The 57671-nt window shown below is 62.1% G+C and carries 50 protein-coding genes (2 of these 50 running past the window's edge); 24 read left to right on the top strand and 26 right to left on the bottom strand.

The features are described from left to right. Positions 1-1472, bottom strand: partial view of a methionine synthase gene (metH, locus tag HG800_RS20180; RefSeq protein ID WP_169978857.1) — the 5' end (the start) only. The gene continues 2233 nt to the left of window position 1, outside the view; the window shows 1472 of its 3705 coding nt (coding positions 1-1472); its start codon is at positions 1470-1472; its stop codon lies off the left edge, out of view. A 227-nt stretch (positions 1473-1699) separates the two neighbouring features. Further along, the gene (locus tag HG800_RS20175) at positions 1700-2161 is read right to left on the bottom strand and encodes a hypothetical protein (protein WP_169978855.1); all 462 of its coding nucleotides are present in this window, start codon (positions 2159-2161) and stop codon (positions 1700-1702) included. Positions 2162-2316: 155 nt separating this feature from the next. On the opposite strand from HG800_RS20175, the gene argB reads away from it, so the two are divergent. The 7 genes from argB (at position 2317) to rdgB (ending at position 10463) form a co-directional block, all read left to right on the top strand. Further along, complete coding sequence (gene argB, locus HG800_RS20170) at positions 2317-3264, top strand: acetylglutamate kinase (RefSeq protein WP_169978853.1); 948 nt, start codon at positions 2317-2319, stop codon at positions 3262-3264. Between the two features lie 171 nt (positions 3265-3435). Then, positions 3436-4644, top strand: a complete 1209-nt coding sequence (locus HG800_RS20165) for an aspartate aminotransferase family protein (RefSeq protein WP_169978851.1) — start codon at positions 3436-3438, stop codon at positions 4642-4644. Positions 4645-4713: 69 nt separating this feature from the next. Next, positions 4714-5658, top strand: a complete 945-nt coding sequence (gene argF / locus HG800_RS20160) for an ornithine carbamoyltransferase (protein WP_169978849.1) — start codon at positions 4714-4716, stop codon at positions 5656-5658. Positions 5659-5762: 104 nt separating this feature from the next. Next, positions 5763-7403 (top strand): glycosyltransferase family 39 protein, encoded by a 1641-nt coding sequence (locus tag HG800_RS20155; protein WP_169978847.1) that lies wholly within the window; start codon positions 5763-5765, stop codon positions 7401-7403. 52 nt (positions 7404-7455) lie between these two features. Next, positions 7456-8172 carry a ribonuclease PH gene (rph, locus tag HG800_RS20150; protein ID WP_169978845.1) on the top strand — a complete coding sequence of 239 codons (717 nt, stop codon included), beginning with the start codon at positions 7456-7458 and terminating at the stop codon, positions 8170-8172. A gap of 259 nt (positions 8173-8431) precedes the next feature. After that, positions 8432-9700 (top strand): hypothetical protein, encoded by a 1269-nt coding sequence (locus tag HG800_RS20145; RefSeq protein WP_169978843.1) that lies wholly within the window; start codon positions 8432-8434, stop codon positions 9698-9700. Positions 9701-9812: 112 nt separating this feature from the next. After that, on the top strand, positions 9813-10463 hold the full coding sequence (gene rdgB, locus HG800_RS20140) for an RdgB/HAM1 family non-canonical purine NTP pyrophosphatase (RefSeq protein WP_169978841.1): 651 nt from the start codon (positions 9813-9815) through the stop codon (positions 10461-10463). Positions 10464-10748: 285 nt separating this feature from the next. On the opposite strand, the gene HG800_RS20135 is transcribed toward rdgB, so the two are convergent. After that, positions 10749-13034, bottom strand: a complete 2286-nt coding sequence (locus HG800_RS20135) for a hypothetical protein (protein WP_169978839.1) — start codon at positions 13032-13034, stop codon at positions 10749-10751. 469 nt (positions 13035-13503) lie between these two features. Between HG800_RS20135 and HG800_RS20130 the strand changes: the two genes are divergently transcribed. Together HG800_RS20130 and argJ are read left to right on the top strand one after the other, a co-directional pair. Beyond that, a complete protein-coding gene (locus tag HG800_RS20130; RefSeq protein ID WP_169978837.1) occupies positions 13504-14274 on the top strand; it encodes an SDR family NAD(P)-dependent oxidoreductase in 771 nt (256 codons plus the stop codon). 38 nt (positions 14275-14312) lie between these two features. Continuing rightward, positions 14313-15515, top strand: a complete 1203-nt coding sequence (gene argJ, locus HG800_RS20125) for a bifunctional glutamate N-acetyltransferase/amino-acid acetyltransferase ArgJ (protein WP_315852065.1) — start codon at positions 14313-14315, stop codon at positions 15513-15515. Here the strand turns inward: argJ and HG800_RS20120 are convergent. From HG800_RS20120 to HG800_RS20100, 5 genes are all read right to left on the bottom strand, one after another. Continuing rightward, a complete protein-coding gene (locus HG800_RS20120; RefSeq protein WP_169978835.1) occupies positions 15503-17101 on the bottom strand; it encodes a phytoene desaturase family protein in 1599 nt (532 codons plus the stop codon). The genes argJ and HG800_RS20120 overlap by 13 nt on opposite strands. Next, entirely contained in the window at positions 17098-18669 is a 1572-nt protein-coding gene (locus HG800_RS20115; protein WP_169978833.1) for a thiamine phosphate synthase, read from the bottom strand. The genes HG800_RS20120 and HG800_RS20115 overlap by 4 nt, the downstream gene beginning before the upstream one ends. Before the next feature lie 160 nt (positions 18670-18829). Further along, a complete protein-coding gene (locus HG800_RS20110; RefSeq protein ID WP_235963820.1) occupies positions 18830-20347 on the bottom strand; it encodes a sulfatase family protein in 1518 nt (505 codons plus the stop codon). Between the two features lie 145 nt (positions 20348-20492). Further along, complete coding sequence (locus HG800_RS20105) at positions 20493-21191, bottom strand: copper homeostasis protein CutC (RefSeq protein ID WP_169978831.1); 699 nt, start codon at positions 21189-21191, stop codon at positions 20493-20495. Positions 21192-21214: 23 nt separating this feature from the next. Further along, a complete protein-coding gene (locus tag HG800_RS20100; RefSeq protein ID WP_169978829.1) occupies positions 21215-21985 on the bottom strand; it encodes an AMP nucleosidase in 771 nt (256 codons plus the stop codon). A 227-nt stretch (positions 21986-22212) separates the two neighbouring features. Between HG800_RS20100 and HG800_RS20095 the strand changes: the two genes are divergently transcribed. After that, positions 22213-23892, top strand: a complete 1680-nt coding sequence (locus tag HG800_RS20095; protein ID WP_169978827.1) for a porin — start codon at positions 22213-22215, stop codon at positions 23890-23892. 121 nt (positions 23893-24013) lie between these two features. Continuing rightward, a complete protein-coding gene (locus HG800_RS20090; protein WP_169978825.1) occupies positions 24014-25447 on the top strand; it encodes a DUF1501 domain-containing protein in 1434 nt (477 codons plus the stop codon). 25 nt (positions 25448-25472) lie between these two features. Here HG800_RS20090 and HG800_RS20085 read toward each other — a convergent pair whose 3' ends face one another. Next, positions 25473-28406, bottom strand: a complete 2934-nt coding sequence (locus HG800_RS20085) for a LamG-like jellyroll fold domain-containing protein (protein WP_169978823.1) — start codon at positions 28404-28406, stop codon at positions 25473-25475. Positions 28407-28622: 216 nt separating this feature from the next. On the opposite strand from HG800_RS20085, the gene HG800_RS20080 reads away from it, so the two are divergent. Then, positions 28623-30419, top strand: a complete 1797-nt coding sequence (locus HG800_RS20080) for a hypothetical protein (RefSeq protein WP_169978821.1) — start codon at positions 28623-28625, stop codon at positions 30417-30419. 82 nt (positions 30420-30501) lie between these two features. On the opposite strand, the gene HG800_RS27005 is transcribed toward HG800_RS20080, so the two are convergent. Continuing rightward, positions 30502-31935, bottom strand: a complete 1434-nt coding sequence (locus HG800_RS27005) for a hypothetical protein (RefSeq protein ID WP_182830384.1) — start codon at positions 31933-31935, stop codon at positions 30502-30504. Positions 31936-32360: 425 nt separating this feature from the next. Between HG800_RS27005 and HG800_RS20070 the strand changes: the two genes are divergently transcribed. Both HG800_RS20070 and HG800_RS20065 read left to right on the top strand, forming a co-directional pair. Continuing rightward, positions 32361-32633, top strand: a complete 273-nt coding sequence (locus tag HG800_RS20070) for a hypothetical protein (protein WP_169978819.1) — start codon at positions 32361-32363, stop codon at positions 32631-32633. 126 nt (positions 32634-32759) lie between these two features. Continuing rightward, positions 32760-34106 carry a PHP domain-containing protein gene (locus HG800_RS20065; RefSeq protein ID WP_169978817.1) on the top strand — a complete coding sequence of 449 codons (1347 nt, stop codon included), beginning with the start codon at positions 32760-32762 and terminating at the stop codon, positions 34104-34106. 194 nt (positions 34107-34300) lie between these two features. Here the strand turns inward: HG800_RS20065 and HG800_RS20060 are convergent, their stop codons facing one another. After that, complete coding sequence (locus tag HG800_RS20060; RefSeq protein WP_169978815.1) at positions 34301-35152, bottom strand: class I SAM-dependent methyltransferase; 852 nt, start codon at positions 35150-35152, stop codon at positions 34301-34303. 434 nt (positions 35153-35586) lie between these two features. On the opposite strand from HG800_RS20060, the gene HG800_RS20055 reads away from it, so the two are divergent. Then, on the top strand, positions 35587-35961 hold the full coding sequence (locus HG800_RS20055; protein ID WP_169978813.1) for a hypothetical protein: 375 nt from the start codon (positions 35587-35589) through the stop codon (positions 35959-35961). Between the two features lie 106 nt (positions 35962-36067). Here the strand turns inward: HG800_RS20055 and HG800_RS20050 are convergent, their stop codons facing one another. Continuing rightward, positions 36068-36784 carry a phosphatase PAP2 family protein gene (locus HG800_RS20050; protein ID WP_206352361.1) on the bottom strand — a complete coding sequence of 239 codons (717 nt, stop codon included), beginning with the start codon at positions 36782-36784 and terminating at the stop codon, positions 36068-36070. Between the two features lie 376 nt (positions 36785-37160). Here HG800_RS20050 and HG800_RS20045 point away from each other — a divergent pair, with 376 nt between their 5' ends. From HG800_RS20045 to HG800_RS20035, 3 genes are all read left to right on the top strand, one after another. Beyond that, positions 37161-37682 carry a TspO/MBR family protein gene (locus HG800_RS20045; RefSeq protein ID WP_169978893.1) on the top strand — a complete coding sequence of 174 codons (522 nt, stop codon included), beginning with the start codon at positions 37161-37163 and terminating at the stop codon, positions 37680-37682. Between the two features lie 41 nt (positions 37683-37723). Then, positions 37724-38461 (top strand): carboxypeptidase regulatory-like domain-containing protein, encoded by a 738-nt coding sequence (locus HG800_RS20040; RefSeq protein ID WP_169978811.1) that lies wholly within the window; start codon positions 37724-37726, stop codon positions 38459-38461. Between the two features lie 135 nt (positions 38462-38596). After that, on the top strand, positions 38597-39475 hold the full coding sequence (locus HG800_RS20035; RefSeq protein ID WP_169978809.1) for a hypothetical protein: 879 nt from the start codon (positions 38597-38599) through the stop codon (positions 39473-39475). Positions 39476-39498: 23 nt separating this feature from the next. On the opposite strand, the gene HG800_RS20030 is transcribed toward HG800_RS20035, so the two are convergent. The 7 genes from HG800_RS20030 to HG800_RS20000 form a co-directional block, all read right to left on the bottom strand. Then, on the bottom strand, positions 39499-39954 hold the full coding sequence (locus HG800_RS20030) for a hypothetical protein (RefSeq protein WP_169978807.1): 456 nt from the start codon (positions 39952-39954) through the stop codon (positions 39499-39501). A gap of 5 nt (positions 39955-39959) precedes the next feature. Further along, positions 39960-40328 (bottom strand): cupin domain-containing protein, encoded by a 369-nt coding sequence (locus HG800_RS20025; RefSeq protein WP_169978805.1) that lies wholly within the window; start codon positions 40326-40328, stop codon positions 39960-39962. 46 nt (positions 40329-40374) lie between these two features. Continuing rightward, a complete protein-coding gene (locus tag HG800_RS20020; protein WP_169978803.1) occupies positions 40375-40788 on the bottom strand; it encodes a hypothetical protein in 414 nt (137 codons plus the stop codon). Between the two features lie 128 nt (positions 40789-40916). Continuing rightward, a complete protein-coding gene (locus tag HG800_RS20015) occupies positions 40917-41783 on the bottom strand; it encodes a hypothetical protein (RefSeq protein WP_169978802.1) in 867 nt (288 codons plus the stop codon). A gap of 112 nt (positions 41784-41895) precedes the next feature. Further along, complete coding sequence (locus tag HG800_RS20010; RefSeq protein ID WP_169978800.1) at positions 41896-42363, bottom strand: hypothetical protein; 468 nt, start codon at positions 42361-42363, stop codon at positions 41896-41898. 42 nt (positions 42364-42405) lie between these two features. After that, positions 42406-42633 carry a hypothetical protein gene (locus tag HG800_RS20005; RefSeq protein WP_169978798.1) on the bottom strand — a complete coding sequence of 76 codons (228 nt, stop codon included), beginning with the start codon at positions 42631-42633 and terminating at the stop codon, positions 42406-42408. 1192 nt (positions 42634-43825) lie between these two features. Continuing rightward, the gene (locus HG800_RS20000) at positions 43826-45205 is read right to left on the bottom strand and encodes a DUF1501 domain-containing protein (RefSeq protein WP_169978796.1); all 1380 of its coding nucleotides are present in this window, start codon (positions 45203-45205) and stop codon (positions 43826-43828) included. A 189-nt stretch (positions 45206-45394) separates the two neighbouring features. Between HG800_RS20000 and HG800_RS19995 the strand changes: the two genes are divergently transcribed. The 3 genes from HG800_RS19995 to HG800_RS19985 all read left to right on the top strand — a co-directional run bounded on the left by HG800_RS19995 (position 45395) and on the right by HG800_RS19985 (position 47759). Continuing rightward, complete coding sequence (locus tag HG800_RS19995; RefSeq protein ID WP_169978794.1) at positions 45395-46000, top strand: cysteine hydrolase family protein; 606 nt, start codon at positions 45395-45397, stop codon at positions 45998-46000. A 150-nt stretch (positions 46001-46150) separates the two neighbouring features. After that, positions 46151-46981: an HD domain-containing protein gene (locus HG800_RS19990; RefSeq protein WP_169978792.1), complete on the top strand. Its 831-nt coding sequence runs from the start codon at positions 46151-46153 to the stop codon at positions 46979-46981. Between the two features lie 166 nt (positions 46982-47147). Beyond that, a complete protein-coding gene (locus HG800_RS19985) occupies positions 47148-47759 on the top strand; it encodes an HAD family hydrolase (RefSeq protein WP_169978790.1) in 612 nt (203 codons plus the stop codon). Between the two features lie 67 nt (positions 47760-47826). On the opposite strand, the gene HG800_RS19980 is transcribed toward HG800_RS19985, so the two are convergent. Genes HG800_RS19980 through larC form a run of 5 tightly spaced genes read right to left on the bottom strand, consistent with a single transcriptional unit; the run spans position 47827 to position 53057 of the window. Next, complete coding sequence (locus HG800_RS19980; RefSeq protein ID WP_169978788.1) at positions 47827-49326, bottom strand: aldehyde dehydrogenase family protein; 1500 nt, start codon at positions 49324-49326, stop codon at positions 47827-47829. A 52-nt stretch (positions 49327-49378) separates the two neighbouring features. Next, a complete protein-coding gene (locus tag HG800_RS19975; RefSeq protein ID WP_169978786.1) occupies positions 49379-50629 on the bottom strand; it encodes a glycosyltransferase in 1251 nt (416 codons plus the stop codon). Further along, complete coding sequence (locus HG800_RS19970) at positions 50626-51162, bottom strand: hypothetical protein (RefSeq protein ID WP_169978784.1); 537 nt, start codon at positions 51160-51162, stop codon at positions 50626-50628. The genes HG800_RS19975 and HG800_RS19970 overlap by 4 nt, the downstream gene beginning before the upstream one ends. Continuing rightward, a complete protein-coding gene (locus tag HG800_RS19965) occupies positions 51159-51722 on the bottom strand; it encodes a hypothetical protein (protein WP_169978782.1) in 564 nt (187 codons plus the stop codon). The genes HG800_RS19970 and HG800_RS19965 overlap by 4 nt, the downstream gene beginning before the upstream one ends. A gap of 27 nt (positions 51723-51749) precedes the next feature. After that, positions 51750-53057, bottom strand: a complete 1308-nt coding sequence (gene larC / locus HG800_RS19960; RefSeq protein WP_169978780.1) for a nickel pincer cofactor biosynthesis protein LarC — start codon at positions 53055-53057, stop codon at positions 51750-51752. A 398-nt stretch (positions 53058-53455) separates the two neighbouring features. On the opposite strand from larC, the gene HG800_RS19955 reads away from it, so the two are divergent. The 3 genes from HG800_RS19955 (at position 53456) to HG800_RS19945 (ending at position 55934) form a co-directional block, all read left to right on the top strand. After that, positions 53456-54511 carry a DUF1559 family PulG-like putative transporter gene (locus HG800_RS19955; protein ID WP_169978778.1) on the top strand — a complete coding sequence of 352 codons (1056 nt, stop codon included), beginning with the start codon at positions 53456-53458 and terminating at the stop codon, positions 54509-54511. A gap of 210 nt (positions 54512-54721) precedes the next feature. Continuing rightward, positions 54722-55198, top strand: a complete 477-nt coding sequence (locus tag HG800_RS19950) for a carboxypeptidase-like regulatory domain-containing protein (RefSeq protein WP_169978776.1) — start codon at positions 54722-54724, stop codon at positions 55196-55198. Positions 55199-55340: 142 nt separating this feature from the next. Continuing rightward, on the top strand, positions 55341-55934 hold the full coding sequence (locus HG800_RS19945) for a hypothetical protein (RefSeq protein ID WP_169978774.1): 594 nt from the start codon (positions 55341-55343) through the stop codon (positions 55932-55934). Positions 55935-56035: 101 nt separating this feature from the next. On the opposite strand, the gene HG800_RS19940 is transcribed toward HG800_RS19945, so the two are convergent. Both HG800_RS19940 and HG800_RS19935 read right to left on the bottom strand, forming a co-directional pair. Beyond that, entirely contained in the window at positions 56036-56989 is a 954-nt protein-coding gene (locus HG800_RS19940; RefSeq protein ID WP_169978772.1) for an ADP-ribosylglycohydrolase family protein, read from the bottom strand. 36 nt (positions 56990-57025) lie between these two features. Beyond that, positions 57026-57671, bottom strand: partial view of a class I SAM-dependent methyltransferase gene (locus HG800_RS19935; protein ID WP_206352359.1) — the 3' portion only. 290 nt of this gene lie beyond the right edge of the window; 646 of the gene's 936 nt are visible here — the last part of the coding sequence; its start codon lies off the right edge, out of view; its stop codon occupies positions 57026-57028.

Here is a 57671-nt window from a genome sequence, read left to right as displayed (position 1 = left end):
TCGAAGGCCATGACGACAACGGCCGCGCCGAAGCGTCGGACGATCCGAGCCTGTTCGAGGAATTTCTCCTCCCCTTCCTTCAGGCTGATCGAGTTGACGATCGCCTTGCCCTGGCAGCAGCGGAGTCCGGCCTCGATGACCTTGAAGTCGGAGCTGTCGATCATCACCGGGATGCGGGCGATGTCGGGCTCAGCGGCCAGGAGGTTGAGGAATCGGGCCATGGCCTTTGGGCCGTCGATCAGCCCTTCGTCCATGTTCACGTCGAGGATGTTCGCGCCGCCCTCGACCTGTTCCCGGGCGACGGCGAGGGCCTCGTCGTAGTTTTCCTCTCGAATGAGACGGGCGAACTTGCGGGAGCCGGTGATGTTCGTCCGCTCGCCGATCATGATGAATCCGCTGTCGGGGCGGATCGTCAACGGTTCCTGACCGGAGAGGCTCGTCCAGTGCTTTGATTTGGGACGAACGCGGGGCTTGGCCCCTTCGACGGCCAGGGCGATCTGACGGATGTATTCCGGGGTCGTGCCGCAGCAGCCGCCGATGATGTTCAGCCAGCCATTGCGGGCGAATTCGCCGATGACCTCGGCCATGTGCTCGGGGGGGTCGTCGAAGTTGCCGAAGCCGTCGGGCATTCCGGCGTTCGGGTGCGAGCTGACATAACAGGTGGCGACGTTGGCCAGGGCTTCAAGGTGCGGTCGCAGTTCATCGGCACCAAGGGCGCAGTTGATCCCGACCGAGAGAAGATCCATGTGCGAGACGGAGTGCCAGAAGGCCTCGATCGTCTGCCCTGAGAGGGTGCGACCGCTCTTATCGGTGATCGTCCCTGAGACCATCACCGGCAGACGGATGCCGTGACGTTCGAAGTACTGGTCGATGGCGTACAGGCACGCCTTCATGTTCAGCGTGTCGAAGCTCGTTTCGGGGAAGAGGATGTCGACCCCGCCCGCGATCAGCCCCTCGACGGCCTCGGTGTAGGCGTCAACAAGCTGGTCGAAGGTCACGCCTCGGTAGCCCGGATCTTCGACCTTTGGGGAGATGGAAGCGGTTTTGTCGGTCGGTCCGAGCGAGCCAGCGACGAAGCGGGGCTTGTCGGGGTTCAGGGCCGTGACCTCGTCGGCGACGCGGCGAGCGAGTTCGGCGGCCGCGCGGTTGATCTCGACGCAGTGATCCTGGAGCCCGTAGTTCTCCATCGTCAGACGGTTAGCGACGAAGGTATTCGTCTCGATGATGTCGGCCCCGGCGTCGAGATAGGCGCGATGGATCGCGGCGATGACGTCGGGACGGGTGATCGAGAGCAGATCGTTGCAGCCCTTCAGATCCTTCGGATGGTCGCGGAAGCGCTCGCCCCGGAAGTCCTCCTCCGTCAAGGAGTAGGTCTGGATCATGGTTCCCATTGCGCCGTCGAGCACCAGGACGCGCTGGGCGAGCAGTTCTTCCAGGATGGCTTTGGTGTCGATACGCTCGGCATGGGACATCGTGAGATCGATCCTCGGGGCAGGGGGACGCGGGCCAGTTGCAAACAGGCGGAGGCGGAGGGAAAGGCCCGTTCTGATCGTCACCGTGAGAGACGAGGGGGCCACCGGGGACATCTCAGCACGAGGCAAAACCTGCGTGAGAGACACCTCGGCCTGACCGGAGTTCAGGGCGGCAGGCGTTTCGTTCCTGTAAAACACCTTAGTATCCGACCTGGGCCGCTGGGCTGTCAACGCAAGGTCAGGCCCGCGAGGTTTGCGAGCGACAGCACGACCGCAAGCAGAACGCCCCAGAAAAACATCTGAAGCAGGGGCCCCGGGCCTCGAAACCGGCGGGGGCGACCCTCGACAATCCGCAACGCGACAGTCGGGCAGACGTGGTGTTTCCATCGTCCAAGTCGGCCCGACCGGCCGCAATCGAGGCAGTGATAACGAAAGAGCCTTGGGAGAACAATGACCGCCAAAGCCGGAAGCACGACGAAGGCCAGGAACAGAGCAGGGGGATCGGTCCGAATCACCAACACCTGGCGGAACGCGGCGACCCAGAGCCCGATCCCAAGGAACCCGAGAAACGGGTTCGCCAGGATGCGCCGGTAAGAACCGGGATGCACGACTCTCGGCAAGGACCGATCGGACAGGTGTGGGCGAAATTCTGGATCGAGGGTCGGCGGTGGGGGTGCGGCTTGCTCCACGAACGCGACTCCCCTGCGCTCGATGGCCTGCGATCGGTCAACGGTCGATTCGGAGATCAATCGAAGGGATGGGACGGCTTGCTGCATAACCACTTTACAAGGCGGGTGTCGTGACGGACAATCAGGACTTCTCGATTCGGTGACAGCAACGGTACATGTGTCGAGGGCTCAGCGTGGTGCATGAGGAAGCGATCCGCAAGGCCGACGTCTTGATTGAGGCATTGGGCTACATCCGCAAGTTCCATAACCGGTTCACCGTCATCAAGTTGGGCGGATCGGTGATGGAGGAGCCGGAGACGTTGCGAGCCTTGCTGGTCGATGTGGTCTTCATGCAAACCGTCGGCTTGCGTCCGGTGGTGGTGCATGGCGGCGGCAAGGCGATCTCAGCAGCGATGCAAAAGGCGGGCCTGGAACCGAAGTTCGTTCAAGGGCGGCGATACACCGACGAGGCCACGCTGGGGATCGTCGCCGACGTGCTGATCGATGGCGTCAATGCCGACACCGTGCGCCACATCAACAAATACGGTGGCCGGGCCGCGGCATTACACCCCCGGACAACCTGCTGTCTGCTTGGGACTCGAATGAGCCTCAGCGGCGACGATCAGGCCCCGATCGACCTGGGGCGGGTGGGCGAGGTCGTGGACGTCGACACCATGACCATCGAGAACCTTTGCCTGGCCGGGATTGTGCCGGTCTTGCCCTCGCTGGCCATTTGCCAGGAGGATCACGGTCTCTTGAATGTCAACGCCGACACCGCCGCGGCAGCCGTCGCCCGGCATCTGAAGGCCGAGAAACTGGTGTTTCTGACCGACATGCCAGGCATTTTGCGTGATCGAAACGATCCGGACAGCCTGATCGAAGGGCTCACGCCTGACGGTTGCCGTACGTTGATTGAACAGGGGATCATTGATCGAGGGATGATTCCGAAGGTCGACGCGTGCCTGGAAAGCCTGGAAGCAGGGGTGCGCAAGGTCCACATCATCGACGGGCGCTTGCCGCACGCTTTGCTCCTCGAAATTTTCACCGACCGAGGAATCGGGACCGAGATTGCCTCGGCAGGAGCCAGCCGTCGAGTTCCGTTGGCAACCGCCTCGGCCCGATAGTTCAGCTTGCCTCGTGGTCAACCCAGAATCGGACCGAGGCGAACCTCACCGCCCGATTCCTCGTCCGCTCGTTGGTGCGAGCTGTTTGCGATTCGATTCACGATCAACGCGTTATCCCTCGCTTGCTGAACTGGCGTCGCGCCGCTGGTTCAGCGCATTGGAGCTGGACCTGTGGCCCACGTTTCCCACCCCAGTTCGGCCGAAACGATCGAGCAGTTCGACCGCTACGTGATCGGCAACTACCGCCGCTTCCCGGTCAGCCTGGTGCGCGGCGAAGGCTCGCACATCTGGGACGCCGAGGGGAACCGATACCTCGACCTTTTTCCCGGATGGGGCTGCAACGTGCTCGGCCACTGCCCTCCCCGGGTGGTGGAGGCAGTCCGTGATCAGGTGGGCACCCTGATCCACGTGCCGAACACCTGGTACATGGAGGCTCAGGGGGCGTTTGCCCAGGCCCTTTCAGAGCGATCGTTCGGCGGCCAGTGCTTCTTCTGCAACAGCGGGGCTGAGGCGAACGAAGCGGCCATCAAGCTCGCCCGCCTGCACGGGTCGAAGTCGAACCGGTCGACAATCATCACCATGACCCACGGCTTCCACGGCCGGACCTTCGCTGCACTATCGGCGACCGCCCAGCCGAAGTACCACGAAGGTTGCGGGCCGATGTTGCCCGGCTTCAAGTACATTCCTTACAACGACCTAGCCGCCGCGTCCGACGCCATCGACGAACAGACGGCAGCCGTCCTGGTCGAGCCGATCCAGGGGGAAGGGGGAGTCAATATCCCGTCTTCCGGCTACCTGGCAGGTCTCCGCAAACTCTGCAGCGATCGCGGTGCCTTGCTCATGCTCGATGAGGTCCAGACCGGGCTCGGACGGACCGGAAGCTGGTTCGCCTATCAACATGCGAACATCACGCCCGACGTGCTGACCTGCGCCAAGGCTCTGGCCGGCGGCGTCGCCTGTGGCGTGATGATCGCCTCGACCGAGGTCGCTCCCTCGCTGCGACCCGGAATGCACGCGAGCACCTTCGGAGGCAACCCGATCGCCTGCCGGGCAGGCCTGGCAACGATTGAGACGATCGAGGTCGAAGGCCTTCTCGAGCGCGGCCCGCAGATTGGGCAGCGATTCCGATCCCACTTCGAACGCCTCCGAACCGAGCGGCCGGACTTGATCCGGGAGATCCGAACCCAGGGGGTGATGATCGGTGTTGAGCTGACGGTCGATGCCTCTCCCGTCGTCTCCGGATGCCTGGAGCGCCGCGTGTTGATCAACGCAACCCAGGGAACCGTCGTCCGCCTCTTGCCGTCGCTGACGCTGACCGACGAGCAACTGGACGACGGGTTCGAGGTCATCGCCGAGGTCATCCGCGAACTGCGATCCTGATCGCCCGGGATCGCGAGCCGAAGCCGAAGCCGCTCGCCTCCACGAGCGGCCGACCGGAGTGTCCCGTCCATGCCCCGTCATTTCATCGAGTTGTTCGACCTCAAGGCCGACGAGGTTCGGCTCTTGCTCGACCAGGCGATCGCGTTGAAGCGAGAAGGGAATCGCGGCCTGCGCTCCCCTCGGCTGGCCGGCCAGATGCTCGGCCTGGTCTTTGACAAGCCGTCGATGCGCACCCGAATCTCATTCGAGACGGCGATGACCCATCTGGGCGGTTCGTCCATCTACATGACCGGCAAGGATGTGGGGATCGGAGTTCGGGAACCTGTGACCGACTTTGCTCGGGTCATCAGCCAGTATGTCGATGCGCTGGCCGTACGGACCTTCTCGCAGGATCTCATCGAAGAACTGGCCCAACATGCCGAAATTCCGATCATCAACGCACTGACCGACTCGGATCACCCATGCCAGGCCATGAGCGACCTCCTGACGATCCGCGAGGCATGCGGCGGTCTGGAAGGAGTGACCTTGGCGTTCGTGGGAGACGGAAACAACGTGGCCCGATCGCTCGCGGTGGCCTCCGCCCTGAGCGGAATGCGCTTCATCCTGGCCTGCCCGAACGGGTATGCCTTCCCCGACGACTTCCGGCGCCGGTTCGCCACTCAGTTCCCCGGCGTCCCTCTTGAGGAAACCCACGATCCGGCCGACGCCGTCTCGGCCGCTGATGTGGTATACACCGACGTCTGGACCAGTATGGGGCAGGAAGATGAGGCGGAGATCCGCTGCAAGACCTTCGAGCCGTATCGGGTCGATGCGGCCTTGATGAGCCAGGCGCGACCGAACGCAATCTTCCTCCACTGTCTGCCCGCACACCGGGGAGAAGAAGTGACCGCTGAGGTGATCGACGGGCCGCAAAGCCTTGTCGTTCCCCAGGCCGCAAACCGCTTGCACTTCCAAAAAGCGTTGCTCTTGCACCTGATGGAGGGAGAGGGCACGCCTGGAGGCAACCGGGGTTGACGTTGACGGGCGGTCCGGATCGGGCAAGAATCCGCCCGCCTATTCGTCTCGGCCCCGAGCTGCGGAGTCCGCGCCGGGAATGCTCGTCACGGAGGATTCCGCTTATGCTGGCCCGGTCGAAGCTCCCGGCGCTGCTGGCCGTCGCCCCCCTCGTCCCCTTGTTCGCGCTGGCGATCTGGTTTCGGGTTTCCAGCCTGACGATGCCGGCCCCCAACGGTGATGAGGCCTTCTACGGCGTACAGGCCGCCAAGCTGCTGGCCGGTGAGGCGATTGCCTCGAAAACGGCGTCGGGGAATGTGATCAACTTCCTCGTTCTGGGGACCGAGGTTCCTCTGTACTGGCTGCTGGGCCCCTCAAGCTATGTGATCAAGATTCCGGGAGCGCTGGCGGGGATTCTCGCGGTGATCGCGGCATACAGCCTCTGGAAGCGATCGCTTGACCGACCCACGGCGATCATCGGCGCGACCCTGTTGGCCGTGCTTCCAGTCGCGATTGCCGAGTGCCGAATCGGTGCCGAGCCGGCCTGGAATCCCCTGGTCGGGGTGATCGCCCTGGCCGCGGCCTTCAGGGGACATCGGCTTGGTCTCGCGCTTGCGTTTCTCTTGTGTTATTACGTTCATCCGACGTACTTGTTCCTGCTTCCCGCGCTCGGTCTTGTCCTGCTGGCGAAGCTCCTGGAACGCACCGTAACCGACTCGACGGCCCGCTGGAGAAGCCTGGCGATCACCACCTGGGGGGCGATGGCGGTGATCGGCCCATTGGTCCTGCTCACTCGCGGCCGATCGACGATTCAGTGGACGTATCAAACCTATGGCTTCGGCCCGAGCGACTGGCCACTCTATTTCCTTCGATATGAACGATTGCTCATGGGATTTTGCGAGGTCGGCCCGACGGAAACCTCGCTGAGCTTTGACCGGACCTTCTGGTTTGGCTTCGGATCGATCCTCGCGTTCGGTTCGTGGTGCCTCTGGAAACAGAAGCGTTGGGATCGTCTGGCCTTGATTGGCGGCCTGATCCTCTCGCTTTGCGGAATGCACCTGGTGACGGGGCCGGACATCTTACGACCGTATTTCGTGCGGTACGGGTTGTATCTGGTCGCGCCTTCGGTCCTAGCGGTGGCGTGCTGCCTACGGGCGATGCTCGTGATGCCCGAAGGAGGATGGAAGACGGTCGCGTTTCGAACCCAGATGGCTGGGATGATCGGTCTGGCCTGGGTGCTTTTGCTTGGATTCAAGGTTCATTATCTGGATCACCTGATGAGCGTCCACCAGGGGCAGGAATCCCTCTGGACCTTGCGAACCGAGGCCGTCGATCCGAAAGCTTGGGCGGCGAAGATTGTCAAACGCGACCTCGATGCGGCCCGCACCGCGGGGCTCGCGGTGCCAGAGCGGACCGTGGTCCTGGGAGAAGACTGGTGGACCTACCGCCCGCTCCAGTTTTTCCTGAGCACCCGGCCGGAGATCGAGCCGGGGTCCCTGGAATCCTTTGACGGTCCAGGACGTGATCGCCTGATCCGGCAGCATCTGACCGGGGGCGGTTACGTGGTCGGTACACCGGGCAAAGATGTGATTCTGAGAGTCGAGGGGCTGTTCCCTTCGGAAGACCTGAAGCACTGGCATGTCCAGGTCCCTCCGTACGATTGCCTGGCGATTTATCGGCTCAAACGGCAGAATGAAGCGCCTGAGCCTCAGCCGATCGTCGTGATTCGACCGCCGGGGCTCGGCGGAACCACGCGGGTCCGATGACCCGCGCTGCCTTGCCTTCGACGGTCCCGCCCTCTTCTCCTCGACGGACACCATGAGCACCCGAAACGACGGCCGATCTCCCTCGGAACCCCGCGCCGTGACTATTGAGCGTGGCTTCGCCCGCCGCAGCAACGGCAGCGCCCTGTACCGTTGTGGCGGCACGACCCTGCTGGTGACCGCAAACCTCACCGAAGCCGTTCCCGGGTGGCTCGAAGGCAAAGGGACCGGCTGGCTGACGGCGGAATACATGATGCTGCCGGGCAGTACTTCGCCCCGGAAAGAGCGACGGGCCGATTCGCGATCGACCGAGATTCAGCGGTTGATCGGGCGGAGTCTCCGTGCGGCCGTCGACACCCGAGCCCTCGGGCCGAGAACCCTGCACCTTGATGCCGAGGTGATCGACGCCGACGGCGGCACCCGGACCGCTGCGATTACCGGAGCGTTTGTGGCCGTCGTCGATGCCCTGTTGGCTACTCTTGGCCCCGATGCAACCCGAACGGTGTTGAAAGACAGTGTCTCGGCCGTCAGCGTGGGGATCGTCAACGGTCAAGGGTTGCTCGATCTCGATTACGTCGAAGATGTCGGTGCCGAGGTCGACCTGAACGTCGTCCGACTGGGAGGCGGTGGGCTCGTTGAGGTTCAGGGGACTGGAGAAGGGGGCACCTTCAGCCGCAATCAACTGACCGAACTGCTCGACCTGGCCGAACTCGGGCTCGATCTCCTGACCAAGGCCCAGCGCGAGGCCCTTGGCGCGGATTGGCCGTTTTGACGAGGCAAGCGCTGAGAGCAGTGATCGAAGGGGATTGTCTCTCGCACTTCCACCTTCCTCCTGAATTCCTCTGTGCAGGCTGAGGGGGATGTGTTAAGACACGGCTCGCCCGTCTGCGCATCGGCCGTCCTGGACCACACCGCTTGACGCCTCAACGCCGATCTCACCGGAAGGGACGTCGTCTGTACCGGTGGGTCTTGCGTCTGACGTGATCACGATCGAACCCAATACGCGAACCCGTCAGGATGGGGGATCGCCGATGAAATCGGTCCTGTTCTCGACCAGCATGGCTTTGGCCCTGGCCGCGACCGCGCCCGGGGCGGTCCTGGCTCAGGTGCGGGGAGGTGCCCCCCGCGGTCCCGCCCCGACCCCGGTTGCCGAGCCATTGAATCGTCCGTTCTTACAGGTTCCTTCCCGGTCGCAGGCCCCGGCTCCGGCTCCGAGCCCCGCTCCGGAAGCGGAAGGAACCAGCGACGACCAGGTGTTCCAGAATGGCGCGGTTCTGCCGGCTCCGGTCGATCCGGGGCAAGACGCGCCGCCGTCGTTCCTGCCCACCGATCCGATCGAACCGTACCTTTTGACGCGACAGGCCGGACCGTTTATGGTCGCCGCTCACATCTTCCGGGGTGATTATGCCGTGCAGCGAGCCCAGGCGCTCGCCATGGAGCTTCGAGCCGAGCACCGCATCCCCGCGTATGTCTACTTCTTGAAGCTGAAGCCCGGCAATAGCAATATGCGTGGGATCCCGCCCACTGCGGACCGGGCGATCGATCAACCGTACGTGAATCCTCCCGAGTCGGATCGCGTCACCGACGAGGCCGTGGTGATGGCCGGCAACTGTGCCACCATCGACCAGGCCAAGGACCTGCAGAACCAGATCAAGAAGCTCAAGCCGCGTACCCTCGCGGATCATCATTCGATCTTCCCCTGGCGGAACGGAAAGGGGCTGGATCGCGCCTTCGTGACAACCAATCCGCTCTTGCCGGCCCAGGATCTCTACCCCGGCCGAGCCCAAACGGCTGCCGTGCCGAAGCTGCCGCCGGGGGCCGTGGTTGATCCCGAAGTGCTCCGCTCCGGGTTCGTCAAGCCGGTCGATCCGCTGGTCGTTCGCATGAACAAAGGAACACCTAATAGCATTTACAAGTGCCCGGCACCCTACACGCTGGTGGTTGCCGAGTTTTCCGGTCGGGCGGCGTTGAGTGGTCCGGACGAGTCGGTCATCAACTTCCCGAAGGTCTTCGACAGCAGCCCCTTGCGAACGGCTCACGAAGACGCCGAGAAACTTGCCTCCGTGCTGGCCAAGAATGACGTGGTGCGTTCGCTCGGCGTGCAGCCGTATGTGTATCATGACCGGACGTCGAGCCGGGTGATGCTAGGAGCCTTCCAGTCGCCGAACGATCCGAAGATCGATCAAGTCCGTCAGGCCGCACTCACGATCGAGGTCGAAACGAAGCGGCAGGGCAACAAGGTGTTCACCCAGCACCTTGCTCCCTCGACCACGGTCTTCGAAGTTCCCCAATCGAATTGAGCGATCCCCATCGAGGTGGGCCAGGTTCGATGGATCCGATGATCCTGGCCTGCCCTCGACGGTCGATCCCTCCGATCCTCTCCTCTTCGAGTTCCTCCCTGAGCCTTCCGTCATGAGTGATGCACCCGCTCAACCCTTCCCGATCGTTCTCGCCACCCGCAACGTCAAGAAAGGGCGAGAGATGGTGGGGCTGATCGCCCCTCCCTGGGAGCCGAACCCGCGACTTGCCCGCCTGGTCGTTCTGACCCTCGACGGCTTCCCAGACGCTCCCGAGGTCGTGGAAGACGCCGACACCTTCGCCGGGAACGCTCGCAAAAAGGCCTCCGAAACGGCCCAGTCTCTGGGTCAATGGGTCATCGCCGATGACTCTGGCCTGACCGTCGATGCACTGGATGGCGCTCCGGGGGTCTACTCGGCGCGCTATGCCGGATCGCACGGAGACGACGACGCAAACAACCGCAAGCTCCTCGCCGAACTGACCGGCGTCCCTGACGAGCGGCGAGGGGGGGCCTTCGTGTGCTGCCTGGCGCTGTCCGATCCCTCGGGCGCAATTGTCCTTGAGGCCGAAGGAGCCTGCCGAGGGCGAATCGCCCATCAGGTCGAGGGGGAGGGGGGGTTCGGCTACGACCCGTTGTTCATCATCCTGGAATATCACAAGACGTTCGGCGAGCTAAGTACTTTGGTCAAGCACCAGCTCAGCCACCGGGCCCGAGCCTTCGAACGACTCCGTCCGGGTCTGGAACACATCCTGATGAATCATTAGAGCGTTGTTCGTTTGCCTGTGAAGGGTCAGGGAAATGGGGACTGGCTCCGAGTCTTCGAGGTGCCTGTCCCCCATTTCCCGGCGAGCCGCTCCGCTCAATCGAAAACCGCTCTAGAGCGCACAAAAACGCCCCTCGCGAATGCGAGGGGCGTTTGCGTCTTGGATCGTGACGGAAGGGATCGAGCGAAGCAACCCCCCATCCTCTGATGCGTCGGTCCTGTCTGGGTGCGTCAAGCCGTCACGTCCTCGTCCCGGCCGAGCCGGTGGTTGCTGAAGGAGCGAGGGTCAGAACCGCTTGCATCCGAAGACTCGGCTGAGCAGCTCGCACTTCGGCCGGCAGATTTCGGCCGCGGGCAGAAGGTCGGTCGGAGCACACTGGGCCGAGGCCACCACGCTCTTGACCGGCACCTGCGGGGTCGGGCAGACGACCGGAACCACCTCGCAGATTTCGACCGGAACCTGTCGGGTGACGGTCCGGGGCACGCAGATTGTCTTCACGTCAGTCACCTGACGCACGACGGTCTCCGGAACGCAGATTGTCTTGGTGACCGGCACCTGCTTGCAGACCTTGACGGGCACTCGCTTGACGCAAGGGATCGTCTGAATGTCGCAAACCGTGTAGGGCACGCATCGGGTCCGAACCTCGGAAACCATCTCGCAGATCGTCTGATTGACAACCTTCGTTCGGGTTTCGGAGACCATCCGGCAGACGGTCACGGGAACCTGCTTGTATGCCGTCTCGAAGATCGTCCGGCAGACAGTGTAGGGAACCTGCTTGGTGTGGGTTTCCTTCACCATCCGCACGTGGGTCACCGGAACGGTCTTGTACTGGGTTTCCTTGATCGTCCGGGTGACGGAATAGGGCACCTGTCGACACGCCGTCTCCTTGACCATCTTGGTGACGGTGGTCGGAACGGTTTGGGTGACCTTGTGCGGCACCATAACCGTGGTGGTCACCGGAACCTTCTTGCAGATGCTCCGCGGCACCATCGTCGTGACCTTGACCGGAACTTGCTTCACACAGGTCCGTGGGACCGTCTGGCAGACGGTGTAGGGCACGGTTTTGGTGCGGGTTTCGGAGACCATCCGGCAGACGGTCACGGGAACCTGACGAACCCGTTCCTGCGGAACCATGTCGCAAATGGTGTGTGGGACGAGCTTGACCTGGGTTTCGCGTACCGTCCTGCAGACCGTCACCGGAACCTGCTCGACCACGCGTTCCTTCACCAAACGGGTCCGTGTCACCGGAACCTGCTTGCAGATGGTCACGGGCACCTGTCGGCAGACCTGGTAAGGAACTTGCTTTCGCACCACCTGAGGGACCATCACGGTCCGGGACACGGTCTGCATGACCGTCTTCGGAACGAAGACTTTCTCGGTCACGACCGAACCGGGGCACTGGGCGGAAGGAACAACCTCGCCTCCCTTGGCCGGAACGGTGATCCCCGGCACAAACCGGGTCCGTGTGATCCACTCACCACATTCCACCGGAACCTGTTCCGTGATGGTCTGAGGGACGGGAACCGTCTCGCAGACATCGCGGAAGGCCGTTTCGGTGACCGTCTGATAGATCGTCTCCGAGACGTTCTTGAAGGTCGTCTCCTGCACCGGCCGGCAGATCTTCCGAGTCCGTGTCTGGAGCACAGTTTCGGTGATCGGCCGAGTCACGGTGTAGGGAACTTCCTTCATGACCGTCCGCTTGACCGGAACGGTCACCACATCGCGGATCGTTTGGAAGGTGGTTTCCTTCACCGGTCGGGTCACGGTGTAGGGAACGGTCTTGTACGCCGTCTGCTTGACCGTATCCATGACGGTGTAGGTCTGCGCTTGCATCACCGTGCGGACCTCAGGAACCGAGATGGTCTCGGTGACGGTCTTGTAGGTGGTGCGGGGCACAGGCTTCATGACGGTCGTGCAGACGACTCGGGGAACCACCTGAGTCACCGGACGCTGAATGACGTACGTCTCGTTCCGGTAACGGGTTTCGGTCACGGGGCGGCAAACGGTGATCGGCACCGTCTTGTAGCTCACCTCCTTGACCGGACGGCAAACGGTGTAAGGCACCGTCTTCATGTGCGTCTCGGTAATCGGACGCTTGATGGTGTACGGAACGGTCTTCAGGTGCGTTTCGGTGACCGGCCGCATCACGGTGTAAGGCACCGTCTTCGAAATCGTCCGCGTCACCGGACGCTGCACCGTGTACTGTTCCTCGCGAAACTCGGTCCGCTGGATCGGCTTCTGGATGGTATAGGGCACCTCTTGAAGGTGCGTTTCAGTGATCGACCGCATGGTCGTCACGGTTTGCGGTCGCATCACGGTTTCGTGCACATCACGAACCGAGGTCACCTGCTGGCTCTCAAAAACCGTTTCAGTGACAGGTTGCAGCACGGTCCGGCGCCGGACTTCATACGAAACCGGTCCGGAAAGAGTTTCTCCACCCATCGGGGCCACCGCCGGCAAGGCCTTGCCAGCATGACCATGGCCGACAAACGCCGCAGCCGGCCGAACGGCCAGCCACGAACCAAGCGGCAACGCAATGAGCGGGATCAAGAGGAGGTATCGCTTCGTCATGGTCGCTCCGTCAGTTTCTCCGACGCTCAGAGATGTTTCGGACCCAGACCCTGGAAGGCACCCAGGCGAGCCCGGGAGGGCTATTCTCAAGGCTCACCCCTTGATTCGGATTCCCCAGGGCTCCCTCTTGAACTGAACGTCCCATTTTCCCTACACCCCTAAATCGAACGAACCGAACAACTTGCCCATTCGCCACAACCTCAGCCCAATTCGCCCGAACTGCCGTCTTAACCAGGCCGGATCGCTGGAACCGATCTTCCGGGTGCATCCCGAGTGGCCCCTCTCAGCGGTATCCTCGGAGTGCGGGGCGGGGGATAGCCCTGCTGGTCGGGGCCAAGTAGGCTAGGGGCCTTCATCACGATTCCGTGAGAACCTTCCGCGTCCGAAATCGGTCTGCCCTGGTGTGTGGACTGGGAGCGAGGCACCCGCAAGGGCGGTGGGGTTCCACGATTGACCGGGGTACGGCGCAATGGCGGCGATCGATCGATTTCGGCTCGATGGACGGGTGGTGTTGATCAGCGGAGGAGCCCGGGGGTTGGGGCGGGTGATGGCCGAGGCGATGGCCTCGGCCGGGGCCTCGGTCGCGCTCACGGCTCGGGAGCAGGATCGGGCAGACGCCGTCGCCCGGGAGATAGCCGCATCCACCGGCCAGGAGGTGATGGGCCTGGCCGTTGAGGTGACGAAGGCCGATCAGGTTCAGGCCGCCGTAGCGGCGACTGTCGAACGGTTTGGCAAGCTCGACATCCTGGTCAACAACGCGGGCATCAACATCCGACGCCCGATCGAACAGCTCGAAGAATCCGAATGGGATCTGGTGCTCGACACCAATCTCAAAGGCTCCTGGCTCTTCTGCCGCGCCGCGGTTCCGGAGTTGAAACGGAACGGGTGGGGACGGATCATCAACGTCTCGAGCATGCTGGGTGAGATCGGTCTGGCCGAACGCACTCCCTATTGCTCCAGCAAAGGGGGGATGACACTGCTCACCAAGACGCTTGCCCTGGAGTTGGCCCCCTTCGGCATCAACGTCAACGCGCTTTGCCCTGGACCATTCGCCACGGAAATCAACCTGCCCCTTCTGAACGATCCCGAAAAGAAGGCCGCAATGGAAGCGAAAGTTCCTCTCAGTCGATGGGGCGACCCTGAGGAACTCGGGCCGGCAGCTCTGTTTCTGGCCTCGGACGCTTCCAGTTACATGACCGGCGCCACCCTGTTCATTGACGGTGGATGCACCGCGCAGTAGTTCACACAATGGCCGGGAGCGAGCGGAGGACGATTCTCGTGAGCGATTCGACAGTGTTGGAAATTCCCGAGGGCTTCCGGGCCGCCGGGGTGAAGGCGGGAATCAAGCCAAGCGGCTTGGCCGACCTGGCAGTGATCGTGGCCGACTCGACCTGCTCGGCGGCAGGCACCTTCACCACGAACCGGATCGCGGCGGCTCCGGTGCAGTGGGACCGCGCGATCGTGCCCTCCGAAGCGATTCGGGCCATCGTCATCAACTCCGGCAATGCCAACGCAGCCACCGGCGCCCAGGGGTTTGAGAACACGAAGCGCACCGCCGAAATGGCAGCAACACGCCTCGGCTGCTTACCCGAACACATCCTCATCGCATCAACAGGCGTAATCGGCCATCAACTGCCGATGGATCGTATCGAGTCCGGCGTGAACCAGGCGATCGATGCGGCAACATACGACGCAAAGGGATTTCATGATGCGTCCCGTGCCATCCTGACGACCGACACCCGGCCGAAGATTGTCTCGATGCGACGAAAGACCGAAACGGGGAAGACCGTCCGCTTGCTCGGCATCGCCAAGGGAGCAGCGATGATTGGCCCCCGCATGGCCACGATGCTCGGATTTTTGATTACCGACGCTCGGGTGCAGATGGGTGCCCTCTCGGGCATCCTTCTCGACGCCGTGGACGAAACGTTCAACTGCATCTCAGTCGAAGGCCACACAAGCACGAATGATTCAGTGCTGATACTTTCCGGTTCCCGGGGCGAGTTGCCCCTGATGGGGGCCGACCTGAAAATGTTTGCCGGCATGGTTCGCGAAACGTGCGAAACCCTGGCGCGCATGATCCCCGACGACGGCGAAGGGGCCACCCATCTGATCACCATCAACGTCAAGGGCTGCCGTAACCGAGATCAGGCCGCCCAGATCGCCCGAACTGTGGCCGACAGTCCCCTCGTAAAAACCGCCATTCACGGCGCCGATCCAAACTGGGGACGAATCGTTTCCGCGGCCGGTTACGCGGGCGTTTTGTTCGAGGAGACGGAACTCTCCCTGGAACTGGATGGGGTACCACTCTACCGTGACGGAGTCCCACTCGACTACGACGCTGAAGCGGTTTCGCATCGCTTGAAAACGAACCGAGAGGTCGACATTACCCTCACGCTCACTCAAGGGGATGCCTCGGCCCGATTCTGGACCTGCGACCTCACGGCCGAGTATGTCCGATTGAATGCCGACTACACGACCTGAGCTCGATCCGCAAGGACACACATGGCCGCATTGCGCCCATTGACGGCCATGACACTTCCGCCCGGATGCGTCCCGGCGCCGCAGAGATAAACCCCTGGCATCGGTGTTCGACTGGTTAGCCGGCGATCCCACATAAACGGCGGGAGACACTCTCCCTGGAAAATATGCCCACCCCAAAGCCCCACTCGACGCTCAATGTCGGGCGGGCCAAGCACCTCGATCGCTCGCACCGCTTCGGGAATGTTTGAGCAATGACGGGCGAGTGTGTCGAGGATCAATCGGACGACGTCGTCGCGTCGCGTCTCCCAATCACCTTCGGCAAAGGTATGGGGGACATACTGCGCGAAGACGCTCATCGTATGCATTCCCGCAGGAGCAACGCTCGGGTCGGCAGTCGTCTGGAAATACAGTTCCGCCCAGATTCGATCCGGCAGCCGACCGGATCGGGCCTGGGCAAACGACAAGGCCCATTCGTCCTTTGTGAGCGGTGTGTTGACCTGACCTCGATGCTGGGCCTGAACGGTTCCCGGTCGGGTGCGAAAGTTCGGCAATTCGCTGAGCGCGACGTTCGCCTTGACAGTGCAACCGGTCATGGGGATGGCCTCGACCCGTTGACGCCAGGAGGGATCGGCGAGGTTTCCCAACAACGCCAGGGTTGACTTCGGATCGGCGTTTGATACAACCACCGACGCATGAATCCGATTGCCGGAATCCAATTCCACCCCTTCTTCCGGCACGATCCGGGCCACGGGCAAGCCACTCACGATCACGGCACCGGCCTCTCGGGCCGCATCGGCGATCAGGAAGGATATCATCCCCATACCCCCTTCCACGTAGCCCCAGGCTCCGGGGATTCCCCCGAGTCTTCCCGATTGGTGATGAAAGTGGATTGAGGCAGTTCCGGGATCGTGAGGGCTGGCGTTGGTACCGATCACCCCCTGACCGAGGTAGGCCATTTGAAGGTATGGAGAGCGGAAGAATCGCTCGACATACTCGACCATGGACCACTCGAACAGCAATGATCGGGCCTCGGGATCGTTGCCGAGCCGATCCTCGATCACCTCTCGGCTCGGTTCCGGATCAAGCCAGAGGTCCGCATCACTGGGGGGCCGGATCGCATCACGCAGCCGTTGCTTCACCTCGGCGAAGGCTCGGAATCCGTCGAGATCCTCGGGGCAAAGGCGGCGAATCTCCGCCTCACAGCGTTCCTCGTCGTCCCAGAGTTGAAGACTCTCACCATCGTCAAACGGGACGAACAGCCCGGCCGTAGCCGGAGTCCAGCGAAGCCCTCGTCCGATCAACCCCAGGTCATCGATGACCTTCGGATGCAACAACCCGAGAAGATAGGCACACGGGGACACACGATACCCTGGCCACGGTTCATGAATCGTGCATGCCCCTCCGATCGGATCGCGCGATTCAAGGACCAGAACCTTCATCCCGGCCCGAGCAAGATAAGCCGCACAGGTCAGACCGTTGTGCCCCGCTCCCACAATGATCGTGTCCCAGCGTTGCGCGGTGAGTTCACCGAGCGAGCTCTGTTCAGCAAACCGCCTCCGTACCGCATCCAATCGAGGCAACGTCATGGCTCCATTTCCCGTCGCTCGACGATCCGAGTCTTGAACGCCTGAGAGGCTCGCCGAGGACGATCGGCTCGGACCACTGCAGACGAGACTGCAATCCGAGTTGCTCCGGCGTCGAGCACTTCGTCCAGATTCTCCTCGGTGATTCCCCCAATCGCGAACCAGGGGAGGGTGGTTTCCTCAGCCACATGCCGAACGTAGGCCAGACCGGCGAAGGCGTCGAAAACCTTGGTTTGACTTGGGAAAACGGGACCAACACCCAGGTAGTTTGCGCCGTCACGAATCGCCGCATCACACTGTACCGGCTCATGGGTCGAGACACCGATCACCATGTTCGGGCCAACGACGCGACGCACATCACGCACAGAAAGGTCATCCTGACCCAGGTGCACCCCATCGGCCGACGCAAGCCGAGCCAGATCCGGCCGATCGTTCATGATGAAGCGCACACCCGCGCGAGCCGTGAGAATGCGGACCTCGCGGGCACGTTCAAGCATGACTCGATCGGAGAGTCCTTTCTCCCGGTACTGGATTACGTCGGCACCTCCCGCAATTGCCTCCTCGACGATCCAGGTCAGGTCGCCGAGGGTCGGAAGCCCTCCTACCAGCACATACAAACGGGCCCCATCAAGTCCACCTCGGGCCACCACGGCCGCCATCACGCGCTTTTCAAGAGTATAGACATCATAACGCAAGATTTCGAAGCGACCCGAGAGCCATTGATCAAAGACCTTCGTGTATTCCTCCAACGTACGCAAAGCTTCCGCAGTGCGCTTAAAATTCGCGGTGAGGACGGCCCGGGGGTGTTCGCGAGAACCCTCATCGCTGGCCATGATGTGCGTACCGACATCGTTTGGAGTGTCGCGCGCCGTGATCAGCCAGTCGGAGTCAAAACCACGAATCGCCTCGCCAAAGCGATGGCGGACATCCTTGAGCCGTCGGGTCAGGGCAGGATCATTGAGCACGAAACGCACGTAGTCTTCGATCACTCGAAGACCTTCCCGAGCCCGGTTGGCCGACGCGTCGAGAATGCGAGCCAGATCGGCTACTTCTCCCGGATCGGCAAGAACAGGGGCAGGAAGATCCTCAGACATCGGGATCGGCCCCGACTCAATGGCGTTGACCCCGGCAATCCGCTCCATCAAGACATCGACCTGAAGCCCTGCCTCAATGAGATGAGCCGCGACCGGATCGTTGGAGCCGAGCAAACCGACGAGCAAATGCTCGGTTCCAATCGCTTGCGAACGATCCAACGATCGCGCCCGAAGCGTGGCTTCGGTCAGGGTCAATCGCATCGCATGAGAGTGAGGAAGACCGACGGCATCCTCCACTCCCTCCCAGGTCGCTCGTTCATCCTCAACTGCCTGAGCGTCCAACGGCTCAGCAACTGTTCGAAGTTGCTCAAGCGAGATGCCAAACTCGGTGATCATCACCGCAGCCCGGCTTTCGGTCTCTTCGATCAATGCGACAAGGAGATCGATGGGCTCCACGGACTCGGATCGACGCAATCGGGCAACCTGCTCGGCGCGTTGAAGAACGCGCTGGGCACCTGCCGTGAATGATTCCCACATGTCTCCCTCACCCTCGGTCCCACCGGCCCATCACTGTGACGAAGCCAACGTCTCTTCTACTGTACGCAACCAGGAAGGTGCGACGGAACGAGGATGAGCCCCAACTGATTGCGGCGGAGAAGCTCCACCGCCAGGATGCGAGGGCCAGGAGATCCCTCAATCACTCCTCTCGATGATGGTTCAGCCAGTTGGCATACGAGTGGTTTCGAGCTCCTACGTAATCATAGGTATCGAACATCCAACCGAGTCCGAACATCCGAGGGTCCCCCTCTGCGCGCAAGGTCGATTCCATTTCGTCCCGAAGGGATTCCTTGACGGCTCGAAGCGCGGGATCAGACGCTCGATTGGTGACGCAGTCGGGGTCATCCGCGAGGACATAAAACTCTTCCCTCGGCCGTTTGCCGAAGCAAAGACGGTAGAACTCGTCGAACCGAAAGGTGAGCAATGTCTTCGTCGGGCTATTGTCACAATTCGGATAGGAGGTTTCGGGATTCCCGACAGGCCAACGATCCGGTTCGAAATTGTGAATGTAGAGGTACTCGGGTGTTCGAATCGCTCGAACGGGGTATCCGAGGTCGTCGGGACGGCCCAGGTCATGCCGTTCCTTCCCGATGAGCATGCGGTTCCTCGACGGCTCAACCCACCCCGAACCCTGTCCCGTTAGCGTCTTGAGAAAACTCTGACCCGTCATCGAATCTGGAATCGGCACGCCGGCCGCCTCCAGAAACGTGGGAGCAACATCTCGAACGTTGAGAAAATCCTCGATCGTTCTCCCTGGAGCCACACGGGCTCCCCATCGCACTGCGAGAGGGAGCCGGAATCCATGATCATAAATCTGGCCTTTGACCCTCGGGAACGGCATACCATGATCTGAGGTCACCACGATGATCGTGTTCTCAAGCTCTCCGATCGACTCCAGATGGTCGAGCATGCGCCCCAGATGCGTATCAAACCATTCCACCTCAAGGCCGTAATCGAGAAGATCACTGCGGATCGTGGGGTGATCGGGATAGTAAGACGGAACCTCAACCGCTTGCGGATCGCGTCCGGCGCGTAATCCAGCTCCTGCCTCGTAATCGCGATGGGGTTCGAATCCGCCGTACCAGAAGCAGAACGGCTGATCAGATTCTCGGGCTTCAAGAAACGCCTCGAAATTCCTGGCGTAGTCAACATTCGCCATGGCCCGATACGGAGGCGGCGCTCGGTGCTCGCTGAAATTCGGTCCAGCCGGATTCCGTGAGAATCCGCCGGCCTCGAAATCACCTGGTCCCCAGCCTTTCCCCGTATAGCCAACAAAATATCCGCTCTCTTCGAGAAGGTCCGGGTAAACAGCCCACTTTGCAGGAAACAGTCCGAAGTGGCAGCACGCCTCCTCCAGTTGCCAGGTGTTTCGTCCTGTCAGGATGCTGGCCCGGCACGGCGAGCATTTCGGATTGGAGGTGAAACAGTGCTTGAACAAGACTCCTTCCCGCGCCACTCGATCAAATGCAGGTGTTTTCACCCACGAGCAACCGTATGCTCCCGCATGGTCAGCAGACCAATCATCCGCAATCGCAAACAGGATGTTCGGTCGATCCGCCCCCATTGCCTGGCTCGATCCCACAGCAAGCATCATCCCGACCACCAAGCTCGCCAGCACTAACGGAACGGTTTGGCGGCTCATACGAAATTGAAGCATTCGATTCAGTCCTTCTCGTTGCGAACCCGTGTTGGAAACGTCTCGAATCGTGCGATACCCAAAAAAATGCCCTCGATCGCAACGGGTCGCAAGGGTCTCGATTCCTCAATCCTGTCGCCACCCGTGGAGGTTGCGGGGCTGTTCGTTAGGGTTCGAGATCAGAGTGATTGCACTCGTTGACGGTCTTCATGATCCGTCGAACCGCCTCGACGTCGGTTCTCCCAGCTTCACATGCGGCGGAACCGAGATGAAGTTCGCTCAATCCGGGTGCAACCAACGATTGCACATCAGACGCTCGGATCCGGCCCCCCGCCAGGACAATGATCCGTCCTGCCGACCGAGCATGGAGCTCGGCAAGGACCGAGATCCCCAATCGTGCCGATTCCGCCTGACCAGAGGTCAAGACCCGATCCACTCCCAGATCAATCAGCGTTTCCAGGGCCTCGAATGGGTCCGGTACCTGGTCGAAGGCACGATGAAACGTCACCGACATCGGCCTGGCATCGGCAATGAGCGCACCCGAGCGTTCCTGATCAATCGTCCCGTCGGGCCTGAGGACTCCCAGGACGACGCCAGCGGCCCCGAGCGATCGGGCGGTCGCAATGTCGTGCCTCATCGCCTGAAATTCGACCTCGGAGACGACAAAGTCACCTCCTCCTGGCCGAATGAGCACATGGACCGGAATCGTCAACGATCGACAGGCAAGTGCAATAGCCCCAGCCGACGGGGTCACTCCCCCCACGGCCAGATGTTCACAGAGCTCGACACGGTCCGCTCCACCCGCTCCCGCGGCCAGCGCAGAGGAAAGGCCCTCCACGCAAATCTCAACGGTCAACCGGGACATTGCCAGATCGCTCCTGCAGGGGATCATTCAAAACGAAGGTGTTTGACCGACTCTCCAGAATCGCGAAGCTCAATCAGGGCGTCGATCCCGATTTCCAGGTGCGGAATCACATATTTTTCGGAGACGGTGCGATCACTCCGAGCCGATTTCACCCCCTCAGGAGTCATCGGGTTGTCTGAAACGAGAAGCAATGCCCCTTTGGGAATATGATTGACAAAGCCGACGATGAAAATCGTTGCCGTCTCCATGTCGATCCCTAGCGCCCTCGTCCTGCGGAGATAGGCCTTGAAGGCGGAGTCATGCTCCCAAACCCGTCGATTGGTCGTGTAAACGGTTCCGGTCCAGTAGTCGCGGTGGTGTCGAACGATGGTTGAAGAGACCGCGCGTTGAAGTCGGAACGACGGCAGGGCCGGAATTTCCGGGGGCATATAATCATTGCTCGTTCCTTCGCCCCGGATCGCCGCGATTGGAAGTACAAAATCCCCCACCTTTGTTTTTTTCAGCCCGCCGCACTTTCCCAGAAAGAGCACGGCCTTCGGTTCGATCGCCAGAAGCAGATCCATGACCGTTGCGGCCATCGCGCTTCCCATGCCGAAGTTCAGGATCGTCAGGTTCTCGGCCTCGGCCGATTGCATCGGTCGATCGCGTCCCAGAATCTCGACGTCAAAGCGTTGCGCAAACAGTTCGACATAGTGAAGGAAATTCGTCAGCAGGACGTACTGGCCAAACTGGTCGAGGGGACGACCCGTGTATCGAGGCAACCAATCGCGAACGATCTCAACCTTCGTCTTCACAGAAGCAGCCCCCGACTCGTCACTCCGCCACTCGGATTCCTGAGTTCGACAGAATACCACGACCAACGGCCCATCGCGCAAATCCTACGCATCGAACTCCTCGGAAAATTCGAAAGAATCGACTCAAGCGTTCAGGTCTGTGCTGCCGATGAAGAGATGAACGACCCGTCTCGGATCACGGTTCACGGGAACCGAGTCTTAGACCGACCTCGAACCGAGGAGTCATCGTGCCGAATTCCGACTGGAGGCGATCCGTCTGGCTCGCACTCTTCCTCGGATCGGCCTTGCCGATGACGAGGGCCAATCCCGCCCCGTTGCTTGATGACGTCCCCTCGGCTGCGATTCCCCACTCGGAGACGGATCAGCCAGAAGCGCTCGCCGAACGGGTGCGGCGGCTCGAAGAACTGAACCATCGACTTCTGGAACAGTACAACGCGGTCTTGAGTCGCGAAGCCGAACGTGACCAACGCTACCAGGAGCTTGAGGACCAGTACCACCGCCTCCTCGATCGCCTCAATGAACCGACCGACACCCTCGTCGAACCGGCTCAAGCCTCCGTATTACGATCCGCAGAAGAACCTGACCCGTTCGCAGATCGAGAGGCCAACGAGGGGCTCGATCGGATTATCGTCGGGCCAGGTCGAGCCTTTCCCATCTTCGCCCCGGGAAGCGAGCCTCGACTCCTCGGAAAGGTCGGTGAGGGGTTCGAGCTGTTCACGCCGGACGAAGAGCTGAGCCTTGGTGTGCGGGTCCTCAATCAGGTCGACTTCAAAACGTATGCACCCGGCGATCTCGATCCGGCCACAAGCGGCCTTTTTCTGCCTCGGACCCGATTCTACCTTGCCGGTCATCTCACACGGCCCATCGAGTACGAAGTCTCGTTCCAGCGCAGCCTGGAAGGCGTGCTCGACCTGCTCGACGGATTTGTGAACTTTCGCTTCAACGAAGGATTTCAGATCAAGTTCGGGCGATCGCTCGTTCCCTACAGCTTTGACTGGTATGACCACCTCGAACCCTACTTCATCACTCCCGAGCGATCGCTTTATCCCCTGAACTTCGGTCTCTCTCGACAGGCAGGGCTAATGGCCTGGGGATACCTTGGGGACGGTCGCCTGGAATATGCCGTGGGAGGATTCTCGGGAGGAATCCTCGGAATCGCCGACACCAACTCGACTCGAGAGGCTGCGGGCTATCTCAACTGGCGACCCTTCTTGTTGACGGAACGCTTCCCGAGACTCCGATATCTGAACCTCGGAGGATCGATCGCCGGGGGCCAGACCATCAGGGATAACGAAGAACGGCCCATGCCGCTTCGAACCTCTATTCAGGCCACCGAGAACAGCCGGGAGGCTTCCGCCGCTTCCATCAGCTTCCTCGATTTCGAGGAAGATGTCCGCATGTTCGGCGATCGCTTCCAGGGAGCACTGCACCTGGCCTATTACGGGGGCGGATGGTCGTTTGAATCGGAGGTTCAGGCAGGTCGTTACCAGTACGAGAAGCTCGGCCTTTCCCTTCGGCCCAGCGTTCCGGTCATCGGCTACCATCTCACCGCCGCTCGGTTCCTGACCGGGGAGGAACCACACGCTCGCACCACAATTGTCCCGCTCCGACCGTTCGCGCCGACACAAGGACTATATGGCCCCGGAGCCATCGAGGTCTTCGCTCGAATCAGCCAGTTGCAGCTCGGGCGTGAGGTCTTCGACTTCGAGCTTGCCAACGAAGAATTTTGGACCCGAGACATCGTAATGACGGATATCGGCTTCAACTGGTACGCCAATCGTTATGTGAAATTCTACTTCGATTGGCAGCGTTCTGCCTTCGGTTCCCCCGTCTTGCTGAACGAACGTAGCGGCACCCGCCGTTCGAGCAGCGACCTGTTCTGGATTCGTTGTCAGATCTGGTTCTGATCGTCGATTTCTCGCTGCAGGGTGGACGAGTTCCGCCCGACGAAGGACAATCGCACAAGAACCGACGCGATGACGGAATCCACCGCTCAGGACGCGTGCGACGGGCCAGGAGACGAGAGAGATGTCAGGCAGAATCGACTCGAATCGGGCAGTACCTTCACGCAGAACATTTCTCGTCGCATCGGGGATGGGGGTCGCTGGTCTGCAGTTCGGCACTCCCGGAATGGTCCTTGGACGAGACTCGAACAATCCCGGACAACCGAAAAGGTCAGCTCGATCGACGATCTTGTTCTTTCTCTGCGGTGGAGCGTCTCACATCGACACCTGGGACATGAAGCCCGATGCCCCGGCCGAATTCCGAGGCCCGTTTCAACCCATCGCCTCCCGTGTGCCCGGCGTTCGGCTCTGTGAACACCTCCCGAAACTGGCCGAGCAGGCCCAGCATCTGGCAGTGATCAACTCAGTCGGCAACTCCGTCTCCACGAACGATCACCATGCAGGCTATTATTATCAATTGACCGGTCATCAACCCGACCCGACCTTCCTCAGCATGGGGAACGACCGAACTCCCCAGCCCGATGACTGGCCGTTCATGGGAAGCGTTGTTGCGTCCCGACGTCCTCCCCACCCTAACCTGATCAACGCGATCACCTTGCCTCACAAGCCGAGCCGGGCGCCTTACACGCGTCCCGGTCAGTTCGCCGCTCGGATCGGAGTGGAACACGACCCGCTCTATCTGATGGGGAATCGCGACACTCCCTTAACCTTCCAGGTGCCGGCGCTCACGCTTCAGGCCGATGTGAATCACCCTCGATTACACGCGCGGCGGGCCTTGCTCAACACCATCGACGAGGCCCGGCGCGACCTCGATCAGGTCCGAGCCGTCCAAACCTACGCCACTCATGAAGAAAAAGCGCTGGGATTACTGGCGTCCGCCGAGACGACCCGCGCGTTCGACTTGCTCGACGAACCCGAAGCCGTTCGAGCCCGATACGGCGAGACGACTAATGGCATGAGCTTGCTCATGGCTCGCCGACTGGTCGAAGCCGGGGTACCGTTCATCACGGTTTTCTGGCTCGAGGACCAGGCCATCGCCAATCGCTGCAAGAGTGCCGGTGGCTGGGACACGCATGGAAACAACTTCAATTGCTTGAAGGAATTCCTTCTCCCCGAGTTTGATCAGGCCCTTTCTGGCTTGCTGGGCGATCTGCACGATCGCGGCCTGCTCGATGAAACACTGGTCATGGTGACCAGCGAGATGGGCCGCAAGCCTCGAATCGGCGACCCAAGATCCGGCGGTGAATCCGGCGCGGGTCGGGACCACTGGACCCACTGCATGAGCGTGCTCATGGCCGGAGGCGGGGTCCAGGGAGGGCAAACGTACGGATCGAGCGATCGAATCGCCGCTTATCCTGCCGATCGACCGGTCACTCCCGCCGACGTGACCCACACAGTCTATCACGCCATGGGGATCGATGACCTGGAAGCGACCGATCGTGAAGGACGCCCCTTCAGCTTGCTGGCCGAAGGGGCACCGATTCTCAGCCTGTTCTGAGGCGATCGCCCGATCCATTCGCAGTTCACGGCGACCGATCCTCGGCGGCCCGAAGCGCGTGAATCGTCGCATACAGATCAAACCGAAGGGGCGACTCGTCCTCCGCCACCAGATCGGTCGCCAGCCAAAACTGATCAACGGGCTTGAGTCCATCAATCCGAAGAAAAACGCTCCGGCCGTCCTCCTGGAACTCTGCCGATCGGATTGGAACCGAATCGTGACCGATCCGAGTCGGGTTGATCGCCGAGTAGTGGAAAGATCCATAAGTGCTCGACCACTGATAATTCCACTGCTCAGCCCGGTAGCGTTTCAGATCGGAGGCAATGGCTTCATCGATCGGCTCAGAGAAGGTGAGAAGTACGCCATCTTCGAACACGTTTAGAGCGGTCGGCATATGAATGGGACGACCGGTATATCGCACGCGTTGAATGCTTCCATCGGCGGCCGCGCCGGTTTGCCAGCCGTTTAGCCCGACCACGTAAAGCTGTCCGTCGATCGGATGGAAAACGGCCTGGCCCGAACCCGAGAGGAAGGTGAGGCCGGGGAATCGTACCGTCGTCGCCTGGTGAATTCCCTCGATTTCTTCCTGCAACACCGCGTGCAGAGTGCAACGACCCCAGGAGAGGTGGAGCATGCCGTTCTGATGGTAGTCTCCCCAGCGGTCCCCGGTATACCAGACCTGACCGCCGCTCGAATTGTCGGCCGCCTTCGGAATGTAGCACAGAGGGGGATCAGGCACGACCCCTTCTGGAGCTTCGGGAGCACTGGCGAGATAGCCGTAGAATCCTCCCTCGCGGATCAGATCAATCTTGGAGGAAGGGACCCAGTTCCCTTCGTTATCGGCCACGGTAATCTGATTGGCAGGGCCGATACCCATCCCATACGGATGTCGAAAACCTCGGGCCACAACCGAGAGCTCCGATCCGTCGGCCGAGACCCTGATCAGAGCGCTCCCGTGTGGACCTGCGCCCGATTTGAGAAAGTAGAAGTTCCCCTCGGTATCGGTCTCCAGCCGCATGGCATAGGCGTGATCGAGCCCTTGAATGATCAAGTCGTGGTTGAATGATTCATAGAGATCTGCCTCGCCGTCCTCATTTTCATCCACCAGCCGCGTGAGCTGGTCGCGTCCCAGCACCACGACAGACCCATTCACCACCTTCAATCCCAAAGGCTGATAGAGGCCCGTCGCAAACCGATGCCAGGATACTGAGGCAAGATCGCGGTCGATTCCTCGAACAACCCAGACATCTCCATGAGCCGTCGCCACTGCGGCCGAACCGTCGGCGAAAAAGTCAACCGCGGTGATAAAAAACAGTGCCTGGAATGGATTCTCGTAAGGAACCGCGATGGTATCGATCACGTACGGTGAATGCCCATCGTCCGCCCCGAGGGTTCCCGTCGTGACGATCGGTTCTCCCCACCGGCGAGGACCGGGTTGAAGCAACGCCTCGACCTCCTCGGCCGGTTCCGTTGATCGTGCCATCGCGAGGAATTCTTCGAGCTGCTCGGCCGGTCCCGACCAGAGCAACAGGTCTCCTGACCACTCGGCTTCCCCTAGAATAGGAAGACAGACATCTCCCCCTCGAACAACAAGGGAAGTGGCGCCGTGGTCAGGCCGAACAGCGATCGCGTAGGCCGTACCGTCCTCAGCGGTGGCAGTGGTGAGACTCAGCGATCCTTCGTTCCAGACATCGGGCGTCACTGGCCACTCGGCTAGGGTGAGCCAGACAGAAGAGGAGAGCCCGTCAGCCTTCAGCGATCGGGCGACCGCCACGACCTCCCCTTGTCGAACTTCTCGGCACACCTCCGTCACCGTTCCACCAAGAACCCGAGACATCAGTACTACCTGATTTCCGTGCAGCCTTAAGCCCTGGTAATCCAGGTCGTTCGGGTCGACAGGCTGAGGATCGGGAGTGGTGTCACCAGGAGGAGTTCTCCAGAGTTTTCCAGGAGACACGTAGCTCTGCAGTGATCCCTTGAGCGTCGGCTTTCGGAGTAACCCGAAGCGCATGGCATCGGTCGTCCAGGTGGATTCGGTCAAACCAGCGACGATACCGCAACGTTCCAAATCGAAGACCGCGGTGGTCGAACGATCGGGACCGAGAAACAGGGTCAACGTCTTCGGGCCGAGTTGCCGTTGTGGAATCTGGGTTGAATGGCTGACGAAGGGCCCCTTGTCGGTGTCTTGCCATCGACCGTCGATCCAGTCGGGGTCTTCCTGAAACTCATAGGCGCCGAACTTATGAGGGTAAGGAAGCCCACGCTGATTCGTCTCACCGCCAGGAGTCCAGCGGGCCAGGTATTCTGCCTCAGATTCATCATAATTCCAAAGCACGATCGTCTGTTCGTCGGTCACAAACGCTGTGGTCGGCGCGGCAACGACATCCCGAATCCCCTGGGAAATGCGTACATCATCAATCAAGACTGCGTTGGGCCGACGGTCCTCGATCCGGGTTCCCACGGCCAGGCCGCTCCGCTGAGGGGGAGCCGTCAGGCGTTGCTCGACCCGAGACTCAGCTCGGAGCGATCCATCCACGACTAATCGCACCCGATCCAACTCCAGCAACAGGGCGACGTGGTGCCATTGGCCATCGCCAATCGATCCGTCCGCCATGATCAACGCGGGGCTCAGGCTCGGCGCCCGAAAGGCCAGATCGGCCGAATCGGGCAGGATAACCAGTTCCCAGTGCGACCCGGAGGTCGGCGCCTCATGCGAGAGCAAGACCGCGCCGGCGTCTCGATCGAGCAACTGCACCCACAGTTCGATCGTCAGGGGACGCTGTTCAAACCGATCATCGGCCGGGGCAATCGAGCCTCCCTTGCGGGCGTCGATCGCCTGACCAAAACGACCATCGACCAGCTCCGGCGCCGGTGGTGGAGAGGACGCTCCGTCATCCGCCCTTGCGATTACTCCCACTCCCAGGGCAAAGATGGCCATCGACACAACGCGAATCCTCATGCGAGAATCTCCTGGTTCCCTGATCTGTTTCGAGCGTGGCACGGTCGTCATCGACATTGGTCACGGGCCGAACTCCATCGTGCCATTGTGGCCGACAATTGGCTCGGAGGACAGATTGCTTCGATCACCGCCCGAACTGATCGAAACGATCAGATAAATCGATCACGTTGATCTCCTGCGTTTCGTGCCCTCTGCTTCGTGTTGTGGAGGTGTTCCGTGCCCCTTGACGCGAAAGTTGCCAAACCCATCGATCCGAATCCGAAATCGACCACGGCTCGTCATCATTCGTCCAGTCGATGGCAGAGTGAACCCGGCAGTGGGTTGTTCGTCTGGCTTTCGTGGGTAGTGCTCACTGTCGTGGCACTGGGGTACGTGGCTCGGTTCGGTCCACGGGTACCGGTCTGGGACGACTACGACGTCATTCCGGTCCTCACGGGTCACCGTGCGTTGACCCTTGACTGGCTCTGGTCGTTGCACAGTGAACACCGGCTCGTGTTGCCTCGTTTGCTCCTCCTGGCAGGGTTTCGACTGACCGGAAACGACTTCCGCGCGGGAATGGTCCTTAATGTCGTGCTTCTGGCGACTCTCGCAGCGATGGCCCCTGTGACGCTCGGCATGGCGAGGCAGGGAAGGCAATTTTCCGATGCCTTGTATCCGTTGCTCTTCCTCAACCTCGGTCATCACATCAATCTGATCTGGAACATGTCGGTGTCGTATCTCCTGCCGGTGTTCCTCGGGGGCTTCGTGCTCCTGCTCATCACCGTGAGGCCCGGATTGCCCGGAATCGGGCGCGGGGGGATGATCGGCCTGGCACTGGTGCTCTTGCCGCTCTGCAATGCAGCGGGGGTCGCCCTCGCGCCGATGCCGGCGCTCTGGTTGCTTGGGGTGTCGGTGGCTCATGCCCGATCGGGGAGCGACCGAGCGAGGTCCTCGGGCCTGACCTTCGCTCTCCTGGCGATTACCGCACTGGCCTTGTCGATGCTCTACTTCCACAACTACGAGCGTTCTCTGCACCATCCGCCTCCACCCGGTCTCTGGGCCATTGCTCGAACGGTCTTGCAATTTCTTGGGACCGGACTGGGATCAGGGGGGATACAACTGGGACTGGTTGGAGGAGGAATGGTCGCTGTGTTGATCGTGGCGGCATTCGTCGTGATCATGCGATCCGCTCTGGTCCGCCCGGCGGACCGGACGAGAGCCCTTGGACTGTTGGCCTGCTGGGGAGCAATGGGAATGCTCGTGCTTGGCACCGGCTGGGGGCGTGCCGGGTTGGGCGACCTGGCCGGAGCCCAGGAGCGTTACGTGTCGCTCGCAACCGTGGCCCTGCTGATCGGGGCCGTTGCGTTCGAGGTGTTCGGGCCGGGCGCGACGGCTCGACTTGTGCCCATGAGCCTGTTCTGTCTGCTCTGTGTGGTGCTCTGGCCGAACACGTTTTCAAGCATCGAATCCGGTCGATCCACGAAGATGCAATCTGAGTCCTTCGTCACAGACCTGCGCTCCGGGGTGCCACGATTTCTCCTCGTTCGACGCTACACGCCCTTCCTTTTTCCCACGCACGACGAGTTGACCGAACAGCTCACCATGCTCCAACACGCAGGCATCGAACCCTTCGACCGCCTCGCCCCCGATCCAACGTTTCGAAAATTGCAGGTCGAGCTTGAGCCCAGCCGACTGCAACTCGCTCGCTGGAAGGGACGCACGATGAAATCGCTCGGGGTTGATCCCCAGGTCGATTTTGCGATGCCAAACACCTCGCAATTCGTTGCAGGCATCCGACTTCGATACCACCATTTCAATGCCGAAGGAGAGCCCGCACGGTTCAAATTTGCCTGGAGGCGTCCAGGCCAGGACCGCTTCCCCGCCGACCAGGAATATCTGGCCTGGGCCTTACCGACCGGCGCCGAAAAAACAACGACGATCTGGATCGGTGAGCCGGTTGAAGCGATCCGAATTCAACCCGACAACCGACCATGCCATTTCACCTTCGAGGAACTGAGCGTGCTCGTTCCGTAAGCCTCTGCTGAGGCTAGCCCTGCGGTGCGATCCGATCGAAGCCACCTCATCCGGTCTCAGTCGTGACTCTGCCGTGAAGAGATCAAGCGCGGCGCTGTCGCCATTGCCGACCCGACCACGCGGCTCCCACCAGGGTCAGGGTCCACATGGCCAGCGTGGCGGGCTCGGGGGTGGCCAGTGCGCTGTTCGGATGGCACGAGCAGCCATTACCGTGCGAAGCAACTTGATGGCTCGCCAGCAGACCATCATCCCAGCGTCGCTGGAAGTCGCGAGACGCGAGCAGCCCGACCGCCTCATCGCTAAACGCCAGTTCGTCGCTGGTCAGGAGGTCCCAGTTGATTCGCCCCGAGTCGATGGTCATACCCGACTCGTCATGATATTCGACCCCGAAGGCGTGCATCAGCTCGTGCGAGATGTTGTTGGCGAGCGCCGTTTCCAGGTCACTCATCGTGTTGATCGAGGTGGAGTCGAAGTTGTCGATGAAGGTGAACCCGTCTCCCCCGATGTCAGCGATCCCAATCGCCTCCGGGTTATCCACCGCCAGTGCTCCCGAGACCACACTCAAGGTATGGGCCGCTGAGCCGGGATCGAGCGTCAGATCGACCTCCAGGCCGCTCTTGCGGAAGCTTTCCTCAACCTTGGAAAGGATCTCGGTCTTGAACTCGTACTTCTCCGCTTCATTCGGCGTTCGGCCAAGCAAGTCCGAGACCACCGGGCTCTTGTACCAGGCCTCGGGCGTTCCCTCGGTCAAGGAATGAGCCGCCGGGAAGGGGCCGTCGGTAAAGTTGAGGAACGCATCGGCGGGACCGGAGCGAAGGGGCGAAGGCTCCGTCGGGGCCGAGGTTGACACCGGAGTCGGCGTCGGCTCTGGTGCCGGAGCCTGCACGGGCGTCGGAGCGGGCGTCGGCTCGGGAGCAGGGGCCGGCTCGGGAGCAGGGGCCGGCTCGGGAGCAGGGGCCGGAGTGGATTGGACAGGGGTGGAAATGGTGGCGACCGATTCGAGCCGGAGTCCGGAAGTCGGTCGGGGTGATGGGGTCGGCTTGGAGACGTGGGTCAGCTCGCCGGCGAATAACGAACCCAGGACCAGCGGTTGGTACGGGACGACCGATGTTGACACTCGGGGAGCGGGGGCCGGTGCAGGAGTCGAATTGCTCTGGGGTTCCGATGGTGCGACCGTTGGGGTCGGTGTCGATGTCAATGTCGGCATCGAGGTAGTCGAGGCGACCGGTCCGAAGAAGCCGATCGTCACCGGAGCATCAGCCCATCCGCCAAGTCGAAAGGGGGTCAGGATCAGCGGTTCGTCCTGCTCCACGCGTTCCGAATGACGGGCGAGCAAGCTCGGATACGATTCCTCGGTCACCTCGCCCCGACGCTCCTGGCGATCCTGGAGCGTCTCGCCGACTCGCTCCATCGAGCTCCAGGGACCGACTTCCTGGCGCGGTTGTGCCGAAGCGGTGCTCACCGCCACGAAGGCGGAAAGAATCGGGACGATGAGCGACATTCTTCGGACCATCATCGTCGACCTCCGTGTCTTCCGATGACCGACCGCACATCCTGGCATGTCGGTTTGCCGGAGAGCCGACCTCTCCGGTATTTGAGTCGAACACCTGTCGGGGGAGACTCGAGCGGAGTCCGTTGAAGGGAACCGCCATTTGAGCATTTTCGATGCCATAACCTGATCCGCTCCGGAGAATCGTTGGCTCGGCGTTCACCAACCATGCGATAACTTATTTCAGGATCAGGATTAACGCGATTCGATCGCAGATCTTCCTGAATCGCAGCTTGCTCGAGTCTTCTCTCTTGATCGTCATCCAGTCCTACCAATTTTGACAATCGATCGGTAAAAACGGGATGAGAGGATTCAGGCAACCCGGCTTCAGGGTTGCAGTTGCGAGGGATGAGCGGCGTCAACCGCCGGCACCCTGGATCGAAGGAGAGTCGATGTTCGTCACCGTGATCACGGTTCATCGCGGCCAATCGCAGGCGCAGCAAATCGAAGCGCCGACGATCAAGGATTGTCTGGTCGCCTGGGCCGGTCGTCTGATCGTCGAGGGAATGACCGACGAGGCCCAGACCCGATTGCGAGGCAAGATGGCCGATTTTGATTTACCTCCGGTCGAGGGGTTTCGCCACCTCTGGCGATTCCAGAGTGATCTGGGTCTGGAAGGAGGACCGGAGGCCAAGATCTATGTCATCGAGACCCTCCGGATGTGAGACGCTCGAAATGCCCGGGGGCGTCACAGCAACTTCCTGAATCGTCACGGCTGAGTCCCGGATCAACCGGTCAGTCGCTCCAAACACCCGAACCTGCCACTTCGTGCATTTCTCAGAGGCTCTGGCATGACCCGTGCGCTTCGACTCCTTGCCTGCTGCATGCTCGTGATGCGGTTCGGCCTGCCGACATCGACTGCGACCGCCCAGGACGACGCTCCGGCCGTCCCGGCTGATCTTCCCGCCCGCTGGTGGAAGGGGAACCTGCACACGCATTCCCTCTGGAGCGATGGCAACGATTTCCCCGAGATGATCGTCGATTGGTACGTCCGCAACGGTTACAACTTCCTCGCCCTCTCGGACCACAACGTCCTGAGCCAGGGGGCTCGCTGGATGGATCGCGCCGAGGTCGATCGCCGCTCCGGCAACCGTGGGTTCGACCGCTACGTCGATCGCTTCGGACGCAGTTGGGTCGAGACCCGAACCGTCGATGGGGTTGAGCAGGTTCGGCTCAAACCCCTGACCGAGTACCGCGCCCTGTCCGAACAGGCCGGCCGTTTCCTCCTGATCCAGGGGGAGGAAATCACCGACCGCTTCGAACAGAAGCCGATCCACATGAATGCAAGCAACCTGCTCGAATACATCCCCCCCCAGGGAGGGGATTCGGTCGTTGAGGTCATCGATAACAACCTCAAGGCCGCCGAGGAGCAGGCCCGCCGGCTCGGCATCCGCATCCTGACCCACCTGAACCACCCGAACTTTGGCTACGCAATCACGGCGGAGGAACTGGCGAAGGCCGTCCGCGAGCGCTTTGTCGAGGTCTACAACGGCCATCCTGGCGTCCATCACGAAGGAGACGACACCCACGCCTCGGTCGAACGCCTCTGGGACATCGCCAATACCCTGCGGATTGCCGTGCTCAAGGCTCCTCCCCTCGCAGGTCTGGCCACCGACGACTCGCACAACTACTTCGGGGTCGATGGCTCTTCGCCCGGCAGGGGCTGGGTCATGGTCCGCGCCCGTCACCTGACTCCCGAGTCGATCATCGACTCCATCGAGGCCGGCGACTTCTATGCTTCCAGCGGCGTAACGCTCAACGACGTTCAGTACGATGCCGCAGCCGGTGTCATCGAGGTTAAGGTCGCCCCCGACCCGGGTGCCTCGTACACGATCACCTTCATCGGCACGCGCGACACCATCGACCCTTCCGCCGAGCCTGTGCTCGACGACGACGGTAACCCGCTCGACGTAACCGCTCGCTATTCCGACGAACTCGGCACCGCCCTCGCCACGGTCGAAGGAACTCACGCCCGTTACAAGCTGAAGGGAGACGAGCTGTACGTCCGGGCCGTCATCACGTCGAGCATGCCTCCCGAGAACCCCTCGTTCGGCGGCCAGCTCGCTCAGGCCTGGACTCAGCCGGTCGGCTGGGAAAAGTGGATCGAGACCGTCCCGACCGAGGCATCTGACGACTGATCGCCCCCGTCCTGAGAAGGGGGTTCGGCTCATCGTGCGGCCTCGTTGATCGGCCACTGCAAGACGAACCCCCTGAGGATCTCGTCGCTCGCGTATCGCCATCCGTTCGGCCCCCCACGCGGCACAACCCATTGCGAGCGCAGACCCTCATCCGGCTCGATGCGGGTTCGACCTCGCTTCAAGACAGCGAGACCTCAGGCCCTCGCGGCCAGTTCTTCGTCACTTCGCTTGCGGGCCAGCACGAAGACCGTATGGCGATCTTTCCAGGGGGAGCCGATCCAGGCGATCAGCTTCAAGAGCGGAAACGTCAGGACCGTCAGCGGCAGGATCGCCGATCGGAAGACCTTGTGCTGGATGCGGGTCACGATCGTCGTTCCCAGGGTTCCGAACCGCAGGTGGTCGACCGGCTCCAGGCCGCAGTCTTCCATCAGGCGTTCCAGTTGCTCCAGGGTGTATCCGTTGCGAACATGCCAGCCGTCCTCGGTGCGAGTCACGCGAAGGTGGTCAGCGTTGGCCTGGTAGTCACGGTCAGGTGTCGTCAGGTAAACCAGGCCGTCGTCATTGAGCAGGGTTCGAATCTGCCGCATGGCAGCGCGATCGTCGCGGATGTGTTCAATCACGTCGAACAGCAAGACCTGATCGAACGATCCCTGGGCCTTCGGATCCCTCGCAAGGTCGTCGAGCCGCTGCACGCGAAACTCCATCGACGCTCCCGCTTCGCCCAGAAACGACGCCATCTCCTCGCACGACTGGCGTTCCCAATCGTGGATCGTGATCCCCAGACAGGTCGACCCGCGCTTGACAGCCTCGTGAGCGAAAAAGGCGTTGCCGCAACCGCAATCGAGCGTTCGCAAGGGGGCTTCGGGGGTCCCTCGCTGCAGCATCGAGACCACTGCTGCCTTGTCGCGGCTCACCCAGTTGATTCCCGGCCAGAGCCAGTATTTCACCGTCAACCGCAACCGGGAGGCCAGGTCCAGCGAGGGGCGGCTCAGTGGTGACGACGAGCCCAGGGGATCAGCCTGCGAAGCGGTTTCGATGCCGGTCATGGTGTCGACTCCTTCAACGTCGTCGGTCCGTCCGTGGCGCCGAGTCAGCGTGGCGTACTTGGAAGCGGAACCTATCAGATCGTCCCAAACAGAACAAGGCAAACTGTTCGACCGCCTCAGGGCCATCCCCAACCCTTCGGCCCATCCCCTCCTGGTCACCCAACCCAGGTCGCGCCCCGATTGGCTCGATGATTCAAAATGCGCTTTCGATCCACAATTCCCGATTTCCCGATCGTCGTCATGAGGACCAATATTCGACCCGCGTTTCGTTCGGCAAACTCGGCCCGATCGTTCCGACCCGAGCGCCGATCATCTTGAAGCCTGATTCGATCTTGACTTCGGTAATATCACGCTCTATAGATCAGATCAGCAAGATCGGCGAATGTCCGCCGACCGACTTTATCTTTCTCTCCCGGTGAGGCCCTGATTTAGCGATGGCGACGACCAAGAAAGGTGCTTCCGCCAAGGCCACCAAGACTCCTGCCAAGAAGGCCAAGGCGACCGCAGGGAAGAGCGCGACCAAGAACACGACCGCCACTCCATCTGAGGCCACCCCGAAAAGCTCTCCCGCGAAACCGGCCGCCAAGAAGGCTGCTCCGGTCAAGTTGACCGACAACCAGGTCAAGTTCCTTCAGACCATCCACGCGGCGGGAGAAACCGGTTACGAGCCCAAGAACAAAAACGAGCAGCGCAGCCTTGAAGCCCTGCTGACCCGCAAACTCCTGAAGCGAGGGTCCAAGAACAAGGAAACCGGTAACTCGCGCTATTTGCTCACCAAGGCCGGCACGGCCCACCTGCCGACCTCCTGAATCGCCTCACCCCGATTCAGTCTTTATTGATGCGACCACCCGAAGTCTTTCCCCCCTTGATCTGGGACGGGCGGCTCGGGTGGTCGTTTCTTCTTCGGTCCTTGAGTCAGGCGTCGATGGCCTGCTCAACCATGCCGCGTTGTCGCAGCCACTGGGCGACTTGCGCACAGAGCGTCGCCCAGATGAATCCCAGCGTCCAGCCCGCCAAGACATCCGTCGGGTAATGGACACCCAGGTAAATCCGACTCACGCCGACCATCATGGTGATGATCACTGCGACGCCCAGGATGAACACTTTCAACCGCCGTTGCGTCACCATCTGAGCCAGCAACGCCCCGATCGTCAGATACGTCACCGCCGCCAGCAGTGAGTGTCCGCTGGGAAAGCTTCCCCGAGCTGCGTGCATCAGATGAGGGACGATCTCTGGCCTCGGTCGATCGTAATAAGCTTTCAAGCCACTGCTGATCAACTGCCCTCCGACCGTCGCCAGCAGCACCAGAACGGCCGCATGCCCCTTGCGATCCATGATCAGGAACACGACGGCTGAGATCGTGACCAGGCTGATGATCGCCACTCCTCCCAGCGCGGTCAGATCGCGGATCAACTCCTCGATTTCCGGACCTCCGATCGCATCCTCGGGGTTCTCCGGATTCCGAAACATCAACAGGACGGCTTCGTCAAACCGGGCCGATTCTCCCTCGACCACTTCATCGGCGATGGCGAGAAACAGCCAGCCGCCTCCCACCACCGCGATGATGGAGAGAAACACCACCCGGTCCATTCCTGCTCCGACCTCCCACGCTCGACGGATCAGTTCTCGCACGGATCGCAACTCCTCCAGGGAAAGGGTCTCTCAAGGTCGCACGAGAGCGTTTTTCGATTGCCTGTGAAGGGTCAGGGAAGCAGGGACTGGCTCCGAGTCTTCGAGGTGCCTGTCCCCCATTTCCGGCAGTCAGCCCGGCCCGTCAAGGAAGCAGGGATTGGCTCCGAGTCTTCGAGGTGCCTGGCCCCCATGTCCCGGCGAGCCGCTCCCCTCCATCGAATCCCGCTCTAGACCAGGGTGAATCGAGAGAAAGTGAACCCGATTTCTCCAGGCAACTCCCGCGCCAGGGGTCCCCGCGGTTGACGAAGACACCGTCGATTCCGCACGATAGAACGATGAGTCGCTCGTGCTCGAAACCACCACGGTCCTGGCGATCATGAACACCGCTGACGCTCCCGTCCAGCCATCGCAATCCCATTCCAGGCTCCGCACCGTCCTGACCCTGATCGGGTTTCTGCTCGTCTGCTTTGCGGCGGCCGGCCTCGGCGGCCTGTTCACAAGTCAAGGGATCGGACCCTGGTACGATTCCCTGAACAAACCCCGATGGACCCCTCCCAATACCCTCTTTGGCCCTGTTTGGACGGCCCTTTACGCGGGAATGGCCGTGGCGGCCTGGCTTGTCTGGCGACGAGTCGGATGGTCCGGAGGTCGCGTGGCGCTCGGACTCTTTACGGTGCAACTGGCGCTCAACATCGCCTGGTCGGGCCTGTTCTTCGGCGCACGACGCCCTGACCTGGCCGCGGTTGAGATCGTCCTGCTCTGGGCCGCCATTCTCGCCACCCTCATTGCCTTCCTCCCCATCAGCCGACCGGCGGGAGTCCTGATGCTCCCTTACCTGCTCTGGGTCAGCTTTGCCACGGCGCTGAACCTCGCCATCTGGCAGCTTAACAGTTCGTGACGACCGGGCCCGGCCGACACTCCCCTGGGAATTCGCTCATCATGACTTCCGCCTTGCTTGTGCTTTGCCTCACCTTGGGGAACGCGTTCGACGACGAGCCGAACCGCCCTTGCTCCCCTCCCACAGGCAGTGGAATCATCTCTGGTCGTGTGACCTACTCCGGCCCGTTACCCCCGAAAGTGCTCAACCCCGAGGCCGCCACGCGACGATCACCGGTCGAGGTTGATCCTCGGACACTCGGACTTCGCGAGGCTGCTGTCTGGATCGACGCCTCCGCGATCGACATCGACCCCCGAGACGATTCCGACGCTCGCGATCCGATCGAGGTCGATCAGCTCAACTTCGAGTTCCTTCCTCACGTCCTCACCGTCGAGGCCGACCAGCCAGTCGTCTTCCTCAACAGCGACGTGGCGAATCACGGCGTTACCGCCTCAGGCTCAACGGTGGCGAACCGCTTCAACGTCACCACGCCTCCCGGCGGTCGCTACGTCCATCGCTTTCAATCCGCCCGGCAACCGGTCCACCTCGGCTGTCCGATCCACGTGGCGATGTCGGCCTGGATCTTCGTCTTCGATCATCCGTATCACACCGTGACCGACGATCAGGGGCGGTTCCAACTCACCGGCCTCCCGCCCGGCCCTTACACGTTGTTCGTCCACCACCCCGACGGTGGCTTCCGCAAACGGGTCGAGGTTGAGGTCCGCGACGGTCAGACGAGCGAGGTGGACATTGCGTTCGAGGCCGAAGACCTTCGCCCCCCGTCCCGCCGTCGTCCCTGATCGATTGCCAAAGAATCGACGACCGCCTCCTCCTCTCCATCGATCACCCTCGACACAATCCTCGATCCGTCGTATCGTTCGCGACGAATTTCGGATCGAACCCCGAGACGTGATTGCTCACGGAGGAGGATGTCCATGACGAGGATCGCCCGATCCCTCACCGCTCAAGCCCTGACCTCGATCGCGCTGGTCAGTCTGGCCATCCCCTCTGCTCGTGCGATCGATGATCCGACCATTGATCCTCCTCTCCCCGTCGAGCCCCCCCCCATCGAGGTCTCACCTCAAGGAGTCGGCAGCACGCTTGCAGATCAGATCCGAGCCTTCCGAGCCTCGAAGTTCCGAGAGATCAATCAGGCCATTTTCGAACTTCGCGAGCTGATTGCCGAACGCTCGCAGCACATCGCTCGGCTGCAAACCGACCTCCACGAGGCCCAGCAGGAACTCCAATCGCTCGAACGCCTCGCCGCCCTTCGATCGCTTGATGCCACGGAATCGTTCAATCCCGGCGACGTGATCACTCCCGTTCCGGTTCCGACTCCGGTCGTCCCATCCCAGGCCTCGACCCTTCCGGGTACCTTCGATGTCGTGGTGCCGACCTCGGCCTCCGCAGTCGATCCCGGCTGGCAAGGCGTCATTCGGATCGCCAGCTCCAACGGCGGCCGGCTCGACCTGCTGCACGAAAGCGCCGACGGTCTAGGCAAGGTCCAGGCCGGTGCCCTTCAAGCCGACGTGATCGAGATCCGCGTGCGATCGGCACAGGAGGCCGGCATCATCGCGCAGGCCCTGAAGGCGGACAACAACGCGGTCGTCTCCTGGCCCGATCTCCGTATCCTGACGGTGCCGGCACCCTCCTCAAGCCGGATCGACACCCTCGAAGCAACCATGCAGCGCCTCGCCGAAACGGTCGATCGCATCGACCGCCGCACCTCCTCCACCGAGGATCAGCCGTCAGTCGACCCCATCGTCATCGCACCTCCCAGCGAGATCCCTCCGGCGCCTTCGATCCCCGATTGATTGACCGGACCACCGGATCCCCATCACCCCAGCACCTCAGCCGGTGGCCCGTCAAGCCAACCGGCCTCGATCACGCCCCAGAGGCCGATCAGGATCGCCTCGGCCGCGTCGTGCCGCAGCGAGGTCGGCTTTGACGCCCCCGACCAGTCGATCACCCGCCGGGCAATCGCATCGGACTCCCGCTTCGGCCGGTGCCGATCCCCGAAGGCGTCGAGTGTCGCTCGCCAGACCTCCGCGCCGATCACTCGCACGACAATCCCCCGACGCTCCGCCTCGCGCCGCCAGACCTCGGCGATCGGCCCTCCGCCTTCCAGCACCACCCGATCCAGCTCGCCGATCGTCCCGAACAGTCCGTAGACCCCTCGCTTGAGCGTCGCCCGGTTGGCAAAGTGCTGCGATCGATACCAGGCGAGCCGACCATCCCGACCAAAGAGGGCCAGGCCCGTCCTCAGTCCCGTATCGACGGCCAGCAGCGCCATCGGCACTATGCCTCCGGGTCGCGGTGGACCGTCTCGGGCGAAAAGGCCGGCAAACAGACGGCGATGTACTCGGCTCCCTCCTCGCCCGGCGTGCTGTAGCGAATCCACTCCCCCTTGCGCGTCAGGACGCCTTGCCCGGCGTGCACGTCGAGCGTTCCGTCGAGATGCTCCACCCGGACCATCCCGCGCAGCACGATTGTGTACTCGTCAAACTCCGGTACCTGACCCGGCTCGGCCCACCCGCTCGGGCTTCGCATGTGAGCGATGCTCACTCCGTCAGTCCCGCTGTTGACGCGACCGACGTATTCATCAATGAGCTTCGGCTGAGTTCCTGCGGCTTCGATCCGAGTCGGCGTGGGAATATGCATCGGCATGATGGGATACCACTCGCTTCGCCGAGGGCGATCGGCGACTTCGTATTCAGATCTCAGACACATTGGCCCCGATCAATCCGACTTTGATTCCATTCTCCTTCAGAATCCGCGTCGCCTTGCCGTTGACCATCAGCAGGATGAACAACCCGATCAAGGGAAGCAACGCCCCAATCCCCAGCACGATCCCCAGCGCCGTGCTGTAGACCTTCATCGCCAGCAGGAAGATAAACACCATCGAGGCCAGCGCAATCCCCAACAGCATCAATAGCAACACGATTCCCAGCTCTGGCGGCACCAGGAACTGACCGATCACGATCCCAAAGTAGAGCAGGATGCAAACAAGAATTCCTTTTTGATACGTCGCGACCTTCTTCAGATCCTCCCGACTCCCACTCCGCACTCCCACAGCCTCGACCGATCGTCTGCTCGTCTGAGGAGCCTCATAGGGGTTGTCACTCATCGCAACCTCTGCTTCAGGGAGGGAACATGTACGACAATCGCATCGCCCATCAACGCGATCGCCCAATGATTGCCGATTGGTCGATCCCTGAACAGAGGTCAGCGACCTTCACCGTTCGCCCCGTCCAATCACGGTGCCGAGTGCCACCTCCTTGGCACCGGCGCATCAAACCGCCCCGTCGGGGCCGGGAACCGCACGCCGACCTTCCAGAGCATGTCCGGCTGATGCTTCGCCAGCAGATACTTCATGACCACCTCATCCGACGGCGGCATCCCCGGGTCCTTGAACACGACACAGAGCCGCGCCTCGCCGCTGTAGGTGTCGGCCTTCCAGACCTCGATCAACGCGTGCGACTTCCTCGAAATCCGGAAGATCCGCAGTCCGTTGCGGATCGTGATCCGATCGTCCCGGCAGAACTCCTCAAACTCGCGAGGCTCGACCACGTCCCTCACCAGTTGCGCCGCCACCAACTCGGGCACCCCTTGGGCGAAGGCAGCGGCATCGAGCGTCATCGGCTCGTCTTCTCGGGTCGCTTCGGGAGTGCTGCTCCCGTCGATCACCCGAAACACCTCATGCTCGACCAGCTTCGCATACCCCGCCCTCAAGGCCGGGTTGGCGATCACCAGCCTCGGGAACGACCCGGCCACCCGCACCACTTCATGGGCAAAGGCCTCGACCTCGCGATGCAGCTTCGCCATCCAGAAGCCAACATTTTTCTCACGGTCACTGCTCGAATAGCGGAAGATGTGCGGCCCGACATCCGGCACCGTCACCTCGACCTCTTCTCCCGACCGCTCGACCGCGTGCAAGACTGCCGCGTACGACGCCTCTCCCCTTACAAATCGCTCCGCCGCCTCCTCCTGGTTTCCCCCTTTAATCTGCACCTTCCGATACGACGGCCGCGCCTTCAAGACCACCTCGCGCGCAAGCCGATCCGCCTGGCTCCGCTCGTCGGCGGCCTCGATCTCCCAACGAAGGTATCCCGTGCGGATCATGACTTGACGACCGACAATCGGGCCATTTGAGTCCTGAGAAACGCGGTCACGCCTTCGCCGAACTGGGTTGCAACCTTACTCATCAGGATGAGCCACCCAATGCCGCTACCGATCACTCGTCACCCTTTTTTGATTGAACCCGGTCCTTGCCGGCTGGGCTAATCGCCCTCGAACGATCACGGGTCAGCGACTTGATGAATTCGACCCGTCGGAAGCGAAGGGCCGACCAGTCCGCATCAATCGAGACCTGACGGACCGCCTCGAATCCAGCGTCACCCAGCGCCGACCAGCCTGTGTCTCGATTGAATTCGCAGCGGAATCGCTTCGATGAGGCCTTCGGATAGGCGAACCAGACCACCGCATCTCCCGACGCCTTCGGCAGCCAGGCGGTAGCTGCCTCCACGTCCTCCAACGTCTTGACGAAGACCATCGCAAACGGGATCGCCGCCTGCACCCGCGGCTCCCGGTGAACCGTCACCCCGTCGAGGGCCTCCAGTTCCGGCTCGAACCCCGGAGGGGCTCCGTCCACCAGGATCTCACGGTTCTGACCGAGGTTGAGCTTCGTAAAAAGCGATGTCACGCGGTGATCCTCGCTCAAGGCTCCTTCCTCAATGCCGATCACTCATCCCCCTTGGATCGCCGGCACGAGCAGGATCTCCGGCGCCGAGGCGTCAAACTCCCGGATCGGTGTGGTCTTGCCCGGTCCATCGAGCCGGAAGGCCATACGGCCGGGAGTGAAGTGTTCTGCGAAGGCTCGCTCGGCATCGCTGATACTGTCGGGCTGAGCAACATCCCATTCGGCGAGGCAGAGGTCACCGTGGCCGGTCTTGAGCAGGCGAAGCTTCGACATGATTGACACGCTCCGTCGGTGCAAGGCTCAGTAGACGAGAAGGGACCATCGTGTCGCCGATCATCGGCCCAACGTCCCCTATCCATCCGGAGTCCGATCCGATCGCGCCTATTGTAACGGTCGTACCGCCGACCGGCCAGCATCGAACCTCGAACTCCTCCGCAACGCCCCGACTCGATCGAGCTGCCTCACCCCTTCCTCCCTTTGGGTCATCATTCCCGTCATCTTCCTCCCTGTTCCGCTCAATCGTCCAGATTGTGTGACTAAACCTCGCTCTCGACCTGATGATTTCAAGAGTCGGGCGAATCGCTTGCCCCCTCCTGTTCCCTTCTCACGCTGAGTTCATCGTGCCGATCTACGAGCCTCACGTTCCTCCCGCCCTCCCTTCGATCGATCCTCGATCCCCGCTCTCCGTGCACGCATCGACGCCCGAATCGCTCACCTCGCTCTCTACCTCGAGCCGCGTTCGTTCTCCCAGCGGTCTCCACCCTTGGCCCCGCGTTGCTCCCGTGATGCGACGCTTGCGAAACGAACCCCATGTGGAGCCTGCGATCCAACGAAACGAACCCATCCCCGCGTCCGACTCGCGACGAGACGAAGCCATTGCCAGGCACGATCAGCACCGAAACGAACCCGTGCTCAATTACGTAACCTCTTTTCGGAACAGGCGTTCTATCCGTTCAACTGCCCAACGACCCAGCGCACCTCCCCAGGACCAGCTATGCATCCGACCGCTCCAGACCCGCGCCGGCTTCGGCATTCCTCGACCGTCCTCCATGCCCGTTGACCATCGCTGGCTCCCCGCGATTCCCCGGTGCGCACCGCGACGGAGCGAAGGCACTGTCGCATTCGGGCTGTTGCACGCTGGGTCCGGGTTGACAGTTTTCGGCGCCGAACTTCGGCGTTGTCTCGACGTAACCGCTCGCAGTCCCAGGTGTTGGCTGCGCCGAAAAATAGGCGAGGAACTGTCCAAACTGTCAACTCGGTCTCCCCGTCGATGCGACAGTGCCCGGAGCGAACCCATTAGGAACTCCGCAAACCGTGATTCCACAGACGTTTTCGTCAAAATAACCATCGAGCAATGGGCGCACCGGCCACTGTCGCACCGCCTCGACCGTGCGACAGTGGCGTTGCCGGTCCACCTCGGCAACGAGATGCGAAACGGCCTGGTGTTCCCTTCCCTCTCCGCCGATCACGACCAGGGGATCGGCCGACCGCGGTTGATCGGCAAGGGGCGGCCGAGGGGGTCGTGGATCTCGATCGTCGGGTCGATTCCGAGAGCCTCGAGGATTGTCGCTCCAAGGTCGGCTGGAGTAAACGATTCGGTCGTCGGGAACGAGGCGAGCCGATCGCTCGCGCCGAGGACCTGGCCCCGACCGACCCCCGCGCCGAATGCAAGCGAACTGAAGACGCTTGGCCAGTGGTCCCGACCGTCCGGTTTAGCACCAGCCCCCCCTTTGATCGGCTGGCCGATTCGGGGGGTGCGGCCAAACTCGCCGGTCACGATCACCAGAACCTCGTCGCTCAGACCCCTCGCATCCAGGTCTTCGACCAGGGCAGAGACAGCAAGGTCAAACGGAGGGCAGAGGATGTCGCGATGACGTTCAAAATTCTTCTCATGCGTATCCCAGACGTTCGACTCTCCCAGGTTCACCTGCACGAGCGGCACCCCGGCCTCGACCAGGCGACGGCCGAGCAGCAACCCCTGACCCATCAGGGTCCGGCCGTATCGGTCGCGGGCACGAGGGTCTTCACGTTCCAGGTCGAATGCTTCGCGGCAGGTCCGCGAGGTGACGATGGCGATCGCCTGGCGGCGGAACTCGTCCATTGGTGTCGAGTTTGCCAGTCGATCCAATCCTTGGCGAGCCTCGTCCACCGTCTTCAGCAGCGATCGGCGCCGATTGAGGCGATCGATCGAGAGGCCCTCGGGAAGTTCCAAAGCCTCGGGACCGAACCCGGCCTCGGTCGGATCGCCAAGGATGTGCCACGGGTCGAACCTCGGGCCAAGAAAGCCGGCGTTCTGACCAGGGAAGACCGCACCTTCGAACGTCAGGTTCGTCGGCAGGATCACCGCATGCGGCACGCCCTGCGGAGCCGCCTGGGTCGCCGCAAGCACGGCCCCCAGGTGGGGCTGATCCTTCCGAGATGCCGCCACTCCTGTCCCCGGAGGAACCTCGTCCACCCCGCCGAGCAGCCGATGCACGGCCAGTTCATGCACCGGACTGGTCGTCCGCATCGACCGGACCAGAGTCATCCGCTCCACCGCCCGAGCGAGCCTAGGCAGGTGCTCGCCGAACCGGACCCCGGGAATCGCCGTGGCGATCGTGTCGAACTCGCCCCGGATTTCGAGCGGTGCGTCGGGCTTCGGGTCGAACGTCTCCAGGTGGCTCGGGCCACCGGGGCAAAACGCGAGAATCACCCCTCGGATCGGTCGAGACGTCGTCGATCCCGAACCCTGCGCCTGACCCCGGAGCACTCCCGAGAGGCCCAGGCCCAGCCACGAAAGCGACCCGGCTCGCAGCAGTTCACGACGCGAGCACGTTCGAAATTGTCCTGGAATCATCCGCATCATGGGCGATCGCCCTTTGACGGGAAACGACGTCGAGACGAAGGCGAGTTATGGCCGAGAATCGACGACGCCCTCTGCATTTTGTATCTTCACCATCGTATCGGCCTTTTCGTTCTGATCCAAGATCCCTTCTGTCTCCGATCTCGTGCGACTCCGCCCGATCTCGACAAGGCAGTTCGGGGGGACTCACCAATGCCTCCGCTCGCTCGTGTTTTCGTCGATGTGGACACCCAGCGCGACTTTCTCGATCCCGATGGTTCCCTCTTTATCGAAGGAGCCGAGGCGATCCGTCCCAACCTGGCCCGCCTCACCGCATTCGCCCGAGCCGAAGGCATTCCCGTGATTGCCACCGCGTGCGCTCACGAACCGGACGAGCCCGACCCCGAACCGTTTCCCGCTCACTGCTTCGTCGGGACTCCGGGGGCCGACCGAATCGAGGAAACCCAATGGCCAGCAAGCTTGGTTCTCGGCCCCGATGATCCTTTCCAGCCGCCCCAATCGGTTCCTGAGCATTTGACCATTCAGAAGCGCAGGTATGACCTTTTTTCACACCCCGAGGCCGATCGCGTCATCTCCTGGTACGGTCGGAACGAACCAACCTTCGTGGTCTACGGGGTGGCGACCGACTATTGCGTCGCCTGCGCAGTGCGGGGACTTCGAGACCGCGGCTATCGGGTCGCCATCGTAACCGACGCCATCGAGGCTGTTGATCCGTCGGCCTCGGAAACCGTCCTGGCCGAGTTCGACCGCCTGGGCGTCGAACGAACAACCACAGACGCCGTTTGCGGTCAGAGATAACCCGCCGAGCCGAAACGAACCGCCCTCCGTCCTTGGGCCGAGACTCGAAAGGCTTCCTCGTCTCACAATCCAGGCCTTACAATAATGAGTGCGTTGTTCGGGACGAGCCCGACCCGGCCTCCAGATGCCCGCCAACGCTGAGATCCCATCATGCGACCGGACAAGTACAAGCGACGTCAGCAAGCTCCCCGGGCCGACGACCGGCTCCGTCTGCAAATCGCCCAGGAAGCCGCCCGGCGGCTCTATCCCAAGATCGCCCCCGAAGCCGGTTCCGGACCGCTCGGTCAGGCGAGCGAGTCAGACTACTCGACCGCCAAGCGCCAGGCTGCTGCCGTGCTCGGACGGCGGATCCGGCCCGGCGATCTGCCGACGGATCATGAAGTCCGCGAGGCCGTCGTGACCCTGGCCCGAGATCGGGCCGAGGCCGAGGCCGCCGGCGCATCGGCCTTCGTCCCCGAACCGGAACCCGACGCCGAGCCTCCCCGCCTCGCCGATCATCTCGATCGCTTCGCCCTCTACAAGCTGAGGCTCGATCCGCTGGAAATGGTCAAACAAAGTGCCCGTTCCCATCCCGAGGGAGACGCCCTCTACCACAGCCTTCAGGTCTTCGATCTGGCCCGCGCCGAGCGTCCGTTCGACGAAGAATTCCTGCTCGCCGCCTTGCTCCACGATGTCGGGAAGGCGATCGACCTGAGCGATCACGTCGCCGCCGGCCTGGAAGCGCTCGACGGGGCGATCCCCGATCGAACCCGTTGGCTAATCGCCCACCACCGCGAGGCCCGAGCCGCCATCGACGCCGCTCCCGGTGGCCGAGCCCGCCGCGTCCCCGGCATCGAGGCCGACGAACAGGCCCTCGAAGATCTGCTCCTGCTCGGGCGACTCGACCGCGACGGTCGCGTGCCCGGCGCCCCGGTTCCAACCGTTGAGGAAGCCCTCGCTTACCTCAAAGGGCTCGAAGACGAAGTCTATCTCGATGAGTGAGTCTGTCTGAACCTCGCTGCTTGATGGACTTGGTCCAATCCCTGAATCGCTCTCACCTCGTCGGACCAGAGGGTGGTATGCGACTCCCCACCCTCCCCGCAACCCGATCGACAGGCACACCGCGCGACCGATGGTTGAGGGTCGCGACCCGTTTCAGGATGTTCCCATGCACGATAAACCCACGCTCTTTTTCGATGTCGGCGGCGTCTTGTTGACGAACGGTTTTGACACCGCTAGCCGCAAGCTTGCCGCCCAGCAGTTTGGCATCGACTACCAGGAGTTTCAGACTCGTCACGAGATGTCGAAGACCGCCATTGAGACAGGCCGGATCACCCTGGACACCTACCTGCGTCGAACCGTCTTTTACCGCCCCCGAGCCTTCACCATCGACGAATTCCAGGAGTTCATGTACAGCCAATCTCAACCCATCGAAGATGCCCTCGAATGGGTCCGGAACCTGGCAAAACGCGATTCGTGCCACCTGTTCACTCTGAACAACGAATCGCGAGAGCTGCATGAGTACCGCGTCCGCACGTTCCGGCTCCACGAGGTGTTCCGAGGGTTTCTCACCTCGTGTTATCTCGGCCTGGCCAAGCCGGACGATGCGATCTACTCGGCGGCTCTGGGAATCGCAGGGTGCTCGAAGACGCGAGCCCTGTTTATCGACGATCGGCCCTTGAACGTCGAGGCGGCCCTCGCCGCAGGATTCCAGGCGGTCCTGTACACCGGAGTCGAACCTCTCCGAGCATTTCTCAAGGAACACGGCATCGAATCGTGAGCACCGGCTTCACATGGATCAACGAATCAGACAGTCATATGAGTTGAAGACACCATGACCCAACGATTCAGCGATGAACGATACGTCGATACAACCTCAGAACGCGTTCCAGGCGGTTCGAATAGGGGAAGACCTGGGGCCGGGGCGCATTGATCGAGCGAGCCACGACGGTGCGGGGGGAGGTCATCTCGATCAATCCCTCCGCGCCGTGGACCCGACCGAAGCCGCTCGCCTTTACCCCTCCGGCCGGGGCCGAGGCATGGGCGAAAAAGGTGGTCGCCTCGTTGATGCCGACGACTCCCACGTCGAGCTGATCGGCCAGGGTCCTCGCCCTCCGGCGATTGCGTCCCCAAACGCTGGCCGAGAGGCCGAATCGACTGGCGTTGACTGCCTCGATAGCCTCGCGATCATTCGCCACCTCCCGAACGATCACGACCGGACCGAAGATCCCTTCGAGGGCCCGTTCCGGGGCCTCGTCTCCTCGATGGGCCAGCAGCACCGTCGGTCGGTAGAACGACCCCGGCCCTTCGACCGGCCCTCCCCCCGCCAGCACGCGAGCACCGGCGGCAAGGGCTGCTCGGACCTGATCGTGCACGGCGTCACGAGCCCGATCAGAGATCAAGGGTCCAAGGTCCACATCGGGTTGCTTCGGGTCGCCGATCCGAAGCGCATCGGCCAGACCGGCGAACGTCTCGGCCCAGGCTTCGGCCGGGCGATCGACCAGGAAGACCCGCTTGACCGACATGCACGCCTGACCGGCACCAAGGAAGCTCGACCACCGCAAGGCGGCCATGGTTCGACCTTCGGGAGCGTCGGGCAAGACGACCGCCGCATCGAACCCGGAAAGCTCCACAACACCTGGAATTCCGTTCGAACCCAGCGCCTCCAGCACGCGCCGGCCATTCTGAAGCCCACCGGTGAAGATGAGCTTTGCCACATTCGCATTGACGAGTGCCGATCCGATCTCCGGGCCTCCCTGGACGATTGTGACCAGCCCCTCAGGCAATTTGGCGGCGTCGATCGTTTCCTGAAGCAAGGTCCCGCAAAGGCTCGACAGTTCGGACGGTTTCCAGACCACCGCGTTGCCCGCGGCGATCGCATGAGCAATCACTGGCGCATTCAGCAGGATCGGATAATTCCAGGCCCCGATCACGCCGATCACTCCCATCGTCCTCCGCTCGATTCGAGCGGGGGGCATCAACAGCCATCGTTGCCATCGGGGGGATTCGGTGCGAGGAGCGAGCACCCGGCCGGCGGTTCGGATCGTCCATCGCAAGGCGTCGAGGCTCGGGATCACCTCGGCGGCCATCGCCTCGCCGATCGGCTTGCCGATCTCGGCACAGACCGCTTCGGCCAGTTCATCAGCCCGCCGAGCGAGTTCTCGGTGCCATCGTCTCAAGGCCTCTCGGCGTTCCGGCCACGAGCGATCGGCCCAGGATCGCTGAGCCGCCGCCGCCCGACTGACGCTCTGACAAACCTGGTCGGGAGTCGTTCCGGGAATCCGCGCCAGCTCGGTGCCGTTGCTCGGGTTTCGAGCGATCAGATCGGTTGCGAAGCAGGTCGTCATGGTTGGGAGCCTCCAGCCGAGGGAATCGTCTCGTGCAATCGGCCTCGTACCATCACGAAGATGCTTCTGAGCGGCCAACCGCACCTTCCGGCGATCGGTCGGTCGGGGAAACGACCTGCTCGCCGTACGAGGTGCCTCGCCAGGTGACCCGTCCTGTCACGCACATCCAAAGGGACCGGGCAATGATGACATCGGAAACGATTCCGGCCAGCGAGTAGTACATGGCGTAACCGGCCGTCTTTGGTGAGTTGAGCCGGTACATCCGATAAAGCACCGATTGCTTGAGCACCTGGTGCACCAGGCTCAGTCCCAGCAGCCACCAGGCAAACGGCCCGGTCTGACCAAGGGCAAGCATCACGAGTGACGCGATCAGGGCCACGTCGCCCGTCTGGCTGAAGATTAACGGTTCCAGAATCTTGCCAATCAGGGGCAGTGGTTTGCGGTCGTGAGCGTCGTAGAGAATACGACTCCAACCGCGAATCAAGCTTGAAAGTGATGTATACATGCGTGTCGAACTGATCTCAGGAGCGACCGCTGTCTTCACCGATCGGCCCAGTGCCTTCACCCGACGGGCCAGGGCGATGTCCTCAACGAACCGATCGCGGACCGCCTCGTGCCCTCCGGCCGCCTCGTAGGCGGATCGCTCAATGAGGAGGAATTGACCGTTCGCAAAGGCAAGTTTCTTCCGGTCGTTGTTGGCCGTGAACGTCGGGTAGGTCCGCATCAGGACGATCCCAGCGAGCGGAGTGACGACCTTTTCCCAGAACGATTCGCAGCGCATCTCGGGCAGCAGACTTGCAAGCGAGGCGTTCTGTTTGCGGGCATATTCCATGACGATTGAGAGGCACTCCGGATGATGCCGGGTGTCAGCATCGAGGAACCAGAGCCACTGCCCCTCAGTCTGCGGAACGGCCAGGTGCAAGGCGTGGGTTTTGCCCGTCCAGCCGGGCGGAAGGTCGTCGGAGATGGTCAGAACCTGGACCCGAGGGTCGGCCTCGGCGGCTCGTCGAGCAATCTCGGGAGTGGCGTCGGTACTGCGGTCATCGACGAGAAGAATGGAGATATTGGGATACGTCTGAGCCCGAACCGAATCGAGGCACGCGGGCAAGGCCTCTTCCTCGTCCTTGGCGGGGATGATGGCCGTGACCCTTGGCGGATCGTCACCCTCGTACCGAGGGGAGCGGAGGTCGAGCACATCAAGCCATCGGAAGAAGAGGGTGATAACCACATGCCGGATGGGCCAGGCCGCGACAATCGCGGCATAGATCCAGAGAACGGTTTGCTCGGTGGAGGTGAGGTTCATGAGTGAGACGGGCTCGAAGTCCGGGACGGGTCCGTGTCCTCGGCGTCTTCGGGAGAGGCCGGAAGACGGGAAGGCATGGGTCGATCAAAGCCAAGGATCTCGTCGAGGCGAGGCAGCGCAAGTAACCCGAGCACCAGGGCCACCGCCCAGAACGGGCCAACAGCCGAGAGTTGGGGACGCACGGCCCAGGCATAGGCAAAGCCAACCGGCAAGGCCATCAGGCCCAGCAAGGCGCTGGCGACGTGAGACCAGAAGAACCATCGGCTCCTGTACCTCGGGTTGTCGAGGACAGGCCGGGCCGTCCCAATCAGTCTCAGGGCCGAACCCAGAAACATCAGGATCAGCAAAATCAGATGGGACCAGCGGTATGCCTCTTCGGGAGCGACGAGAGTGATGCCCGGCCCTCGCTGACGCAGGAGAAGGCCGCTGACGGCGATGAGCAGACCATCAAGCAGCAGGACACTCATCACGGCTGATCGGGTCTGCTCCAGGCAAGAGGCCGACGCCGGGTCGAGTTGGGGACTGCGGGTCATGCGGGCACCTCGACGTTCGGATCGTCGAGCAAGCGTCGCCTCAGATTCAGGACAAGCTCCACCTGTCCGATCGGCTGACCCGTGGCCTCGGCGATCCGATCGGCCGAAGCGCCCTGATCGGCCATCGCCCAGATTCGGGCGAAGCGCTGGGCCAGGTCGTTCGAGGCCAGCGATTTCCTGGCGGCTTCCGCCTGCGAGCCGACCACCTTTCCCGGCCCGGTGAGGTCAGGAACGCGGATCAACGTTGGTCCGGCGATCCGCTCGTTCGGCCTCGGTTTCTGGTCCCGATGCCAAGGGGTTGGAACGGTCGGTTGATCGGGTTGATCGATCCGAACTCCCGACAAGGGATCTCGACAGGGTTGGTTTCGCAAGACGGCCTGTTCGATCCGCTCGATGGCTGCGCTCAGGTCGGTCAGGTGTTGGGTGATCGGATCCCCTTGAGGTTCGGCGTGACGATCCTTGCGACGTCGCATCCAGACGGCTCCCGCGACGGCTCCGACCAACACCAGCGGCACCGCCTGAAGCAAGAGCAAAACCATCACCTGTGCAATCGTGAGCATAACGAAGCCCCGAACCTCATGATCTGCTCAGTGGTCGTGGTGGTGATCGTGGCCGTGATGGTGATCGTCCCCGTGATGATGAGCGTGCCCATGTCCGTGGTCGTGACTGTGGCCGTGGCTCTGATGCGGTTTCGGCTCGTCATCTGTCACCGGAGGCTCAAGGGGGGCTGCGCCCGAGGACGCATGTGCCTCGTGGGCCATCTGGTAAACGTCCTTGAGAGGGATGTGTTGCTCAGCGGCAAGGCGGGCGCAGTCGTCGTATTCGGGGCTGAAGGTCGGGGGACGGTCGCCAAGCCAGCCGAGCTTCCCTCGAACCGGGCCGAGGGGAGTTTCCACGACCGCAGCCTTGCGTCGAAGCTTGTGACGGCTGACCGGATAGCGACGGATCCCGAGGGTCGTCGTTTCCCGGAAGATGATCGCTTCGAGACTGGTAAGGCTCGCCTCGGTGCCTAGGACCGAGAGCATGACGCCGGGACGATTCTTCTTCATGTAGATGGGCGTGACGAACGCGTCGAGCGCTCCGGCCTCCATCAGCTTGCCGGTCGTGTAGCCGACCAGCTCACCGGGAAGGTCGTCAAGGTTCGTCTCCAGGACCCAGATGCGGTCGGCATCAGGTGAATCGGCCACCGTGCCGACGAACAAGCGAACCATGTTCGCCTGGCCGGGAAGGTCCTTGGTCCCCGCGCCGAGGCCGATCGTTTCAACGGTCATGGAGGGCAGGGGGCCGAAGCGTTCGCAGATGGTCGAAACGATGGCCGCGCCGGTGGGAGTGGTCAGCTCCATCTCGACCGGAGAATCGGCGAGGGGAACGCCCCGAAGCAGCTCAGCGGTGGCGGGAGCGGGCAGGGGCATCCGGCCGTGAGCCGCGACGACCGACCCCCGACCCGGAGGGATCGCACTGGCCTGGAATCGTTCCACCCCCAGCAGGTCAAGCCCGACAGCGGCCCCGACGATATCGACGATGGAATCGACCGCGCCGACCTCGTGAAAGTGGACCTGTTCGATCGGGATTCCGTGGGAATTGGCCTCGGCCTCTCCCAGACGGTGAAAGATGCGCTTGGCCAAATCAGACTGGCGATGGGGCAGCTCGGCCCGGTCGATCATCGCCTCGATCTCGGGGAGATGACGATGGGCGTGCTCCTCTGGGGCGACGACCCGCGCATAGGTTGCCCGGAATCCGCAACGTCGAACGGTTTCAAACGACAGGTCGAATTCCAGGCCGAGCTTTCGGACGGCCCCGACGATCGCCTGCGGGTCGACCCCCGAATCGACGAGGGCCCCGAGGGTCATATCGCCGGAGATTCCACTGAAACAGTCGAAGTAAGCAATGCGCACCGTGACTCACACCTTTCTTGCCCAGTCGGGGCGACCGTCGATTGTAGCCGAGGCCCCCCACTGAGCAAGGCCGGATCGCTGGGGGGCAGGAGCACGAAGAGGGAAATCGCCTGAAGCGATTGGCCGGAGTGGATGTACCGTCATCGTCGGACCGAACCGAGCAGGTCGGCGAATCCGATCGAATACGTCGCGACCTAACTGCAAAAGAAAATTTTAACAGATTATTCTTGAAACCTGCCGACTTGCTCTGCATGTTGATAACTAGCCTATCCCGAAATAAGGCTTTTTCCTCTCCGAACCGTTCGTTACTCGCTCCCCTTTTGGCATCTCGGGACTCGCTGACGGGCTCCAGAATCTCCCGGGATCCGTACGGACAATCACGCATCGGAGGGTTCTTCATGTCCTTAAATCGAAACGCTTTGCGTCGCGGTTTCACCCTGATTGAGTTGCTCGTGGTGATCGCGATCATCGGCGTCCTGATTGCCCTGTTGCTGCCCGCTGTTCAGTCGGCCCGAGAGGCGGCCCGTCGCGCCCAGTGCACCAATAACCTGAAGCAGATCGGACTCGCGCTCCATAATTACGAATCCTCGAACAAGGCGTTGCCACCGCCGAAGCTTCGCTCGGGCACCTGTCAACATGCGTACGTAAGTGGCGATCCGACTGCCACGATTCTGAATACCACGGCCTTCTCGATGATCCTCGGCTACGTGGAGCAGGCGTCGCTGTTCAACGCGTACAACTTCTCGCAACCGTCGTCGAACGACGCCTGGGGCGGCTACGGGCCGGCTCCGACCGGGTTCACGGTCCTCTCGGGCAATGCGATCGTGAACACGACGGTCGTTGGCACACTGGTCTCCTCGTACGCATGCCCTTCGGACCAGGAGCCGACCGTCGAGAATTTCGCGGTGGGAGGCACCGGCCCGTACCACATGCAGAACGCCCGGCGGAGCAACTACGGCACTGCCACTGGCCAGTTCACCGAATACAACTGCATCACCCCGGCGACGCCGAATCTGCCGCCGACCCGGGCGATGTTTTATTCCGATGCCTCGACCCGGCTGCAGGATGTTCGAGACGGGCTGAGCAACTCGGTGATGATCGGCGAGAAGTCGAGCAATACGATTAACTGGTGCGCGAGCTTCCGCTATTTTGGCCCCTACTGGGGCGCTGGGACTCACACATCGACGCACCTGGTCGTCTGGCCTCCCACCTCGACGCTTGCCACGGCCTCAACCCCCAACGCTCCTTGGGGAAACCGCGACGGGACACTGGCCTGCGAGCAGAACAAGCGCGGCTCGTATGCCTGGGTCATGTCGAGCGAACACCCTGGAGGCATCAACGTCTGCATGGGGGACGGGAGCGTGCGATTTATCAAGGACACGATCAATCCCTTCACCTGGTATGCGTTGCAGACGATCCGGGGTGGGGAAGTGATTAGCGCTGACGCCTACTGATTCCGGGCCGGTCGGAGTCGGCTTGATGTCCCCGTCGATCACCGTCCGAACCGACTTCTCGAACGGGAGGTCGGTTCGGTCGGGCCGATCGGATGCGACCTCTCGCCAATCGGGGACGTTCCTCAACCATCGAGGTTCGCTCTCTTCGGTCACGGCTGAGGAGAGCAGTGCATCACCAGAGCGACCACCTGGGTCCCAAGGAAATCGAGTATGACCATTCGTTCGATTGTGGTCCGCGCCGCCGTGGCGGTGACGGTCTCGATCGCCCTGATTCTCGTCGGTTGTGGGGGCGGTCCGAAGTTGGTCCCCGTGGCTGGGATCGTCACGCTGGATGGCCAACCCCTGGAAGGGGCGGAGATCGCCTTCGTCCCGGTTGCGAGCGAGGGGGAGGCGACTTCGGGCAGCGACCGGACCGGCCCGAACGGCAATTTCCAGATGACCTTCAAAGGCCGTCGAGGGCTGGCGCCCGGGAAATACCGGGTTCTTGTGAGCAAGACCGAGGAAATTGCCCCACCAAGCGGTGTGGAAGTCTCGGAGGTCTTTGCGAAGGCTTCGTTCGAGAAGCAGCTCATGGGGCTAACGAAGGAAACGATTCCACCCCAGAATTTCGATCACGAGGTCGAGGTTCCGGACGAGGGGGCCACGGACTTCCAGATCGATTTCAAGTCGAGCAGTAAGTCGAAGTAAATCGGTGGGCACCGACGGCCGACCTCGCGCTCTCAGGCCATTCGACCTTCGGTGCCGCCACTCTTTCCGACCACGCGGCCCTTTGCCTGTGAAGGGGCCGCGATCCCTCATCCCGCCCGAAGGGGCAAGGAGCATCGTCTCGATGCAATCTCGATGGTTGATGATGCTGGTCCTCGGATCCGGGGCCACACTGCAGGTCGGCTGCCAGGGTGAGTCGGACTATGTCGAGCCGGAGCTTCATCCCGTCATCGGCAAGGTGACTGTCCAGGGTGAGCCGCTGGCCAATGCCGTCGTGAGTTTTGTCCAGACCGAAGAAAACGGAACACTGGCGATCGGCGGAACCGACGAGTCCGGGAATTACGTTCTCGAACACGCCGGAAGACGCGGGGCGGCGCCGGCCAATTACAAGGTGTTGATTAGCTACAAGGTGGGAACGGACGGAACGGTGTACGATCTGGCCTCCCAATCGGGCCTTGCACAACCCTATGGGCTCTTCTCAGCCAAGGAGTTGCTCCCGCCTGAGTGGAGCGACCATGGCAAGGCAACGCACGAGGTGACTGTGACGGAAGGGGGGAACGTCTTCGACTTCGACATCGAGGAGCCGCTGCTCCCGCCTCCTGATCCGGTTCCTGGCGAGGAGGTTCCCGTGGAAGAGTTTACCGTTCCGACCGAGGCAGCTCCCGTCGCGGGCAACCCTCGCCCAGGTCCGTCTACGGACGACGGTCCGGGACGGTAGTCCCGATTGAGCATCTCTGAAAGGATGATCTCCGACCACGAGAGACCGCGGAACGAGCGATCGGGCGGATTCCGTCGTCCCTCCTGGCCAAATGGCTCCTGTCAATCACGGTTTGAAGCGGACTGGGATCCACGCGCGGCATGCAATCGGCCAGCAAGCTTCAGGAGGAAATCTCGTCCCTCGGGTCCATCTTCGAGCAGGGCGACCAGGTGCATCGGGATGCGATCGAGTCCGACGCGGGCACCGCAGAGAGCGCAGGCCATCGCGGCCAGGGTGTCGACGTCGCCACCGAGCGAGAGCGCCCGGGCGAGAACCTTCGGGAAATCGTCTGGAGCGGCGGCAAAGACCACGAGGGAGGAGACGACCGATCGGTGAGCCTCGATCCCATTGCCGAAGGGTGGAGGGGAAGGATCGTCGGGATCGAGTGAGACGGCTTGTTCGAGTTGGTTCCGAAATTCGACCGTCTGCGAACGTCGGGTCAGCTCTCCGAAGAACCCGGAGCGGTCGAAGGGGTGCATCGTCGCGGCCATCGCGGCGGAGAGCGCGATGAGCCGGGCGCCGTCGATTCCGAGCGGGTGCCGATGGGTGGGTCGAGCCGAGGCGGCCGCCTGATCGGCAACGGCATCGAGGTCGTGGCAGAAGAAGAGGCCGACCGGTGCGGCCCGCATGGCGGCTCCGTTGCCAAAGGAGCCTCCGGGAAAGTGATGTTCGGCCAGGGCCTGCCAATCTTCTCCGTCACGGTGGGCCTGGAGGAGCCGTCGGGCACCGAAGCCGTAACGACGGTTCACGTCGTAATGAGCGGCGAAGGTTGCCATGAGCTCCGCTTCACGGATGGTTCCGTGCCGGATGAGCGTCTCGGCCAGCCCAACCGCCATCTGGGTGTCGTCGGTGTAACGGAGGGTCTGATGCGGTGGGAAGGTGACAATCGTCTCGGCAGGGCCAGCCTGGGCGATGAACTCGGGAGGCATTCCTTCGTAAGGTGCACCCAAGGCGTCGCCAACAGCCTGTCCGATCAGACACCCCTGGAACTGATCACGAGAGGGTAGGGATGGCATGGGCCAGTTCCTTCGCATTCAGAAGAAATGAGACGATCATTTCGGGATGATCGATTCCCTCGGCTTCCGACAGATGATGACCTGACAGAGGTCGTCGTTCCGGACCGGACCGAACATGAGATCAACCTCGAAACCGGCGTTGAGGAGGATCTCGGGAAGGTCGGCCCCGAATTCCGAGAAGACGGGGTAGCCCCAGTCGCCACCGGGGTGCGCGACCGGCGTGGCGAGGTGTTCGATCGTGCCGTCGGGGCGGAGCCTGGCGCGAGCGAACGTTTTGGGGACGCCAGGCAACAGCGGTACGGTGAACACGTGGCGGCCTCCGGGTCGGAGAACGCGATGGATCTCGCTCAACGCGGCGGTCAGATCGGGGATGTGTTCGAGGGTCTCGGAGGTGAGGATCAGGTCGAACGAGGCGTCGGCGTAGGTCAGGCGCTCCAGGTGTTCGCAGCGGATGCCAGCGATCACCTCACCAGGTGCGGCATCGTCGCGGAACTCGCTGTAGGAGAGATGGGGAAGCTGGAGCAGGAACGTGTGCAAGCCCTCAATCTCGTTGACCTCGGCCACCCTCAGGGCGCGGGCCCTGGGAGAGGCGACCCAGTCGCGGAGGGAACGGGCCGGGGAAGGGGGGTCGCCAAGGAGGTCGAGGGAGAGAAGGACCTCGGCGATGCGTCGGGCTCGGAGC

The sequence above is a fragment of the Tautonia rosea genome, from assembly GCF_012958305.1.
GTDB classification, from domain to species: Bacteria; Planctomycetota; Planctomycetia; order Isosphaerales; family Isosphaeraceae; genus Tautonia; species Tautonia rosea.
Note: the sequence above shows the minus strand (reverse complement) of the source record. Positions and strands in the feature narration are given on the sequence as shown.

Bases quoted from the DNA above. Each gene is read 5' to 3' on its own strand.
- argB (WP_169978853.1), top strand. From the start codon at position 2,317: ATGTGTCGAGGGCTCAGCGTGGTGCATGAGGAAGCGATCCGCAAGGCC.
- argF (WP_169978849.1), top strand. From the start codon at position 4,714: ATGCCCCGTCATTTCATCGAGTTGTTCGACCTCAAGGCCGACGAGGTT.
- HG800_RS20155 (WP_169978847.1), top strand. From the start codon at position 5,763: ATGCTGGCCCGGTCGAAGCTCCCGGCGCTGCTGGCCGTCGCCCCCCTC.
- rph (WP_169978845.1), top strand. From the start codon at position 7,456: ATGAGCACCCGAAACGACGGCCGATCTCCCTCGGAACCCCGCGCCGTG.
- HG800_RS20145 (WP_169978843.1), top strand. From the start codon at position 8,432: ATGAAATCGGTCCTGTTCTCGACCAGCATGGCTTTGGCCCTGGCCGCG.
- rdgB (WP_169978841.1), top strand. From the start codon at position 9,813: ATGAGTGATGCACCCGCTCAACCCTTCCCGATCGTTCTCGCCACCCGC.
- HG800_RS20135 (WP_169978839.1), bottom strand. From the start codon at position 13,034: ATGACGAAGCGATACCTCCTCTTGATCCCGCTCATTGCGTTGCCGCTT.
- HG800_RS20130 (WP_169978837.1), top strand. From the start codon at position 13,504: ATGGCGGCGATCGATCGATTTCGGCTCGATGGACGGGTGGTGTTGATC.
- HG800_RS20120 (WP_169978835.1), bottom strand. From the start codon at position 17,101: ATGACGTTGCCTCGATTGGATGCGGTACGGAGGCGGTTTGCTGAACAG.
- HG800_RS20115 (WP_169978833.1), bottom strand. From the start codon at position 18,669: ATGTGGGAATCATTCACGGCAGGTGCCCAGCGCGTTCTTCAACGCGCC.
- HG800_RS20110 (WP_235963820.1), bottom strand. From the start codon at position 20,347: ATGCTTCAATTTCGTATGAGCCGCCAAACCGTTCCGTTAGTGCTGGCG.
- HG800_RS20105 (WP_169978831.1), bottom strand. From the start codon at position 21,191: ATGTCCCGGTTGACCGTTGAGATTTGCGTGGAGGGCCTTTCCTCTGCG.
- HG800_RS20090 (WP_169978825.1), top strand. From the start codon at position 24,014: ATGTCAGGCAGAATCGACTCGAATCGGGCAGTACCTTCACGCAGAACA.
- HG800_RS20085 (WP_169978823.1), bottom strand. From the start codon at position 28,406: ATGAGGATTCGCGTTGTGTCGATGGCCATCTTTGCCCTGGGAGTGGGA.
- HG800_RS27005 (WP_182830384.1), bottom strand. From the start codon at position 31,935: ATGATGGTCCGAAGAATGTCGCTCATCGTCCCGATTCTTTCCGCCTTC.
- HG800_RS20070 (WP_169978819.1), top strand. From the start codon at position 32,361: ATGTTCGTCACCGTGATCACGGTTCATCGCGGCCAATCGCAGGCGCAG.
- HG800_RS20065 (WP_169978817.1), top strand. From the start codon at position 32,760: ATGACCCGTGCGCTTCGACTCCTTGCCTGCTGCATGCTCGTGATGCGG.
- HG800_RS20060 (WP_169978815.1), bottom strand. From the start codon at position 35,152: ATGACCGGCATCGAAACCGCTTCGCAGGCTGATCCCCTGGGCTCGTCG.
- HG800_RS20055 (WP_169978813.1), top strand. From the start codon at position 35,587: ATGGCGACGACCAAGAAAGGTGCTTCCGCCAAGGCCACCAAGACTCCT.
- HG800_RS20045 (WP_169978893.1), top strand. From the start codon at position 37,161: ATGAACACCGCTGACGCTCCCGTCCAGCCATCGCAATCCCATTCCAGG.
- HG800_RS20040 (WP_169978811.1), top strand. From the start codon at position 37,724: ATGACTTCCGCCTTGCTTGTGCTTTGCCTCACCTTGGGGAACGCGTTC.
- HG800_RS20035 (WP_169978809.1), top strand. From the start codon at position 38,597: ATGACGAGGATCGCCCGATCCCTCACCGCTCAAGCCCTGACCTCGATC.
- HG800_RS20030 (WP_169978807.1), bottom strand. From the start codon at position 39,954: ATGGCGCTGCTGGCCGTCGATACGGGACTGAGGACGGGCCTGGCCCTC.
- HG800_RS20025 (WP_169978805.1), bottom strand. From the start codon at position 40,328: ATGCCGATGCATATTCCCACGCCGACTCGGATCGAAGCCGCAGGAACT.
- HG800_RS20020 (WP_169978803.1), bottom strand. From the start codon at position 40,788: ATGAGTGACAACCCCTATGAGGCTCCTCAGACGAGCAGACGATCGGTC.
- HG800_RS20015 (WP_169978802.1), bottom strand. From the start codon at position 41,783: ATGATCCGCACGGGATACCTTCGTTGGGAGATCGAGGCCGCCGACGAG.
- HG800_RS20005 (WP_169978798.1), bottom strand. From the start codon at position 42,633: ATGTCGAAGCTTCGCCTGCTCAAGACCGGCCACGGTGACCTCTGCCTC.
- HG800_RS20000 (WP_169978796.1), bottom strand. From the start codon at position 45,205: ATGATGCGGATGATTCCAGGACAATTTCGAACGTGCTCGCGTCGTGAA.
- HG800_RS19995 (WP_169978794.1), top strand. From the start codon at position 45,395: ATGCCTCCGCTCGCTCGTGTTTTCGTCGATGTGGACACCCAGCGCGAC.
- HG800_RS19990 (WP_169978792.1), top strand. From the start codon at position 46,151: ATGCGACCGGACAAGTACAAGCGACGTCAGCAAGCTCCCCGGGCCGAC.
- HG800_RS19985 (WP_169978790.1), top strand. From the start codon at position 47,148: ATGCACGATAAACCCACGCTCTTTTTCGATGTCGGCGGCGTCTTGTTG.
- HG800_RS19980 (WP_169978788.1), bottom strand. From the start codon at position 49,326: ATGACGACCTGCTTCGCAACCGATCTGATCGCTCGAAACCCGAGCAAC.
- HG800_RS19975 (WP_169978786.1), bottom strand. From the start codon at position 50,629: ATGAACCTCACCTCCACCGAGCAAACCGTTCTCTGGATCTATGCCGCG.
- HG800_RS19970 (WP_169978784.1), bottom strand. From the start codon at position 51,162: ATGACCCGCAGTCCCCAACTCGACCCGGCGTCGGCCTCTTGCCTGGAG.
- HG800_RS19965 (WP_169978782.1), bottom strand. From the start codon at position 51,722: ATGCTCACGATTGCACAGGTGATGGTTTTGCTCTTGCTTCAGGCGGTG.
- HG800_RS19955 (WP_169978778.1), top strand. From the start codon at position 53,456: ATGTCCTTAAATCGAAACGCTTTGCGTCGCGGTTTCACCCTGATTGAG.
- HG800_RS19950 (WP_169978776.1), top strand. From the start codon at position 54,722: ATGACCATTCGTTCGATTGTGGTCCGCGCCGCCGTGGCGGTGACGGTC.
- HG800_RS19945 (WP_169978774.1), top strand. From the start codon at position 55,341: ATGCAATCTCGATGGTTGATGATGCTGGTCCTCGGATCCGGGGCCACA.
- HG800_RS19940 (WP_169978772.1), bottom strand. From the start codon at position 56,989: ATGCCATCCCTACCCTCTCGTGATCAGTTCCAGGGGTGTCTGATCGGA.